This window comes from Afipia broomeae ATCC 49717, assembly GCF_000314675.2.
GTDB lineage: Bacteria > Pseudomonadota > Alphaproteobacteria > Rhizobiales > Xanthobacteraceae > Afipia > Afipia broomeae.
The window spans coordinates 733,128-787,385 of sequence record NZ_KB375284.1; the positions used below are offsets into that span (position 1 = coordinate 733,128).

Annotated in this window: 56 protein-coding genes and 1 tRNA gene (2 of these 57 running past the window's edge); 24 read left to right on the forward strand and 33 right to left on the reverse strand. The window is 62.7% G+C overall.

All coding sequences use genetic code 11. The features are described from left to right. The 5 genes from dnaJ to HMPREF9695_RS23130 all read left to right on the forward strand — a co-directional run. On the forward strand, positions 1-1,118 hold the 3' portion of the coding sequence (dnaJ, locus tag HMPREF9695_RS23110) for a molecular chaperone DnaJ (protein ID WP_006023340.1). The gene continues 19 nt to the left of window position 1, outside the view; only the last 1,118 of its 1,137 coding nucleotides appear in the window; the start codon falls outside the window, past its left edge; its stop codon occupies positions 1,116-1,118. A 100-nt stretch (positions 1,119-1,218) separates the two neighbouring features. Then, a complete protein-coding gene (locus HMPREF9695_RS23115) occupies positions 1,219-1,818 on the forward strand; it encodes a class I SAM-dependent methyltransferase (RefSeq protein ID WP_006023341.1) in 600 nt (199 codons plus the stop codon). Positions 1,819-1,908: 90 nt separating this feature from the next. Beyond that, entirely contained in the window at positions 1,909-2,490 is a 582-nt protein-coding gene (locus tag HMPREF9695_RS23120; protein WP_006023342.1) for an NADPH-dependent FMN reductase, read from the forward strand. 6 nt (positions 2,491-2,496) lie between these two features. Then, positions 2,497-3,204 carry an orotidine-5'-phosphate decarboxylase gene (pyrF, locus tag HMPREF9695_RS23125; protein ID WP_006023343.1) on the forward strand — a complete coding sequence of 236 codons (708 nt, stop codon included), beginning with the start codon at positions 2,497-2,499 and terminating at the stop codon, positions 3,202-3,204. A gap of 16 nt (positions 3,205-3,220) precedes the next feature. Further along, entirely contained in the window at positions 3,221-3,526 is a 306-nt protein-coding gene (locus HMPREF9695_RS23130; RefSeq protein ID WP_006023344.1) for a DUF1330 domain-containing protein, read from the forward strand. Between the two features lie 154 nt (positions 3,527-3,680). On the opposite strand, the gene HMPREF9695_RS23135 is transcribed toward HMPREF9695_RS23130, so the two are convergent. Beyond that, positions 3,681-4,673, reverse strand: a complete 993-nt coding sequence (locus HMPREF9695_RS23135; protein WP_006023345.1) for a hypothetical protein — start codon at positions 4,671-4,673, stop codon at positions 3,681-3,683. A gap of 157 nt (positions 4,674-4,830) precedes the next feature. Here HMPREF9695_RS23135 and dapB point away from each other — a divergent pair, with 157 nt between their 5' ends. Together dapB and HMPREF9695_RS23145 are read left to right on the forward strand one after the other, a co-directional pair. Next, the gene (gene dapB / locus HMPREF9695_RS23140; RefSeq protein ID WP_006023346.1) at positions 4,831-5,646 is read left to right on the forward strand and encodes a 4-hydroxy-tetrahydrodipicolinate reductase; all 816 of its coding nucleotides are present in this window, start codon (positions 4,831-4,833) and stop codon (positions 5,644-5,646) included. A gap of 28 nt (positions 5,647-5,674) precedes the next feature. Next, positions 5,675-6,298, forward strand: a complete 624-nt coding sequence (locus tag HMPREF9695_RS23145) for a 2,3-bisphosphoglycerate-dependent phosphoglycerate mutase (protein ID WP_006023347.1) — start codon at positions 5,675-5,677, stop codon at positions 6,296-6,298. 176 nt (positions 6,299-6,474) lie between these two features. On the opposite strand, the gene HMPREF9695_RS23150 is transcribed toward HMPREF9695_RS23145, so the two are convergent. Both HMPREF9695_RS23150 and HMPREF9695_RS23155 read right to left on the reverse strand, forming a co-directional pair. Further along, positions 6,475-7,383: a methylated-DNA--[protein]-cysteine S-methyltransferase gene (locus HMPREF9695_RS23150; protein WP_006023348.1), complete on the reverse strand. Its 909-nt coding sequence runs from the start codon at positions 7,381-7,383 to the stop codon at positions 6,475-6,477. A gap of 96 nt (positions 7,384-7,479) precedes the next feature. Further along, a complete protein-coding gene (locus HMPREF9695_RS23155) occupies positions 7,480-8,004 on the reverse strand; it encodes a DUF2244 domain-containing protein (protein ID WP_006023349.1) in 525 nt (174 codons plus the stop codon). Positions 8,005-8,026: 22 nt separating this feature from the next. On the opposite strand from HMPREF9695_RS23155, the gene nth reads away from it, so the two are divergent. Beyond that, on the forward strand, positions 8,027-8,800 hold the full coding sequence (nth, locus tag HMPREF9695_RS23160; RefSeq protein ID WP_006023350.1) for an endonuclease III: 774 nt from the start codon (positions 8,027-8,029) through the stop codon (positions 8,798-8,800). 1 nt (position 8,801) lies between these two features. Here nth and HMPREF9695_RS23165 read toward each other — a convergent pair whose 3' ends face one another. Together HMPREF9695_RS23165 and HMPREF9695_RS23170 are read right to left on the reverse strand one after the other, a co-directional pair. Continuing rightward, complete coding sequence (locus tag HMPREF9695_RS23165) at positions 8,802-9,554, reverse strand: sulfate transporter family protein (protein WP_006023351.1); 753 nt, start codon at positions 9,552-9,554, stop codon at positions 8,802-8,804. Positions 9,555-9,811: 257 nt separating this feature from the next. Continuing rightward, complete coding sequence (locus HMPREF9695_RS23170; RefSeq protein ID WP_006023352.1) at positions 9,812-10,696, reverse strand: YiiX/YebB-like N1pC/P60 family cysteine hydrolase; 885 nt, start codon at positions 10,694-10,696, stop codon at positions 9,812-9,814. Positions 10,697-11,048: 352 nt separating this feature from the next. Here HMPREF9695_RS23170 and HMPREF9695_RS23175 point away from each other — a divergent pair, with 352 nt between their 5' ends. Then, positions 11,049-12,491: a flavin monoamine oxidase family protein gene (locus HMPREF9695_RS23175; RefSeq protein ID WP_006023353.1), complete on the forward strand. Its 1,443-nt coding sequence runs from the start codon at positions 11,049-11,051 to the stop codon at positions 12,489-12,491. Between the two features lie 8 nt (positions 12,492-12,499). Here the strand turns inward: HMPREF9695_RS23175 and pheT are convergent, their stop codons facing one another. From pheT to rpmI, 5 genes are all read right to left on the reverse strand, one after another. Next, positions 12,500-14,932 carry a phenylalanine--tRNA ligase subunit beta gene (pheT, locus tag HMPREF9695_RS23180; protein WP_006023354.1) on the reverse strand — a complete coding sequence of 811 codons (2,433 nt, stop codon included), beginning with the start codon at positions 14,930-14,932 and terminating at the stop codon, positions 12,500-12,502. Continuing rightward, positions 14,929-15,507: a hypothetical protein gene (locus HMPREF9695_RS23185; protein WP_006023355.1), complete on the reverse strand. Its 579-nt coding sequence runs from the start codon at positions 15,505-15,507 to the stop codon at positions 14,929-14,931. Before HMPREF9695_RS23185 ends, pheT begins: the two co-directional genes overlap by 4 nt. After that, entirely contained in the window at positions 15,504-16,586 is a 1,083-nt protein-coding gene (pheS, locus tag HMPREF9695_RS23190) for a phenylalanine--tRNA ligase subunit alpha (RefSeq protein ID WP_041713100.1), read from the reverse strand. Before pheS ends, HMPREF9695_RS23185 begins: the two co-directional genes overlap by 4 nt. Before the next feature lie 123 nt (positions 16,587-16,709). Further along, positions 16,710-17,069 carry a 50S ribosomal protein L20 gene (gene rplT / locus HMPREF9695_RS23195; RefSeq protein WP_006023357.1) on the reverse strand — a complete coding sequence of 120 codons (360 nt, stop codon included), beginning with the start codon at positions 17,067-17,069 and terminating at the stop codon, positions 16,710-16,712. Between the two features lie 66 nt (positions 17,070-17,135). Further along, positions 17,136-17,336, reverse strand: a complete 201-nt coding sequence (gene rpmI / locus HMPREF9695_RS23200) for a 50S ribosomal protein L35 (RefSeq protein ID WP_002713838.1) — start codon at positions 17,334-17,336, stop codon at positions 17,136-17,138. A gap of 277 nt (positions 17,337-17,613) precedes the next feature. On the opposite strand from rpmI, the gene HMPREF9695_RS23205 reads away from it, so the two are divergent. Continuing rightward, the gene (locus HMPREF9695_RS23205) at positions 17,614-17,979 is read left to right on the forward strand and encodes a hypothetical protein (RefSeq protein ID WP_006023358.1); all 366 of its coding nucleotides are present in this window, start codon (positions 17,614-17,616) and stop codon (positions 17,977-17,979) included. A gap of 119 nt (positions 17,980-18,098) precedes the next feature. After that, positions 18,099-18,521, forward strand: a complete 423-nt coding sequence (locus HMPREF9695_RS23210; RefSeq protein WP_006023359.1) for a hypothetical protein — start codon at positions 18,099-18,101, stop codon at positions 18,519-18,521. A gap of 77 nt (positions 18,522-18,598) precedes the next feature. Here HMPREF9695_RS23210 and HMPREF9695_RS23215 read toward each other — a convergent pair whose 3' ends face one another. Then, on the reverse strand, positions 18,599-19,012 hold the full coding sequence (locus tag HMPREF9695_RS23215; protein WP_006023360.1) for a DoxX family protein: 414 nt from the start codon (positions 19,010-19,012) through the stop codon (positions 18,599-18,601). 96 nt (positions 19,013-19,108) lie between these two features. Then, entirely contained in the window at positions 19,109-19,654 is a 546-nt protein-coding gene (locus tag HMPREF9695_RS23220; RefSeq protein WP_006023361.1) for a TetR/AcrR family transcriptional regulator, read from the reverse strand. Positions 19,655-19,765: 111 nt separating this feature from the next. Here HMPREF9695_RS23220 and HMPREF9695_RS23225 point away from each other — a divergent pair, with 111 nt between their 5' ends. Further along, a complete protein-coding gene (locus tag HMPREF9695_RS23225) occupies positions 19,766-20,116 on the forward strand; it encodes a hypothetical protein (protein ID WP_006023362.1) in 351 nt (116 codons plus the stop codon). Positions 20,117-20,131: 15 nt separating this feature from the next. Here the strand turns inward: HMPREF9695_RS23225 and HMPREF9695_RS23230 are convergent, their stop codons facing one another. Both HMPREF9695_RS23230 and trxA read right to left on the reverse strand, forming a co-directional pair. Beyond that, a complete protein-coding gene (locus HMPREF9695_RS23230) occupies positions 20,132-20,806 on the reverse strand; it encodes an LON peptidase substrate-binding domain-containing protein (protein WP_006023363.1) in 675 nt (224 codons plus the stop codon). Positions 20,807-20,849: 43 nt separating this feature from the next. Next, a complete protein-coding gene (gene trxA / locus HMPREF9695_RS23235; RefSeq protein WP_041713108.1) occupies positions 20,850-21,770 on the reverse strand; it encodes a thioredoxin in 921 nt (306 codons plus the stop codon). A gap of 351 nt (positions 21,771-22,121) precedes the next feature. On the opposite strand from trxA, the gene HMPREF9695_RS23240 reads away from it, so the two are divergent. The 4 genes from HMPREF9695_RS23240 to HMPREF9695_RS23255 all read left to right on the forward strand — a co-directional run bounded on the left by HMPREF9695_RS23240 (position 22,122) and on the right by HMPREF9695_RS23255 (position 25,257). After that, positions 22,122-22,196, forward strand: a tRNA-Gly gene (locus HMPREF9695_RS23240). 204 nt (positions 22,197-22,400) lie between these two features. Beyond that, positions 22,401-23,171, forward strand: coding sequence for a hypothetical protein (locus HMPREF9695_RS23245; RefSeq protein WP_006023365.1), 771 nt, complete (start codon positions 22,401-22,403; stop codon positions 23,169-23,171). 45 nt (positions 23,172-23,216) lie between these two features. Continuing rightward, positions 23,217-24,155, forward strand: a complete 939-nt coding sequence (locus tag HMPREF9695_RS23250) for a hypothetical protein (RefSeq protein WP_192824437.1) — start codon at positions 23,217-23,219, stop codon at positions 24,153-24,155. Between the two features lie 46 nt (positions 24,156-24,201). Then, positions 24,202-25,257, forward strand: coding sequence for an alpha/beta hydrolase (locus HMPREF9695_RS23255; RefSeq protein ID WP_006023367.1), 1,056 nt, complete (start codon positions 24,202-24,204; stop codon positions 25,255-25,257). A 70-nt stretch (positions 25,258-25,327) separates the two neighbouring features. Here the strand turns inward: HMPREF9695_RS23255 and panE are convergent, their stop codons facing one another. The 3 genes from panE to HMPREF9695_RS23270 all read right to left on the reverse strand — a co-directional run bounded on the left by panE (position 25,328) and on the right by HMPREF9695_RS23270 (position 28,437). Continuing rightward, the gene (panE, locus tag HMPREF9695_RS23260; protein ID WP_006023368.1) at positions 25,328-26,257 is read right to left on the reverse strand and encodes a 2-dehydropantoate 2-reductase; all 930 of its coding nucleotides are present in this window, start codon (positions 26,255-26,257) and stop codon (positions 25,328-25,330) included. A gap of 159 nt (positions 26,258-26,416) precedes the next feature. Next, a complete protein-coding gene (locus HMPREF9695_RS23265; RefSeq protein WP_006023369.1) occupies positions 26,417-27,154 on the reverse strand; it encodes an SDR family oxidoreductase in 738 nt (245 codons plus the stop codon). 71 nt (positions 27,155-27,225) lie between these two features. Further along, entirely contained in the window at positions 27,226-28,437 is a 1,212-nt protein-coding gene (locus HMPREF9695_RS23270; RefSeq protein ID WP_006023370.1) for an ABC transporter substrate-binding protein, read from the reverse strand. A gap of 228 nt (positions 28,438-28,665) precedes the next feature. On the opposite strand from HMPREF9695_RS23270, the gene HMPREF9695_RS23275 reads away from it, so the two are divergent. Further along, complete coding sequence (locus tag HMPREF9695_RS23275) at positions 28,666-29,163, forward strand: winged helix-turn-helix transcriptional regulator (RefSeq protein WP_006023371.1); 498 nt, start codon at positions 28,666-28,668, stop codon at positions 29,161-29,163. Positions 29,164-29,170: 7 nt separating this feature from the next. On the opposite strand, the gene HMPREF9695_RS23280 is transcribed toward HMPREF9695_RS23275, so the two are convergent. Then, on the reverse strand, positions 29,171-29,770 hold the full coding sequence (locus tag HMPREF9695_RS23280) for a DUF2239 family protein (protein ID WP_006023372.1): 600 nt from the start codon (positions 29,768-29,770) through the stop codon (positions 29,171-29,173). A gap of 144 nt (positions 29,771-29,914) precedes the next feature. On the opposite strand from HMPREF9695_RS23280, the gene HMPREF9695_RS23285 reads away from it, so the two are divergent. Next, positions 29,915-30,580: a glutathione S-transferase family protein gene (locus HMPREF9695_RS23285; RefSeq protein WP_006023373.1), complete on the forward strand. Its 666-nt coding sequence runs from the start codon at positions 29,915-29,917 to the stop codon at positions 30,578-30,580. A gap of 113 nt (positions 30,581-30,693) precedes the next feature. Here the strand turns inward: HMPREF9695_RS23285 and HMPREF9695_RS23290 are convergent, their stop codons facing one another. The 3 genes from HMPREF9695_RS23290 to ggt form a co-directional block, all read right to left on the reverse strand. After that, positions 30,694-31,596, reverse strand: coding sequence for an amidohydrolase family protein (locus HMPREF9695_RS23290; protein WP_006023374.1), 903 nt, complete (start codon positions 31,594-31,596; stop codon positions 30,694-30,696). Continuing rightward, positions 31,589-32,887 carry an MFS transporter gene (locus HMPREF9695_RS23295; RefSeq protein WP_006023375.1) on the reverse strand — a complete coding sequence of 433 codons (1,299 nt, stop codon included), beginning with the start codon at positions 32,885-32,887 and terminating at the stop codon, positions 31,589-31,591. The genes HMPREF9695_RS23290 and HMPREF9695_RS23295 overlap by 8 nt, the downstream gene beginning before the upstream one ends. Positions 32,888-33,032: 145 nt before the next feature. Beyond that, positions 33,033-34,778, reverse strand: coding sequence for a gamma-glutamyltransferase (gene ggt / locus HMPREF9695_RS23300; RefSeq protein ID WP_006023376.1), 1,746 nt, complete (start codon positions 34,776-34,778; stop codon positions 33,033-33,035). 147 nt (positions 34,779-34,925) lie between these two features. Here ggt and HMPREF9695_RS23305 point away from each other — a divergent pair, with 147 nt between their 5' ends. Then, positions 34,926-36,341 (forward strand): MFS transporter, encoded by a 1,416-nt coding sequence (locus HMPREF9695_RS23305; RefSeq protein WP_006023377.1) that lies wholly within the window; start codon positions 34,926-34,928, stop codon positions 36,339-36,341. Here HMPREF9695_RS23305 and purH read toward each other — a convergent pair. The 3 genes from purH to HMPREF9695_RS23320 all read right to left on the reverse strand — a co-directional run bounded on the left by purH (position 36,338) and on the right by HMPREF9695_RS23320 (position 41,449). Further along, positions 36,338-37,930 carry a bifunctional phosphoribosylaminoimidazolecarboxamide formyltransferase/IMP cyclohydrolase gene (gene purH / locus HMPREF9695_RS23310; protein ID WP_006023378.1) on the reverse strand — a complete coding sequence of 531 codons (1,593 nt, stop codon included), beginning with the start codon at positions 37,928-37,930 and terminating at the stop codon, positions 36,338-36,340. The two genes, HMPREF9695_RS23305 and purH, sit on opposite strands and share 4 nt — an antisense overlap. Positions 37,931-38,081: 151 nt before the next feature. Further along, positions 38,082-39,836 (reverse strand): heparinase II/III family protein, encoded by a 1,755-nt coding sequence (locus tag HMPREF9695_RS23315; protein ID WP_006023379.1) that lies wholly within the window; start codon positions 39,834-39,836, stop codon positions 38,082-38,084. Positions 39,837-40,102: 266 nt separating this feature from the next. After that, positions 40,103-41,449, reverse strand: a complete 1,347-nt coding sequence (locus tag HMPREF9695_RS23320) for an RsmB/NOP family class I SAM-dependent RNA methyltransferase (protein WP_006023380.1) — start codon at positions 41,447-41,449, stop codon at positions 40,103-40,105. A 252-nt stretch (positions 41,450-41,701) separates the two neighbouring features. Between HMPREF9695_RS23320 and HMPREF9695_RS23325 the strand changes: the two genes are divergently transcribed. Further along, a complete protein-coding gene (locus tag HMPREF9695_RS23325) occupies positions 41,702-41,926 on the forward strand; it encodes a DUF1674 domain-containing protein (protein WP_006023381.1) in 225 nt (74 codons plus the stop codon). 71 nt (positions 41,927-41,997) lie between these two features. Next, complete coding sequence (locus tag HMPREF9695_RS26505; RefSeq protein WP_157224013.1) at positions 41,998-42,594, forward strand: thermonuclease family protein; 597 nt, start codon at positions 41,998-42,000, stop codon at positions 42,592-42,594. A 180-nt stretch (positions 42,595-42,774) separates the two neighbouring features. Here HMPREF9695_RS26505 and HMPREF9695_RS23335 read toward each other — a convergent pair whose 3' ends face one another. From HMPREF9695_RS23335 to tsaD, 9 genes are all read right to left on the reverse strand, one after another. Continuing rightward, positions 42,775-43,287 carry a L,D-transpeptidase gene (locus tag HMPREF9695_RS23335; protein ID WP_006023383.1) on the reverse strand — a complete coding sequence of 171 codons (513 nt, stop codon included), beginning with the start codon at positions 43,285-43,287 and terminating at the stop codon, positions 42,775-42,777. 239 nt (positions 43,288-43,526) lie between these two features. Continuing rightward, the gene (locus tag HMPREF9695_RS23340) at positions 43,527-44,645 is read right to left on the reverse strand and encodes a Kelch repeat-containing protein (RefSeq protein WP_006023384.1); all 1,119 of its coding nucleotides are present in this window, start codon (positions 44,643-44,645) and stop codon (positions 43,527-43,529) included. A gap of 21 nt (positions 44,646-44,666) precedes the next feature. Then, positions 44,667-45,062 carry a Kazal-type serine protease inhibitor family protein gene (locus HMPREF9695_RS23345; RefSeq protein ID WP_006023385.1) on the reverse strand — a complete coding sequence of 132 codons (396 nt, stop codon included), beginning with the start codon at positions 45,060-45,062 and terminating at the stop codon, positions 44,667-44,669. Positions 45,063-45,088: 26 nt separating this feature from the next. Continuing rightward, a complete protein-coding gene (gene acs / locus HMPREF9695_RS23350) occupies positions 45,089-47,041 on the reverse strand; it encodes an acetate--CoA ligase (RefSeq protein WP_006023386.1) in 1,953 nt (650 codons plus the stop codon). A gap of 167 nt (positions 47,042-47,208) precedes the next feature. Next, on the reverse strand, positions 47,209-47,910 hold the full coding sequence (locus tag HMPREF9695_RS23355; protein WP_006023387.1) for a class I SAM-dependent methyltransferase: 702 nt from the start codon (positions 47,908-47,910) through the stop codon (positions 47,209-47,211). Then, positions 47,877-48,290 carry an EVE domain-containing protein gene (locus HMPREF9695_RS23360; protein ID WP_006023388.1) on the reverse strand — a complete coding sequence of 138 codons (414 nt, stop codon included), beginning with the start codon at positions 48,288-48,290 and terminating at the stop codon, positions 47,877-47,879. Before HMPREF9695_RS23360 ends, HMPREF9695_RS23355 begins: the two co-directional genes overlap by 34 nt. Positions 48,291-48,298: 8 nt before the next feature. Beyond that, a complete protein-coding gene (locus HMPREF9695_RS23365; RefSeq protein WP_006023389.1) occupies positions 48,299-48,838 on the reverse strand; it encodes a L,D-transpeptidase family protein in 540 nt (179 codons plus the stop codon). 4 nt (positions 48,839-48,842) lie between these two features. Next, positions 48,843-49,823 carry an NAD(P)H-dependent glycerol-3-phosphate dehydrogenase gene (locus HMPREF9695_RS23370; RefSeq protein ID WP_006023390.1) on the reverse strand — a complete coding sequence of 327 codons (981 nt, stop codon included), beginning with the start codon at positions 49,821-49,823 and terminating at the stop codon, positions 48,843-48,845. A 1-nt stretch (position 49,824) separates the two neighbouring features. After that, positions 49,825-50,907 carry a tRNA (adenosine(37)-N6)-threonylcarbamoyltransferase complex transferase subunit TsaD gene (tsaD, locus tag HMPREF9695_RS23375; protein WP_006023391.1) on the reverse strand — a complete coding sequence of 361 codons (1,083 nt, stop codon included), beginning with the start codon at positions 50,905-50,907 and terminating at the stop codon, positions 49,825-49,827. A gap of 187 nt (positions 50,908-51,094) precedes the next feature. Here tsaD and HMPREF9695_RS23380 point away from each other — a divergent pair, with 187 nt between their 5' ends. The 3 genes from HMPREF9695_RS23380 to HMPREF9695_RS23390 form a co-directional block, all read left to right on the forward strand. Further along, on the forward strand, positions 51,095-51,826 hold the full coding sequence (locus HMPREF9695_RS23380) for a uroporphyrinogen-III synthase (RefSeq protein ID WP_006023392.1): 732 nt from the start codon (positions 51,095-51,097) through the stop codon (positions 51,824-51,826). A gap of 102 nt (positions 51,827-51,928) precedes the next feature. Beyond that, entirely contained in the window at positions 51,929-53,137 is a 1,209-nt protein-coding gene (locus HMPREF9695_RS23385; protein ID WP_006023393.1) for a COG4223 family protein, read from the forward strand. Between the two features lie 8 nt (positions 53,138-53,145). Next, a protein-coding gene (locus HMPREF9695_RS23390; protein ID WP_006023394.1) for a heme biosynthesis protein HemY crosses the window boundary here: on the forward strand, positions 53,146-54,258 show its 5' portion. 570 nt of this gene lie beyond the right edge of the window; 1,113 of the gene's 1,683 nt are visible here — the first part of the coding sequence; it begins with the start codon at positions 53,146-53,148; the stop codon falls past the right edge of the window.

Sequence of the window (54,258 nt, forward strand, 5' to 3'; positions counted from 1 at the left end):
ATGAGACACTGGAAGTCGAACGTTCTGTCGACGAAGCCGGCCTGAAGTCGGCCTTCCGCAAGCTCGCGATGAAATGGCACCCGGACAAGAATCCGGGCGACCCGTCCTGCGAGCACAAGTTCAAGGAAATCTCCGAGGCCTACGAGATCCTCAAGGACGGCAACAAGCGTGCCGCCTACGATCGCTATGGCCATGCCGCGTTCGAGCAGGGCAATGGCAACGGCCATGCGCACGGCTTCGGCGCGGGCTTTGCGTCTTCTTTCTCCGATATTTTCGAAGACCTGTTCGGCATGGCCGGACAGCGCGGCGGCCGTGGCGGCCGCGAGCGCGGGGCGGACCTGCGCTACAACATGGAAATTACGCTGGAGGAGGCATTCTCCGGCAAGACCGCGCAGATCAACATTCCCGTCGCGGTGACCTGCGAGACATGCTCCGGCACCGGCGCCAAGGCCGGCACCAAGCCGAAGACCTGTTCGATGTGCGGCGGCGCTGGCCGCGTTCGCCAGGCGCAAGGCTTCTTCACGCTGGAGCGCACCTGTCCGGGCTGTCAGGGCCGCGGTCAGATGATCGAGACGCCGTGCGCGTCCTGTTCGGGACAGGGCCGCGTTCAGAAGGAGCGCACGCTGTCGGTCAACATCCCGCAGGGAGTCGAGGACGGCACCCGTATCCGTCTCGCTGGCGAAGGCGAGGCGGGCGTGCAGGGCGGTCCTGCGGGCGATCTCTACATCTTCCTGTCGCTGGCGGCGCACAAGTTCTTCCAGCGCGACGGCGCCGATCTGCATTGCCGCGTTCCGGTGTCGATGGTGACCGCCGCGATGGGCGGCGAGTTCGACGTGCCGACCATCGACAAGGGCAAGACCAAGGTCAATGTGCCGTCAGGCACCCAGTCCGGCCGCCGCTTCCGTGTCGCCGGCAAAGGCATGCCTGTGCTGCGTTCCCGGCAGACGGGCGACCTGTACGTTCAGGTCGTGGTCGAAACGCCGCAAAATCTGACCAAAAAGCAGAAAGAACTGCTGGCGGAGTTCGAAAAGCTGTCGTCAGGCGACACGCAGCCGGAAGCGGCTGGTTTCTTCAAGATGGTCAAGGACTTCTTCGGAACCCGCGCCAATTCGCCATAGGGCCCCGCGCGACGCGCCCGCTTCTTTTTGCTTGCGTCGATACCCCATTGTGAAGGAAATTTGACGCCTCGCCCCGCCCTGGGGCTCCGTTGGAAGTATCATGGCTCCCCAATCCACTGCGCGCGCGTTGAAAAAGCCGCTTCGTCTCGATGACGAAGTCCGTTTTCTCCGCTCATGGATTGAAAAGCCGCTGCACATGGGTGCGGTGATGCCTTCCAGCAAGGCGCTGGCGCGCACGATGGCGCGTTACGTCGATCCGCATTCCACCGGTCCCGTCATTGAGCTCGGCCCCGGCACCGGCGCGATCACCGACGCGCTGATCGCGCACGGCGTGGCCGAGAAACGCCTCGTGCTGGTGGAGTTCGATCCGGGTTTCTGCGCGCTGCTGCGTGAACGCTATCCGCAGGCGACGGTCATCCAGGGCGATGCCTACAACCTCGACCAGACGCTGGCGGACTGGAAAGAGCCTGCGGCCGCGATGGCTTCGGGGCTGCCGCTGGTCACCAAACCGATGCTGGTCCGCCTCAAGCTGATGCGCGATGCCTTCCAGAAGATGGAGCCGGGCGCGCCCTTCATTCAGTTCACCTACTCGGTGGCGCCGCCGATCCCGAAATCGCTGCCGGGAATTCACACCCAGGCTTCGGAGCGGGTCTGGATGAACCTGCCTCCCGCGCGGGTCTGGGTCTACCGCAAGGGCTGATGCTGCCCGACCGCCGCGTTTTGCGTCCCGAAATTCGCCAAGCTATAAACCTGTCGCGCCTTCGCCCTGTCCGAAGGCGACAGGGACATCATGGCCGCACTGAAAATCCTCGTCATTCCAGGCTCGCTGCGCACCGGCTCGGTCAACGCACGGCTTGCCGCCGTCGCTGTCAAGGAACTGGCGCTGCTCGATGTCGATGTCACGCTGATCTCGCTCGCTGACTATCAGCTGCCGATCTACGATGGCGACATCGAGCTGAAGTCCGGCGTACCGGCCAACGCCGTCGATCTAAAACGCATGATTGGCGCACATCACGGCGTCCTTATCGTCAGCCCGGAATATAATTCGTCGGTGCCGCCGCTTTTGAAGAATGCCATCGACTGGGTGACGCGGGTGCGCGACCGTAACGAGACGTTCGGTCAGGTGTTTCGCGAGCGCGCTTTTGCGATCGGTGCGGCGTCCGACGGAAAATTCGGCGGGCTTCGTGTGCTGATGGCGCTGCGCCAGATTCTGGCGCTGGGCTGCGGCGCGACGGTGGTCCCGAAGCAGATGGGACTGTCGTTTGCCGATCAGGCCTTCGACGACATGGACCGCCTGAAGGATCCGGCCGATGCCGAATTGTTGCGCGGAACCCTGCGCCAGTTGATCGATACCGCCCAGCAGATGATGTGAGACCGCATGAAGCCAGCACATGTTGACACCCGCGACCGGCTGATTGTTGCGCTCGATCTCTCCAGCGTCGAGGCGGCGGAAGCGTTGATCGCGCGACTTGGTGATAGCGTGACCTTCTACAAGGTCGGCTACCAGCTTGGTTACGCCGGCGGGCTGGCGCTGGTGCCGAAACTCGCGGAGCGCGGCAAGAAGGTTTTCGTCGATCTAAAACTGCACGACATCGGTAACACGGTAGCCAAAGGCATCGAGAGCATTGCCAAGTTAGGGGCGACCTTCGCCACGGTGCATGCCTATCCGCAGACCATGCAGGCGGCGGTCGAGGCGCGCGGATCGTCACTGAAGATACTCGCGGTGACGGTGCTGACCTCTTACGACGAGGACGATCTGCACGCGGCGGGCTATCGGCTCGGTGTATCGGATCTGGTGGAAGCGCGCGCGCTGCAGGCACAGACTCTCGGCGTCGATGGCCTTGTGTGTTCAGGCGAAGAGGCTGCCACCGTGCGCGGCATTGTCGGTCCGCAGATGGCGCTGGTGACGCCGGGCATTCGCCCCGCAGGCAGCGCGGCGGGCGATCAGAAACGTATCATGACCCCTGGCCGCGCGATCGCTGCCGGTGCGGATTATCTTGTGGTGGGCCGGCCGGTGGTGGAAGCCGCCGATCCGAAGGCGGCGGCGGAAGCGATCGTTTCCGAAATCGCGCAGGCGGGCGGCTAATAAAAAGGAGACAGCAATGGCCAAGGGTTACTGGATTGCGCGGATCGATGTACATGACCTCGATGCCTATCGGCGCGATTATGTCGCGCACAATGGCGCGGTGTTCAAGAAATATGGCGCGAAGTTTCTGGTGCGCGGCGGCACCCACGAGGCCCACGAAGGCCCGGCGCGCTCGCGCAATGTCGTGCTCGAATTCAAGGACTACGCGACCGCGCTCGCCTGCTATCACTCGCCGGAATACACCGCTCTCGTGAAAGCGCGCGCCCCGCATTCCGAGGGCGAGATCGTGATTATCGAAGGCTACGACGGCGAACAGCCGTAGGCTCCACGAGATAAAAACCGAACCGTCATCCTGAGGTGCGAGCACTTGCGAGCCTCGAAGGATGACAAGGTAATGCGCCGTCGCCCTTCGAGGCCTCCGCTTCGCTACGGCACCTCAGGATGACGGCGAGAGTCGCGATGACCGTTGACTGCTGCTACTTCCCCATCCCGTTTTCAGGGACGATCAGCGGAATGAATCCGAACACGTTGCTGCTGTCGGGATCGACCACCACGCGCACGGCGTGGACCAGGGTGTCACCGTAAACCATCAGCTTGTTGACGCCGGGGATCGGCTTGCCCTTGCTGTTGCGCAGCGGCGCGATTGAAAAATAATGTTCGTCGCCGTGAATCAGCAGCACCGGCTTGCCGAAGCTTTTCGCGCCGGCCTCAATGGCGTCGAGTGTGTTGATAAAGCCGGACTGGCGCGGCATCGCGCCATTAGGAAAGCGCGACTCGTCGAACTCCGCCTGCACGAAGATCACAACGGCCTTGGCGTTATCGGCGCTTGCCTTGGCGAAGCTCGCATTGATCCAGGCGACATTGGCCTTGTCGCGGGCGAAGAACTCCGGCGCCGCATCGGGGTCCTGCGCCTCGAAGCCGTTGTTCGAGCCGGGCACATGCGCGGTGAAAAACATCACGCCGTTCTTCGCAAAGCGTGTGTTCTCCACATAGGTTGAGAATTCCGGCATCAGCAACGCCTGGCTTTCCACATCGAGCGGCGCCCTGCCGAGCGATTTTCCGGGCGTTGCGAAAAACATCTCGCGCAGTTTCGCCAGACGCTCGCGCGGATTGTAGCCGCCAGCAGCCTTGCGATGGCAGTCGAGCCACTCGTTGTCGCCGATGGTGTAAACCAGCGCGCCCTCGAAGGTCTGGATCTGGTCGTAGGATTTCTTCAGGACCTCGTCGCTGCACGGAATCCCGCCGGATTTGATGTCGCCCATATGCAAGGTGAAGGCCGGCTTCAGCGCGTTGACCGCGGCGATCAGCCGGTCAAACTTCGTATAGTCCTCCGGCAGGTTGTAGGGCATGTCGCCGAGCGCCACGAATGAGAACGCGTTGTCGCCGCCGATGTGCTCGGCGGCGGCCGCGGGCATCAACGAGGCGCCGATCATGAGCGTCAGCGCGGAAAGGGCGGGCAGGAAGCGCATGGTGATCGTCCTTCGGGTGGTCTCTGAAATAGGCTGCGCGCGTGACCTTTGCATGACTTCTGCAGGCCGTCGCGCGGGCCGGAGTGCGGTTGCCGCCGTGGCTTGGCGCCGCTATACCGCCAAAAGCAAGTTTTGAAACGGGTTTTGAGGGCTGGAAATGGCCGATATGCGCCTGATCGTTGCTGGAGCCGGTGGCCGGATGGGGCGGGCCCTGATCCGCGCCATTGCCGAAACCCCGGGAGCTACGCTGGCCGGGGCGCTGGAGGCGCCGGGCTCCGAACTGCTGGGTCAGGATTCCGGCGTACTGGCGGGGCTTGCCCCGAACGGGATCGAATTGTCCGGTGACCTCTGGACCCTGTCGAAGAACGCCGACGGAATCCTCGATTTCACCGTGCCGGCCGCGACCATCGCCAATGTCGCCATCGCGGCCCAGCGCGGCATTGTTCATGTCATCGGCACCACCGGCCTGTCGGCGTCGGACAACGCAGTCATCAAGAGCGTGACCTCGCAGGCTATCGTCGTTCAGTCCGGCAATATGAGCCTCGGGGTCAATCTGCTGGCGGCGCTGGTCAAGCAGGTGGCGAAGTCGCTCGACGAGGATTTCGACATCGAGATTCTTGAAATGCACCACAGGCAGAAGATCGATGCCCCGTCGGGCACCGCCTATCTGCTCGGGCAGGCGGCCGCCGATGGCCGCGGCGTCAATCTCGATCAGCGGTCGGTGCGCGCGCGTGATGGTCATACCGGCGCGCGTATTCCGGGCGACATCGGATTTGCGACCCTGCGCGGCGGCACCGCCACGGGTGATCACACGGTGATTTTCGCCGGGCCCTACGAACGCATCGAACTGGCGCACAAGTCGGAAGATCGCATGATCTTCGCACGCGGCGCGCTGAAGGCGGCGATGTGGGCGCAGGGCAAGAAGCCCGGCTTCTACACCATGGCCGATGTGCTCGGCATCGGCACATCTTGAATTCATCAGCGAAATCGGAATCGAAAGAATGAGCGAACGTCTTCTCGTGCTTGTGCGTCATGGCCAGAGCGAATGGAACCTGAAGAATCTTTTCACCGGCTGGAAAGATCCAGGTCTCACCGAACTTGGCGTCAAGGAAGCCATCGGCGCCGGCCGCAAGCTGAAAGAGCAGGGACTGACCTTCGATGTCGCCTTCACCTCGGTGCTGACGCGCGCGCAGACCACGCTCGATCTTGCGCTGAAGGAAATGGGCCAGACCGGGATTCCGATCACGCGCAATCTTGCGCTGAACGAACGCGACTACGGCGATCTGTCGGGTCTCAACAAGGACGACGCCCGCGCCAAGTGGGGCGAGGAGCAGGTGCTGATCTGGCGGCGGTCTTACGACGTGCCGCCTCCCGGCGGCGAAAGCCTGAAGGATACGCTGGCGCGGACGCTGCCTTACTATGTGCAGGAGATTCTGCCCTGCGTGCTGCGCGGCCAGCGTACGCTGGTCGCAGCCCACGGCAACTCGCTGCGCGCGCTGATCATGGTGCTGGAAAAGCTGACGCCGGACCAGATTCTCAAGCGCGAGCTCGGCACCGGCGCGCCGGTCGTCTATCGCCTCAACCCGGATTCGACCGTGGCGTCGGTGAAGGATCTGGCGGGGTAGGGCCGTCATTGCTGAATGTGTGTCCCGGGCGCAGCGCAGCACTCTTGTGATGCGCTGCTGAACCGGGACCGTTGCAAGTGCTGAGTCTGTTACGGTCCCGGCTCTGCGGAGCAGCGCAAGGGCGCTGCACCGCGTCCGGGACAAGAACCCTTTTCCCACCAAGGGAGGGGGAGTAATTACAGGCCCGCCGCCTGTCCGCTTTCCCAGCCGAGCATTGCGCGCTTGCGCGTGATGCCCCAGTGATAGCCGGTGAGCGCGCCGCTCTTGCCGATCACGCGGTGACACGGCACCACGAACGAGATCGGATTCCGGCCGACGGCTGCGCCGACCGCGCGCGACGCCTTCGGTGAGGAAATCTTGCACGCGACATCCGAATAGGTGGTGGCGCGGCCCATCGGAATCTTCAGCAGCGTTTCCCAGACCCGGACCTCGAAGTCGGTACCGATCAGCACCACGCGCAGCGGCTGGTCTTCGCGCCATTGCGAGGAATCGAAAATCCGTTTCGCCAAAGGCGCGGTCTCGGCGAACGATTCGATGTAGGTCGCCAGCGGCCAGCGCCGCTGCATATCGGCCAGCGCCGGCATTTCCTCGCCTTCGTCGGCGAACGCCAGACCTGCAAGCCCGCGCTCGCTGGCGATAATCACCGCCATGCCAAACGGCGAGGGATGGAAGCCGTAGCGCAGCGTCATGCCTTCGCCGCCCTTTTTCCACTCGCCCGGCGACATCGCTTCGTGGGTCACGAACAGATCATGCAGCCGTCCCGGACCGGACAGACCGGAGTCATATGCGGCATCGAGGACACTGGCGGAATCGCGCAGCAGCCGCTTGGCGTGGTCGAGCGTCAGCGCCTGCATGAAATCCTTCGGCGTCAGTCCCGCCCAGCGCCGGAACAGATGATGCAGTTCATCGGGTGTCAGATGCGCGGCGTCGGCCATCGCCTCGATGGTCGGCTGGGTGCGCCACTGCTCGGAGATGAATCCGATGGCGCGGCGCACCGAATCGTAGTCGCGCAGTGCCGCGCCCTGCTTGGACGGCTTTGCGAGTTTCAGATCGGTGAGCATGGATTTCATCGCGGTGTTCATCATGGCGGCATCCGTTATGCGGTGTCCATCATGATGCGGATCTAGGCCGTCCGTGGTGGTTCAACCACCCGATTCCTGCCTGCGGTTCGGGGTGAGCGATCAGGTGACCGGATTGAGCGTGGGCCCGCGTTTGGCGGCCTGGAGCGCCGTCGTTAAAGCTTTGGCGAAGCTTGCTTTTTCATCCGGGCCGAGAAAGCTTCCGATCGAGAGTCGCCGTCCGCGCGAGACGAGGTAGAGCTTCTCGATGCCGAATTCGGCGTGCGATTTCTGCTCGAGCTGGACCCACAGCGGATTGAGCGTCCATTCGACGACATGCCCGCGATGGCTGATACGCCGGACGCGGATTTCATACGGCGTGACGACAATGTCTTCGATGGCGTCGGCGCGGCGGAAGTTCAGCTTGAACGCCCAATAGATGATCAGCGCGTCGAGCCCGAAGAAGGCGAACACCGGCCACGCGCCCATCATCAGGAACATGATGCCGGCCACGAAACTGACGGCGATGACAAATCCCATCAGCACCAGAAAGCCGTGGCGGCTGAGCGAACGATGGGGTGTCAGCCGTGCGCTGAACAGCGGCGCGTCCGCGATCTGCTCAGGATCAAAATCGTTGCGCTCATCCATGGCACCTCACTATACCGGGAACATGGCAAAAAAGGCGATCACGTCCCGTTCAAAATCCAAGGCAAGTCCGGCCGGACGGGTGTCAAAGGCGACCAAGCCGAAGCTCAAGCCAGGCAAGCTTAAGCCAACAAAGTTTAAGCCAACAAATTTTAAGCCCTGGACCGAGGCCGAGGTGGTCGAAGCCTTTACCCGCTTTCGCAACGCCAACCCCGAACCAAAGGGCGAGCTCGAACACCTCAATCCTTATACGCTGCTGGTGGCGGTGGCGCTGTCGGCGCAGGCGACCGACGTTGGCGTCAACAAGGCGACGCGGCATCTGTTCCCGGTGGCCGACACGCCGGAGAAAATGGTGGTGCTCGGCGAGGAGAGGCTGCGCGACTACATCAAGACCATCGGCCTCTATCGCACCAAGGCGAAGAATGTCATTGCCCTCTCGGAACAGTTGATCGCGCTGCGCGGCAGCCAGGTGCCGCGCGATCGCGCCGCGCTGGAAGCGCTGCCGGGGGTCGGACGCAAGACCGCCAACGTCGTGCTCAACATCGCGTTCGGCGAGCCGACCATCGCCGTCGACACCCATCTGTTTCGCGTCGGCAACCGCACGGGACTGGCGCCCGGCAAGACACCGCTCGAAGTTGAGTTGGGATTGCTCGAGATCGTGCCGCCGCAGTTCGCACGCCACGCCCATCACTGGCTGATCCTGCACGGCCGCTACACCTGCGTCGCACGCAAGCCGCGCTGCGAGGCGTGCATCATCAACGATCTGTGCCGGTGGCCGGAGAAGACGGTGCCGGTCTAGCTCAGGCCGTCGGCACGCGCGTTGGCCGCACCGGTTCGAGCAGCTCGGGCCGGGGGCCGGACAGCCGCTTGTGCATGTGGACCATGAAGGCCATGCCGAACAGCGGCGTCGCCAGATTCACGATCGGGATCGAGACGAAGGCGGCAATGAACAGTCCGGCCGTGAAGACGGTCGCGCCGTTCTGCTTGCGCAGCAGCTTGGCTTCCTCCGGTGTGCGGAAGCGCATCGCGGCGAGTTCGAAATACTCGCGGCCGAGCAGCCACGCTGTGGCAATGAAGAACACAATGAAGCCGGCACCCGCGAGCAGCACGAACGGCAGTGCAATCAGATAGACCAGCACGGTCAGCAGCGCGGTCTTCGAGCCTTCCGTGATGGCGAGGCCGATCGGCAGCGCCTTGCCCGGCTTTTCCGCCGGATAGTGTTCGCGCTCGACAATGTCGGCGACGTCGTCGACGAACACGCTGGCGACCAGCGAGGTGATCGCGGGCATCAGGAACACAGCGCCGACCACGACGCCGAGGCCGGCGGCGATCGAGACAATCCATGTGAGAATACTGATGAGGGTATGATAATCGGAGCCGACCATGGTCTCGGCCCATAGTCCGCCCGATCCTGCGAGCCAGCTCAGCAGCCGTTGCAGCGCCGCCGCAGCGACGACAATCAGCACCAGCGCCAGACCGACCGACTTCCACAGGATGGAACGCATCGGCGGCGACAGGATCTGGGACAACGCCTTGAGCGCGGCGTCGAGCATGGGCAACCCTCCGAAAGAACCCCAAGAAAACCAGACCCAGTTAGATACGGCAAATGGGTTCGGCAAGTGGCGGGATCGGCAGGCGGCGTTCTCACGCGGAAATTTTTTAGTTAAGCTGTCATTCCGGACAGCCGCATCGCGGCTGATCCGGAATCCAGAAGGGTTCATCGGAAATAATTTAGGGATTCCGGGCTCGCTCGCGAATCCTCGCGCCCCGGAATGACGACTAGCCAGAGCGCTCGAGATCGGATTCCGGCTCAGGCTGCGAGTTCGCGCGCCGATTCGCCTTTCGGCGAATCCTGCTCAAACGGCGCAACAGGCGCGAGCGGTGCTTCCGACGTCTCGAAGACTCCCTCTGGAAAGGGATCGGTTTCGTCCGCCACCTCCGGGGACGGCTTGGTCGTATCGGCCCAGTGCAGCGCCGTGTAGTCGAATCCGCGGACAATGGTCGGCTTGACGATCTCGAAATAGGGCGAGATGTCGAAGTCGCGTGGCATGTAGAGCGAGGAATCGCGAATGTGCAGGATTTCGCGGCGCGCCTGGCGGCTCGCGGCCTGCGTGATCTTCGGCAGGATCGGATAGCGCACCGCGCCGAAAGCCTGCGCGATCAGCGCCGAGCAGATGATCTTGGTCGGATCGCCCGAACCCAGCGAGATCATGCGCCGCCGCCAGCGCTGCGGGATCGGCAGCGGAATGAGATAGCGCATCAGATCCAGAATATTCTTGGTGTCGTAGCCGAAGCCGACGCGATTGATCGCGTAGCGGCAGACCGTGGTGCGATCCTCATAGGACAGACCGACGGGACGGCAGAGGCGGGTATGATAGGGATAGTATTTCGAGAGCGGCGCGGTGGTAACGCCTTCGCCGATATTTGCCTCGATCAGCACATGCGGTTCGCCATCGGCCTCGTTCGCGCCATCGATCGGACCGACATACAGCGCGGCGTGGGACCATGTCGACTGGGTGAGATACTTGATGATGCCGGAGACGCGATTGTTGCCCTCGACCAGCAGCACGTCGCCAGCCTCGATCAGGCCGCGGAGCCGCTCCGGATCGCTTGGCGTGAAAGGCTCATAGCCCGGAACCTCTTTCTGGAGGTAACCGGCAATGATCTTGCCGACAGTATCGAGTACGAAGCCCATGGTGTTCTTCCCCCCGAGCGGCGCATTCGGGCCGCTTTCTTGTTGGCTTATTGTTGTCGAAAGCAATTTCAATTTAGTTCATGCGTCAAGCCTGCCACTCATCAAACATTCACCATGACCGTTGCCGCAAGGCCTCCAATGCGGCAAGTTCTGGTGTCTCGAATCCGAAGTTCGCTGAATTGCGCGGCACGGCCGGAGCGAGCCTCAGATTCGAAGGACACCAGCAAATATATGATTCCAGTATGGTTTCGGCTCGCAAGTCCGCATAAGAAGCTGCAGCGCACGTGGTGCGGGCTTGTGAACCACCACGCTGGGATGTTCTCGCTTTTGGTCGAATTCCGGAAACCATGACATGACAATTACCCGGCGCAATATTCTGGCCGGTTCTGCGGCGTTCGCAGCGCTCTCACCCTTCGGAGCCCGCGCGATCGCGGCTCCCCTGCCGCGCGATGCTGACATTGTCGTGATCGGCGCCGGTGCCGCCGGCATTGCCGCCGCGCGCCGGATTTCTGCAACAGGCCGCAAGGTGGTCGTGATCGAAGCCGCGCCCAACATCGGCGGGCGCTGCGTCACCGATGCAACGGCCTTCGATGTGCCGTTCGACCGGGGCGCGCGCTGGCTCTACAACGCCGAGACCAGTCCGGTCGCAAAACTGGCGCGCGATGTCGGCATGGACATGCTTCCCGCGCCGCGCGGCCAGCGCATCCGGATCGGCCGTCGCAATGCGCGCGCCGGCGAGAGCGAAGATTTTCTCGCCACGCTGGTCCGCGCCAATCGCGCCATGGGCGATGCCGTGCGCGGCAAGGCCGATATGCCCGCCGCCGCGGGGCTGCCGAGGGATCTCGGTGTATGGGCGGGCACCACGGATTTCCTGCTCGGCGCCGCTGCCACCGGTAAGGATCTGAAAGATCTGTCGGCGCTTGATCTTGTCGCCATGGCGCAGCGCGACGGACCGTCGGCCTGCCGTCAGGGACTGGGCGCGCTGATCGCCAAACTCGGCGAAGGCCTTCCCGTTGTGCTCTCGACGCCGGTGACGCGTATTGCATGGAGCGGGCGTGATGCGCAGGTCGAGACATCTGCGGGCACCATCACCGCCAGAGCCGTCATCATGACGGCGTCGACCAACGCGCTGCTGTCGGGAAAGATCAAGTTCGCGCCCGACCTGCCGAAGCGCCAGCAGGATGCGGCGTCCAAGCTCACGCTCGGCAGCTACGATCACATTGCGCTGGAGTTGGCGGGCAATCCGCTTGGGCTGTCGCGCGACGATATCGTGATCGAGCAAAGCACCGACCGCTCGACCGGATTCCTGCTCGCCAACCTTGGCGGCTCGTCGCTGTGTCAGGTCGATGTCGCCGGTTCATTCGGCGCTGAACTGTCGGCGCGCGGCGAGGCCGCGATGGTGGCATTCGCGCAGGAATGGCTGACAAAATTATTTGGCGCGGACGTCAAGAACATTGCGAAGCGCACCACGGCGACACGCTGGAACGACATGCCGTACATTTATGGAGCGATTTCGGCGGCCTCGCCCGGCGGCCAGCCGGCACGGAAGGTTTTGATGGAGCCGCTGGGCAGTCTGTTTTTCGCCGGCGAAGCCGCGCACGAAACCCAGTGGGGCACGGTTGGCGGCGCATGGGACTCCGGCGAGCGCGCCGCGGACGCGGCCCTGCGCAAGATCGGTGTGCTGAAAGATGCGCCGGTCGCGGAGAAATCCGGCAAAAAACCGAAACGCGCGCAATCGCGCGCAACGGCGGAGCCACCCGCGCCGGGCGGGCGCAGCCTGAACTGGCCGCGCTGAGGGGGACCTTAGCTGCGCAGCGTGCCGCCGGTCTTCTTGGTCACGTCCGCGACGATCTTGGAGGCGACCGCGTCGATCTCCTGATCGGTCAGGGTCTTTTCGCGCGGCTGCAGGGTGACGGCGATGGCGATGGATTTCTTGCCGTCGTCGATGCCCTTGCCTTCATAGACGTCGAACACGGTGACGCCTGTGATCAGCTTTTTGTCGACAGCCTGCGCGGTGCGCACGATGTCGGCCGCCTTGACGCTGCGGTCGACGATGAACGCGAAGTCGCGTGACACCGGCTGGAACGGCGACAGTTCCAGCAGCGGCTTGGCGCGGGTCGGCTTCGCCTTGGCGTCGGGAATGCGCTCGAGGATAACTTCGAATGCGACCAGCGGGCCGTCGGCCTTCAGGGCTTCCAGCGCGCGCGGATGCAACTCGCCGAAGTAGCCGAGCACATTCTGCGGCCCGATCTGGATCGCGCCTGAGCGGCCGGGATGCAGCCATGCCGGAAAATTCTTCGATTCCTTTGCGGAGACGATCTGAAGTCCCTGCATCGGTGCGCCTGCTGCCGCGAGGACTGCGAGCGCGTCGGCCTTGGCATCCAGCGCATCGACGGTGAAGCTGCCCGACCAATGACGGCCGATGCCCTTTGACGAGGCCAGCGCGCGGCGCACACCGCTTGCCGCCATGAACTGGTCTTCGGGCTTGTCGCCCTTGAAGATCTGACCGACCTCGAACAGCGCCACATCGGGAAAGCCGCGATCAACATTGGCCTGTGCCGCCGCGACGAGGCCCGCGATCAGCGAAGGGCGCATGTCGGAGAGATCCGATGCAATCGGGTTGGCCAGCGTGAGTTCGGGCTGCCCGCCACCGAACAATTCCGCCTGCGTCCTCGAGACGAACGACCATGTCACGGCCTCAAGCATACCGCGCGCGGCCAGCGCGCGCTTAGCGCGGCGGGTGCGAAGCTGAAGCTGGGTCAGCACCGGCTTGCGCGGCGCGTCACCGCGCTCGAACGGCGTCAGCGGCACGCTGTCCACGCCGACAATGCGCACGATCTCTTCCACGATGTCGGCCTTGCCGTGCACGTCGCTGCGCCACGACGGCACCGCGACCTTCACCACGGGACCGGTGCCTGCGACCATGAATCCGAGATGGCCCAGAATCAGTTTCATTTCCGGGAACGGCACCTCGATGCCGGCCAGACGCTTCACCTCGTTGAGCGGGAATTCGATGATGCGATCGTCGCCATGGGTCGCGCCTGCGACAACGATCTCCGACGGCGTGCCGCCGCACAGGTCCATCACAAGTTTCGTCGCCATCTCGAGCCCCGGCACCATGAAGGCCGGATCGACGCCGCGCTCGAAACGATAGCGCGCGTCGGAATTGATGCCGAGCTTGCGGCCGGTCTGGGCGATGTTGATTTCATTCCACAGCGCGGATTCGATCAGCACGTCGGTCGTATTCGCGTCGCAGCCGGACGCTTCGCCGCCCATGATGCCGGCCAGCGACTCGACACCATGCTCATCGGCGATCACGCACATCGTGTCGTCGAGGGTGTAGGTCTTGCCGTCGAGCGCCAGAATGGTTTCGCCGTTTTTGGCGTGACGCACGGTGAGGTTGCCCGTCACCTTCCTCGCGTCGAACACATGCAGTGGCCGCGCGCGGTCGAAGGTCATGAAATTGGTGATATCGACCAGCGCATTGATCGGACGCAGGCCGATGGAGGTCAGGCGCTTTTGCAGCCATTCCGGCGACGGGCCGTTCTTGACGCCGCGCACCAGACGCAACGCGAAACCCGGACACAGCTTCTCGTCCTCGATTTTTACCTGCACGGGGCAGGGGAATTCACCCTTGATTTGCTTCGGGGCTTTGTCCTTGAACTTGCCCATGTCGGCGGCGGCGAGATCGCGCGCGATGCCGTGCACGCCGGTGCAGTCCTGACGGTTGGGCGTGAGATTGATCTCGATCACCGGATCGCCGAGCCCGGCCCATTCCGCGTAAGGCTTGCCGACCGGCGCGTCCGCGGGAAGCTCGATGATGCCGTCGTGATCCTCGGAGAGTTCAAGTTCGGCGGCCGAGCACAGCATGCCGTGGCTCTCGACGCCGCGAATATTGCCCACGCTTAGCGTGATGTTTTTGCCGGGGATGTAGGTGCCGGGCGGTGAGAACACGCTGATGAGGCCGGCGCGCGCGTTCGGCGCGCCGCAGACCACCTGCAGCGGCTTTTCGCCTTTCGCGATCTGGCCATAGTCCACCATGCAGACGCGCAGGCGATCGGCGTTCGGATGCTGCTCGGCGGAGATCACCTTGGCGATGACGAACGGCGCCAGCGCCTTCGCCTTGTCCTCAATGTGCTCGACCTCAAGCCCGATCATGGTGAGCTTGTCGGCAATCTTCTCGAGCGGCTCGTCGGTGTCGAGATGCTCTTTTAGCCATGAGAGGGTGAATTTCATGATGCGGCTTTCGCGAACGTAGCGATCAAAGCAATTAAGAGCTGAATGGCATAGAATAGACCTAGGAAGGCCATCGCGATCCAGAATAGGTTGAATAGTCGGCCAAACTTCCTCTGAACCCAAAACTCGACGCGTTTGCCGACATTCTCGGGACAGTGAACTGCCCGAAGCTCAGCAGTCCTGCTATTCACGTGGATCGTATCAATTATGACGAGTTCACCCGGAGACAGGTAAGGAATAGCCAGCATCATCTGACCGTCCGGTCCGTCTGTCTGTTCGAAGCTCCGAGGGGGATATACGGTTATTTCGCTGGGCTTGCACGAGAAGACAATCTCTACTTTCTCTGCTGGCTTTTTTCCGGCGTTCTGAACGTAATGTTTTTCGCAAAAAACCACCACAGGTCCTTGGTCAGCTTTTAATTGATGAAAGCTGTTATTCGCGAACCCATAGATTAATTTTACGCGAGCGCGCAGCAAATAGGCGATCAGTGTACCTGCTAAAGTAAAGGCAAAAGCCAATATCTGCGGCTGAAAGGGGCTAAGTGTGAGCCACACTTTCTCGGCAAATGCGATCACGACGACAACCCTCCCGCCAGCGTCGGGACATCCAGCGGCTTGAAGCCGTAGTGATTGATCCAGCGCGTATCGCTCTCAAACATCTGGCGCAGGTCGTTGATGCCGTATTTCAGCATCGCGATGCGATCGATGCCCATGCCCCAGGCAAAGCCCTGATAGACGTCGGGATCGATGCCGCAGGCACGCAGCACATTCGGATGCACCATGCCGCAGCCGAGAATCTCCAGCCAGTCTTCACCTTCGCCGAAGCGAATCTCGCCCTTGTCGCGGCGGCACTGGATATCGACTTCCAGCGACGGCTCGGTGAACGGGAAGAACGACGGGCGGAATTTCATGTTGACGTTATCGACCTCGAAGAACGCCTTGCAGAATTCGGCTAGAATCCATTTCAGGTGGCCGAGATGCGAGCCCTTGTCGATCACAAGGCCCTCGACCTGGTGGAATTGCGGCGTGTGGGTCGCGTCACTGTCGATACGATAGGTACGGCCCGGACAGATCACGCGGATCGGCGGCTTCTGTGAGAGCATGGTGCGCACCTGCACCGGCGAAGTATGCGTGCGCAGCAGCGGGCGCGAGCCGTCTTCCTTGCGATTGAAGAAGAATGTGTCGTGCATTTCCCGCGCCGGATGACCTTCGGGGAAATTCAGCTTGGTGAAGTTGTATTCGTCGGTCTCGATGTCCGGGCCTTCGGCGATCGAGAAACCCATGTCGGCGAAGATCGCGGTGAGTTCGTCCATCACCTGGGAGAGCGGATGAATGCGGCCCTGCTCGGCGGGCGTCTCCCGCGTGGGAAGCGTGACGTCGATGGTTTCCGATGCCAGCCGTGCGTCGAGCGCGGCGTTCTTCAAAATGTCGCGGCGCGCGGTCAGCGCCTCGGTCACCTTGTCCTTGGCGAGATTGATCTTCGCGCCTTCGGTCTTGCGCTCGTCCGGCGACATCTTGCCGAGGGTCGCAAGCAGGGCGGAGATCGAACCCTTCTTGCCGAGAGCGCCGACGCGTACGGCCTCCAGCGCAGCCTCATCGGAAGCGGCTGCGATTGCGCCGAGAATTTCGGTTTCGAGTTTGGCGAGGTCGGACATTGCAGAAAGCCCCATCGGAACGGTTTCATCTCAACCGTCCGGCGGGGATCATGTCACCCAGCCGAACGCAGCGGAGCGTTGTTACGCTCCGGTCGTGTCGGCCTCGTGCAAGAGGGGCAAAGCTTACGCCGCGAGAGCGGCTTTGGCCTTTTCAGCAATCGCCTGGAACGCCGCCGGCTCGTGGATCGCGAGATCCGACAGCACCTTGCGGTCCACAACGACGCCCGACTTGGCGAGGCCGTTGATAAACACGCTGTAGGTCATGCCGAACGGGCGCACGGCCGCGTTGAGGCGCTGGATCCAGAGCGCGCGGAACGTGCGCTTCTTCAGCTTGCGGGCGCGGAAGGCATACTGGCCCGCCTTGTCCACGGCGGCCTTGGCGGCGCGGATGGTGTTCTTGCGGCGGCCGGAAAAACCCTTGGCGGCCTTGTAGACTTTCTTGTGCTTGGCGTGAGCTGTGACGCCGCGTTTAACGCGAGACATGATGCATGTCCTTCATCTGGAAAAGTGAAAACAGGCGGCCGCGCGAAGGCGGCCCGGTGAACCGCTTTAGGCGTTCGGCAAGAAGTACTTCTTGACGTTGTCGCCGTCGGTCTTGAACAGAATCCGCGTGCCACGGAGCTGGCGAATCTGCTTCTTGGTCCGCTTGATCATGCCGTGGCGCTTGCCTGCATGGGCGGACACCACTTTTCCGGTCCCGGTTACTTTGAAGCGCTTTTTGGCGCCTGACTTGGTCTTCAGCTTGGGCATTTTGCTCTCCTGTTGCCGCAACAAAAAACCGCCCCGAAAGGCGATCTGGCGGCTGAAATGCTCGTTAGAGCGTTGAAAATGCTCAACTTAGTCCCGTGTGGACAAAGTCGGCACTGGCGTCGCCACGGCAGCCCTTAATCAGCCGGGCGACGAAGGTTGGGCTTATGGCAGAGGATTGCCGGATTGGCAACGATTAACGGCGCCTCTTGAACGAAGGAAGCCCTTTCAGCGACTATTTCCCAAGACCTCAGCGCGCCCTCAGATGGAAGGCCAGTCCATGACTTTCAGCGTTTTGAAGCGGTCGGTTCCTTTCGCCCTCGCTGCCGCAACCTTCCTGGCCGGATCGGCCGCCCAAGCCGCCTCATTCGACGGTCCCTGGACGGTCATCATTGTCACCCAAGCCGGCAACTGCGATGCCGCCTACAGCTTTCCGCTCCAAATCAGCGGCGGCCGGATCGTTTCGACCGGCGGCGCCACCATCAACGGGCGCATCAGCGGTGGTGGCGGAGTCAATGTGGCGATTTCCAGTGGCGCCTCCTCCGGCCGGGCCAGCGGACGGCTGGCAGGCTATTCCGGGTCGGGCCGCTGGAGCGGCATTCTGAATGGCGCCAGGTGCAGCGGGCGCTGGGAGGCGCATCGCTGACAACCTATTATAATACCTAAATAAACCGATTACATCCGGCGATGCTGCATCGCGCTAGAAGTCTTGCCACATTGTGACTATACCCCTCCCAGCACCCACCCAACGCAAGGGATACACAGATGGCCGTGCGCGCCAAGACGATTGCTTTGTCCTTGAATCCAGCCGCCCGGCTGTTCGCCCTGGCCGCCTTCGCGGCGGCGCTGCTCACGGCGGCTATCGTGCTCGCCACTTCGGCCAAGGCTGGCTCCTCGTTCGACGGGTCGTGGAAGGTCACCATCATCACCCAGTCCGGCAATTGCGATCCGGCCTACAGCTATCCCGTGAGGGTCGAGGGTGGCCGTGTCAGCTATTCGGGTGACGGCAGCTTCGACATTTCCGGTCATGTCGGCGATGCCGGCGCCGTCAATGTCACCATCGCGCGCGGCGATCAGAAGGCCAGCGGCAGCGGCAAGCTTTCGGCCAATTCCGGCTCCGGCCAGTGGAGCGGCAAATCCTCGAGCATGACGTGTTCGGGCCGCTGGGAAGCCACCCGCGCTTCGTAATTCTTTCGACGATATTTGCTGACGCGAAAAAGCGCCGCTCTTTGCGGCGCTTTCTTATTGGCGTGGTCGCAGCAAGGCTACGCGCCTTTGTATTTCGATTGCCGCGACAGGATGGCAGCGAGCATCAATCCGCCGATCAGGCTGATATGCTCGACCGCGACATAGAATTCGAATTTCGCGGCCTCGCCTTTCAGATTCCAGAAGTCGTGGGCAATCGGAATTGTCAGCAACGTGAAAATGGCCAGAGCGCCTGCGCCCGACCAGGCACGGCGATTGGCGATGATCAGCAGAGAGCCGCCGAGCTGGGTGAAGATCACCAGGCAGTTGATCAGCACCGGTGGCTTCAGGCCGTACTGCGCCATCTCCGCGACGCCGCCCGGGAAATCGATCAGCTTGGAGAGGCCGCTGCCCCAGAACGGAAATGTCAGAACAATGCGTGCGAGCAGCGCGAAATAGGGCCAGTCGAGAATGCGGGCGATCAATGTCGGCATTGGATTTTCCTGAAACCATGAATGAAAACGGCCCGTCAGTATCCCGGCGGATTGTCGGCATCAATCCGTTGCGGGTTGAAAAGAGCGATCAGCTTATCAAGCCGGGGCGTTGGCGATCCTCATCAGCTCGTCGAGGAATTCGCTCCGGCGCTGTTTCGGCAAGGGCTTGTCTGACAGCGTGAAGCCAAGAAACGCCCAGTAGAGAATTTGCGCACGCGCACGTGCCGCCTCCGGCGGACATCCCGCCGCTGTCAGGAGGCTTTCGATATAGGAAAGCCGGCGCTTATCGATCGCCTGCACCGCAGCGCGGGCCGCCGGATCGACCGTGGCCCAGCTCCGCACTGCGACCTCGACGGGAAGCCTGCTACTGAACGCGTCGCGCAGCAGCACGTTGAGAGGCGCCTCGCGATTTCTGGATTGCTCGAGATTGGCGATGATCTGCTCGGTCGAGAGCTCGCGCCAGCGCTTGAGCAGGGCAGTGTGAAATGCGCCGACATCGGCGAAATGCCAGTAGAAACTGCCGCGCGAGACGCCCATGGCTTTCGCCAGCGGCTCGGCCTTCAGCGCCGTATAGCCGCTTTGCGTCAGCGTTTTCAAACCCTGATCGAGCCAGTCGTTGGCGGAAAGCGGAACAGAGGTCACGCAGACGTCTCCGGATGTTCGGGTGAACATACATAACTGTATTGACAGATGCCAGCAGCCGGCGCATCGTCGCCATACAGTTATGTATGGCGGACCTGTGGGGACAGTGTGATGCGCGATTTGCTTCTGCAATGTTCCGGGGCGCTCGCGATCGTCGTGGCGCTGGTTCACGGTGTGCTCGGTGAGACGAAGGTGTTCGCGCGTGCGGCGATCGAGCCGCCGCGGTTGCGGACGCTGATACGGCTGGTCTGGCAGGCGGGGACGCTGGCGTGGATCGGCGGCGGGGTGCTGCTGATTGCTGCGCCCTATATGGCGTCGGAGGTCGCGCGTCACTGGATCGTGGCGACGTTCGCGGTGGTGTTCGGATTTGCGGCGCTGGCCAATGCCTACGCCACACACGGGCGTCATTTCGGATGGATGCTGCTGAGCGGCGTGGTCGCGCTCGGGATCGCGGGCTACTAGGGCGCGATCGAGCCGTTACTGCAACGGCGGATCGCCGGTCGTCTGCTTTTTGGCGAGATCCATTTCGGTCACGGCAATCAGGATCTCGGCGCGGGTCTTGAGGTCCGGCGCCTCGAGCAGCGCCTGCTTCTCCGCAGGCCCATAGGGCGACATCATCGCCAGCGCGTTGACGAGCGCCTCATTGGGCGCGCTTTCGATGCCTTCCCAATCGACCTTGAGCTGATTGGCTTTCAGAAACAGCGTAAGCGCCTGAAGCAGCGCCTGGCGGTCGACACTTTCTTCGCCCTTGCGCGCCACGAAATCGTCGATGAACGCGGCAAAATCAACGCGGCATTGGCGATAGGGCGTGAGAACCGTCTTCTCTTCCAGCACCGTGAAGCGCGCGATACCGGTCAGTTCGAGAATGTAGCGCCCGTCACCGGACTCGGCGAGCTGCGTGATGCGTCCAACGCAGCCGACCTTGAACAGAGTGGGCCGTTCGCCGCTCTGCGAATGGGTCACGTCAGGCTGGATCATTCCGATCAGGCGGTGGCCGTCGCGAAATGCGTCGTCCACCATCTGAAGATAACGCGGCTCGAAAATATTGAGCGGCATCTGGCCGCGCGGCAGCAGCAACGCTCCGGGCAGCGGAAACACCGGAATGACTTTCGGCAGATCGGCGGGCCCACGGTATTCGGCGTTGATCGGCATCCGCTTCCCTCACATCAGTCGTACGGAAATTCCGTAGAGATCCTCAGGAGAAAAGGATCGTTGAAAGACGCTTGCGGCCTTCCACGGTCGCGTCGTCGTTCGGTCCCCATGCTTCGAAGAATTGTACCAGCTTCTTGCGCGCGCCGTCGTCGTCCCATTTGCGGTCGCGCTTGACGATCTCCATCAGATGGCCCGCGGCCTCGGTGCGCTTGCCGCCGGCGTTGAGTGCGACGGCCAGATCGAACCGCGCCTGATGATCGAGCGGATTGGCGGCGACCTTCTGTTCGAGTTCCGTCACCGGACCGACAGCCTTGGCCTGTTCGGCGAGATCGAGCATGGTCTGCACCGCGGAGATCGCGGCATCGTTGCGCTTGGACTCCGGCACCAAAGCCAGCGTCTGCTTGGCCTGCTCCAGCGCGCCGGTTGCGATGTAACATCGCGCCAGACCGGCAAGCGCGGTGAGATTGGTGGCGTCGACGCCGAGCACTTCGGCGTAAATCGAGGCGGCGGTGGCTGCATCGCCGGCCGCCATTGCGGCCTCGGCCTCGTTGAGGATTTCAGCGATGTCGCCTTCCGGCGAAGGCATGCCCTTGGTCAGCTTGTCGATGAACGCCGTGACCTGGCTTTCAGGCACCGCGCCCATGAAGCCGTCGGCGGGCTGGCCGTTGACGAAGGCAATGACGGCGGGGATCGACTGGATACCCATCTGTCCCGGAATCGCCGGATGCTCGTCGATGTTCATCTTGACCAGCTTGACCTTGCCCTTGGCGGCACGGACGGCCTTTTCAAGGCTTGGGGTCAATTGCTTGCAGGGGCCGCACCACGGCGCCCAGAAGTCGATCAGAACCGGCTGGCGCTTCGATTCCTCGATGACGTCCTTCACGAAGGTCTGGGTCGTGGTGTCCTTGATGAGGTCGGGAGGCGTCATCGCCGCCGGTCCGCTGCCTTGCTCGACTATGGTCACGTGATCCTCGTCTGCCGCCTGTCGTATGGAAGAGAGCCGCTTCTAGCACGATCGGGGCATTTTCCGGCAGCTTCGATCCGCCGCAGTGAAAATGGCCGATATGCAAGAAGGCGCGAATTCCCGCGCGGCCCGGGTGGCCGTCAGGGCAGGAACGGCGCAAACCCACAGATGGAGGTCTTTTGGCAGATTTTCAATTGGGCGACAGACCGCAAAGGCCCATGAAAAACATCGATTTGGCCCAAAATTGCCGGAACCGGGCATGCGGAATAAAGGATTAGCCCTGTTGCATTGCATGGCGGCATTTGGCATAGCTTTGCCCGGCGGCGCGCTTTGCGCCCCGCCAATTCTGATGCGGGTGTAGCTCAGGGGTAGAGCACGACCTTGCCAAGGTCGGGGTCGAGGGTTCGAATCCCTTCGCCCGCTCCAGAAATTCTCGATTGAGAATCTTGGCCGACAGCTACGACAGGATCGTTGCCGTCGAATGACAAGCCGCCGCAAGGCGGCTTTGTCGTTTGTGGCGCTGTACCCAGCCTCAACCGGTCACACCCGATACGAAAAGACTGGCTTATCGCGATAGTTGTAGCGATGTACCTTTCGCGCTAGCCTCCCGAAAGCTCTATGGGGGCGCAAATGTCCGAGGTTCCGAGCGAGACCAAGAAGCCGGGCAAATTTGCCAGCATTCAAAATGGCATTGCATCGATGGCGGGCATTCTCGGCGCCACCGGAGCCGTAGGCGGCGCTTGCATCTATCTTCTGAGCCCTCGCATCGACAAGTACATCGAGGATGTTGTCCGCAACAGCAAGGCGGGCGCGATCGTCGTGCAGAGCACAGCGCCGACGCCGGTCACGCTTCTGCCGGACAACAAACCGGCGCCCGACAACAAACAAGCCGCGGACAGCAAACAAGTCGACGACCTGAGACATCAGGTCGAAACCCTGACCAAGGCGGTCAACGAGATTCGCGCGCGCGCCAGCTTCAATGCGCCTTACGGCTATTCTTTCCGTTTCAAGGGCGCGGAGATTATTGCTCAGCAGCGGCCCCTCAGCCGACTCTATTTTTATGCGACCCGCGATGACGAAGTGAAGGTGACGGTCTACCTAGCGACGCAAAAGTTTCCGGTCACCATGAAAGTCGATGGTGTCGCAGTGAGGCCGACCATCCGCGATTCGAAAGATTCACTTCGTGTCACTGATTTTCTGATTCACACCTCGCTCGAGGAAGTCATGCCTGTCGGGAATGGCGACGCCAAGGAAGCGGGCGGCCGTCCGGCCCCGGAAGATCCACGGCCCCAGAACGTGCATTACATCGAATTCGTGCCGGGCGACGTGACCTACAATTTCGGCAAGAACGACGATTACGACGTGTCGGGCATCGTACTGGTGTCAAAGAAGAATATTTGAAATTCAGGGCCAGTGCCGATGCACGATCGGGCGTTGACGACATGGATGCTTCGCGGACTCGTTGCGGGCGTACTTTATTATTCGACGGCCTTTCAGGCGCAGTCCGGCGAACTGAAATGGCAGCCGATTGATCAATACACCGCCGCTCTGAGGAATGCCGTCTTCAAAACGTCTTCGGGCGCGGAGATCAAATTCACCGCAGTGCGCTTTCATCTCGGGTACACGAGGTTGAAGCTTGCGGGAACGTCAGAGACGGTCGCGGCGGGACGGGATGTCAAAGACGGCATTGCCAAGTTCGTTGTGAACGGCGAACAGCGGGCGGAGTTGTTGAGCTACAGCCTTGAAGGCGTGCTGGGGCACAGCAAGGACAAACCGCTCTTTGTCGCACCCGCGGGCTGGGCCGCGGGTCAGCGCCGTCCCGACCAGATCGGTTTGCTTCGTATCAACGGCAGGCAGCTTTACCCCTTGGTCAACAAGCCGACATTCAGCGCGATTTTCTGCCTGCATGATAGCGAGCACTACAAGGGCTATGACGCAGTGGTCCCCGTGCTTTTCACGTCGAACGACATCACGAGTCTGAATGCGCGGGCTGGAAAGTGCCGCGACGCAGTTCAGGTTGGCCCGCGAATTATTGAAGAAGGCGGCAAGCGCGGAATCTCGGAAAGCGAACTCAAGACCGAGCGCTATCAGCGCGTGGTATTTTTTGTCGACGACCCCAACCGCAACGACTGGCCCGCCAAGTCCCGCGAGTCAGCGCGGAACGGATACGTTCTGCTGACCCACAACAAGGTTCATCTGTACGACTTGCAGGCGCTGCTGCTGGACAAGGAAATTTATGCCGGAGGCAGTCCGCACTGGGCCGTTAATCTGGCGGGCGACGATCAGGCGGGCCTGATTATCAATAACGGAAATGAGCCAGATATGTTCGACAACACTCTCGCGACTGTTGGATCTGCCCTCATTATCGAACGCAGACCGGACTAACCATCATAACCAAGAAAAGTGCCGCGTTGTCGGCGGGAGGACTTATATGGTCAGCAAGTTTTCGTGGGCTGCTTTGGCGTGTCTCGCCACGGTGGCAATCTTTGCCAGCGTGAAAGCGCAGGCAAAAGACGTCAGGCTCGAGACGTCGGACACCATGATTCCGACCGGCGATGCCGGCATCCAGTTGTTCGTGCGCAACAAGCATCCGGCGGGCCAGAAGAAATTCGCACCCGAGAAAATTCTGCTTTACGTCCACGGCGCGACCTATCCGTCCGAGACCGCGTTCGATCTGCCGATCGAAGGCAAGTCGATGATGGATCTGATCGCGGCGCGCGGCTACGACGTCTATCTGGTGGATATCCGCGGTTATGGCCGCTCGTCGCGGCCGCCGGAAATGAGCCAGCCGCCCGGCGACAACAAGCCCATCGTCCAGACGCGCGTGGCCGCGAAGGATTTCGGCACGGCGGTGGATTACATTCTCAAGAAGCGCGGCGTCTCCAAGATCAATGTGATGGGCTGGTCGTGGGGCACATCGACGGTCGGTCTCTACACCAGTGAGAACAACGCCAAGGTCAACCGCCTCGTGCTCTACGCGCCACAGTGGATTCGCACCGAACCGCCGCCGGCGCAGTGGCCGAAGCTTGGCGCGTATCGTCTTGTCTCGAAGGAGTCGGCCAAGGAACGCTGGCTGAAGGACGTGCCGGACAACAAGAAGGCCGATCTCATTCCGCCCGGTGTGTTCGACGCGTGGGCCAATGCGACCTGGGCCACCGATCCGGATTCGGTGACGAAAAATCCCGGCATGCTGCGCGCGCCGAACGGTGTGGTGGAAGACACCCAGCTCTACTGGGGGGCCGGCAAGGCGCTGTTCGATCCCGGCAAGATCACGGTGCCGGTGATTGTGCTGCATGCCGAATGGGATGCGGATCTGCCGAGCTATCTCGCGCAGAACTACGTCAAGCAGCTCAAGAACGCGCCGTACTGGCGGCTGATCGAGATCAGCGAAGGCACCCACACGGTGATGATGGAAAAGAACCGGATGCAGTTCTTCCGCGAACTGATGAACTTCCTCGATGAGGAAAAGCCGCTTGCCTTGAAATGAGCAACGATAACAAGAAAAAAGGCCGGGTTTGACCCGGCCTTTTGCTTTGGTGATCCAAGGACGCTGGCGCTTATGCCAGTTGCGACTCGTACGCCTTCAGATGGGTGTAGACGATGCGCAGCAGCGGCACATTCAGTGCACCCTTCTTGTTTGTTTCGGCACGATGGATCAGGTCGCCGATGATCTGGTCGGCTTCGATACGCGCATTGCTGCGGATATCGCGCAGCATCGATGCCGTCATCTGCGATCCCGGTGCGAACAGCAGGCCGCCGGTGCGCTCCAGAAATTCAGCGCGCGGCGCATAACCTGCAGCGTCGGCCACCGAGGCGATCTCCGCGCGAAGGCCGCGGATGAACTGTTCGCCGCCCGGCGCAGCGGTGATGTGCCCGGTTGGCGCGCGCATCAGCGACGTCGCCCCGGCCAGCGTGGCGAGGAACACCCACTTCTCGTACATTTCCTGCGTGATGACATCGCTGGCCTTGGCGTCGAACATCGCGCCCTGCAATGTCGCCTCGATACGCTTGGCGCGATCGCCCTTGGGCTTGCCGCGATCGCCGAAGGACATCGCGTGCATTGGCGTAAGCTGATGGATGACGCCCTCCGCGTCGAGCATCGCCGCGACCTGGCATTGTCCGCCCATGACGCGGTCGATCCCGAATTTCGCATCCAGCACGTCGAGGTGCTTCATGCCGTTGAGGAACGGGATAATCGCGGTATCGGGGCCGACGGCGGCGGCGAAGGATGCAATCGCGCTGTCGAGGTCGTAAGCCTTGCAGCTCAGGATGATGACATCGAATGGCGTCGTGATCTTTTCCGCCAGAATGGTCGGCGGGTTCCTGAGCGTGACGTCGCCGACCGGGCTTTTGATGACGAGGCCGTTCTTGGCCAACAGCTCGGCACGCTTCGGGCGCACCAGAAACGTCACATCGCGGCCTGCCTGCAAAAGTCTGCCGCCGAAATATCCGCCTGTCGCGCCGGCGCCGATAACGAGTATGCGCATAATCAGATCCACTTCGTTTGAGTGTTGGGTAGGTCCCGAAAAATGGAAACAGGTTTTCGGGTTGGCTCAGGCCCAATGGATAAGCGCGCGAACCTTGCTCAAATGACAGCGCCGGCGCAAGCAGGGCTCACGCCGGCGTGATGCTCGGCAGCTATGCGCTTACCATTTCTCACCGAACGGGCGGATCTCGAGTTCGAATGTCCAGGCACTGCGCGGTTGCTGGTAGAGCAGCCAGTAGGATTCCGCGACCGACGACGGCGGCATCAACAGATCGGGATCGTCCAGTGCGCCGGGGCCATGGGCTTCGATACGCCGCTGACGGACCCATTCGGTATTCACGCCGGAATCGATGATGAGGTGAGCGACGTGGATGTTCTGCGGACCGAGTTCGCGCGCGGTCGCTTGCGCCACGGCGCGCAGGCCGAATTTGGCGCTGGCAAAGGCCGCATAGCCGGATCCGCCGCGAAGGCTGGCGGTTGCGCCGGTGAAGAAGATGTTGCCCTTGCCGCGCGGCAGCATGACCCGCGCAGCTTCGCGCCCGGCCAGGAAGCCGGAGTAGCAGGCCATTTCCCACACCTTGCGGAAGACGCGTTCGGTGGTGTCGAGAATTGGAAAATTGACGTTGGCGCCGATGTTGAAGATGCAGACTTCAAGCGGCGCATGCTTGTCGGCGTCGGTAATGAATGAGACGATCTCCTCTTCCTTGCGCGCATCGAGCGAGCGGGCGTGGATCTCTCCGCCTGCGGCCTCGATTTCCTTCACCAGCGGTGCAAGCTTGTCGCCGTTACGGCGGCCGGCGAATACCGTGAAGCCTTCAGAGGCAAACTTCTTCGCAATCTCGGCGCCGATATAGTCGCCGGCGCCGATGACCGCCACGGTCGCATTTCTCTTGGCCAAGGTCCGTCTCCTGTTAACAGAGGGTTTGCTGTTGTCGCGGCGCGGCAGGCTCTGCCGCGCCGTTCAGATTATCACTTCGCGTCGTCGTTGATCAGGCCGCCGACCAGATCCCACGCCTTGCCGTTCCAGCGCTGAAGATTGAGCTGGGTGTACATCTTGTTGTTGGTTGCGCTGGTGTTGACGACGATTCCGGGCAGCGACATCGGCAGTGCAAGCCCCTTGATGTTGCGGGTCTGCTTGAGGATGTTCTCGCGCGACAGATCATTGCCGCACTGCTTGAGCACTGCTTCCAGAATGACGCCCTGGTGCAGGCCGGTGAAGTAGTTGCTGTCGGCCAGATCCGCGCCCGGCATGTTCTTTTCCATGAACGCGCGGTACATCTGGACGCCCTTGTCGCTGGCCCATTTCGGATCGTCCGGATCCTTGCGATAGGTTGCGGTCATCACGCCGGTCGAGATATCGAGGCCTGCGGGCGCAAGGACCGCGGCGATCGAACTCGAGATCAGGTTGGTGATGAACAGCGGCTTCCAGCCGGATTCGTGAGTCTTGCGGATCGCCTGCGCCGCGAATTTCGGTGTGCCTGCGAACAGCATCACGGTCGCGCCGGTGCTCTTCAGCGACACGATCTGAGAATCGATGGTGGGCTGGCTGACTTCATAGCTCGAGGTCACGACCTTGCTGTCGAAAGCCTCTTTCAGTTCGGATTTGAAGCCCGCGATGAAGTCCTTACCCAAATCGTCGTTCTGGTAAAGGATGGCGATCTTGGCGTTAGGCATTTCCTTGGCGAGATAACGCGCATAGGCCCGCGACTCGGTGTCGTAGCTCGGCAGCCCTGTGGTGATCATCGGGTATTCGTTGTAGTCCGTGAAACGCGTCGCGCCGGTGACGATGAAGGCCTGCGGAATTTTCTTTGCGGCGAGATACTTCGCGATGGCCAGATTGCTCGGCGTTCCGAGAGTCGAGAACATGAAGGCGACTTCGTCGGATTCCACCAGCTTGCGGGTGTGCTCGACAGCTTTCGGCGGGCTGTAGGAATCGTCCATCGCGATCAGATTGATCTTGCGCCCGTTCACGCCGCCCTGTTCGTTGAGGACGTTGACATAGGCGATCAGCGCCTTTCCGACCGCGCCCAGCGCCGAGGCCGGGCCGCTGAAGGGAAAGACTGCTCCGACCTTGATCTCGGTTGCCGTCACCCCTGGCGCGTCGGCTGCTGCGACCGGAGCGGACAGCCCGGCAAGCAACAGGGCCGCCACGGTGGCCTTGAGTGCAGATCTCCTCAGCATCGCTTCGTCTCCCTTTGGTCTGATTTTTCGCTGGTTGAAGCGCTGGGCCGGTTCTGATCCGGACCTCTCTCGCTTCGACCAATAGGGTTCTGATATAGAACTGTCAATGAGAAGTGAGCTGGTGCAATGTGCTGCGATGCACAAACACCGGGCTTCAAATCCATCCACGATGGAGGTATAGTAAATATCAAATCAGAATGGACAGCTGATTCATCGCGGAGATGCGATATGAAGTGGGAATCCCTTGAAGACGAGGCCTGTTCGGTGGCGCGCACGGTGTCCGTCATCGGCGATCGCTGGACGCTGCTGATTTTGCGCGATTGTTTCCGCCGCATCCGGCGGTTTGATGAATTTCAGTCGCGGCTCGGCATCACGCGGCACCTGCTGGCCGAGCGTCTCAAGAAACTCGTACGCCAGGGCGTGCTTCGCCGTGTGGCCTATCAGGAGCGTCCGAAGCGCTACGAGTACATCCTGACCCAGAAGGGGTTGGACCTGCATCCGATCATGATGTCGATCGTTCACTGGGGCGACGTTCACATGGCGGATGAGCGCGGCCGACCGGTGCTTCACCAGCACAAGACTTGCGGCCACACCTTCGATCCGGTGATGACCTGCTCGGTCTGCAACGAGCCGCTGTCCGCCAAGGAAGTGCATGTGCATCCGGGACCCGGCGCAGACCCGTCGAAGCTCGCACTGCCTTCGATCGAACAGCAGACTCTCGATTGAGAGTTTGTTACGCAGCCCCGAATGCAACTGCGGCAAGCCGTTTGACGTGATCGCGCACGTCGGCGGGCCATCTGGACACCGCAGTCTCGAAGCGTTTCTGTTCGCCTGCATAGAGTGCGCGTAACGCCTCTTCGTAATGCGGCTGATCGCCGGCCATCGCCGTCATGAAACGATGCAACGATTCCTGTCCCTCGCGTGCGCGATCCTTCGCCGCGTTGGCGCGCCGTGCTTCCTCGACAAGTTTGCGAATCGCGACCGAAGCGCCGCCCGGCTGGAGCGAGAGCCACTCCCAGTGCCGCGGCAGCAAGGTGACCTCGCGCGCGACCACGCCGAGTTTGGGCCGGCCCGGTCCGCGCGGCGCAGTTTCCGCTGTCGTCTCATCGGCCTGAACCGGCATCCGGCGTGCAACCCGCTTCTGCACGTCGGCCAGCGATCCGCGCAAATCGATTTCGGCAGGCCGGCTGGTTGCCGCGTCGAAAATCATGAACTGGGCGGCGCCGTTTTTTTCGAGCGCCTGCTTGGTCTTTGTTGCGACAAGGTGAGGGTCGCCCAGACCCAGGCATCTGCTGCCCTCGAAGGCGATCATAACGGCGGGCAGGGGGGGCATGGGCCATCCTTGTACGTTATCGACGGCGAGTATTTACCCGGGTAAAAATGCCCTGTCAATATAATCCGGGTAAAATTCCGTCTCGACTTTCTCAGGACAGGCTGTCACCACTGATGCCCCGCAACGAACCATGACCGGCGCCTCATGCTCACAGTTCATCATCTGAATAATTCCCGCTCGCAGCGTGTGCTCTGGCTGCTGGAGGAGCTGGGCGTGCCTTACGAGATCGTGCGCTATCAGCGGCAACCGTCGATGCTCGCGCCGAAGGAGCTGCGCGCGGTTCATCCGCTCGGGAAGTCGCCGGTCATCACCGACAACGGCAACACCATCGCGGAATCCGGCGCCATCGTCGAATACATCATCGACACCTATGGCAATGGCCGTCTGATCCCGCCGCCGAAAACGCCGGAGCGGTTGCGCTACACCTACTGGCTGCACTACGCCGAAGGCTCGGCCATGCCGCTGCTGCTTCAGAAGCTGCTGTTCACGCTGGCCCCGAAGCGCGCGCCGGCGCTGATGCGGCCGCTGCTGATGCCGGTGTTCGGCAAGATGCTCAACACGCTGGTCAATCCGCAGCTCAAGCAGCACATCGCGTTCTGGGAAGGCGAACTTGGCAAGAGCGAATGGTTCGCGGGCAACGAGTTCACCGCCGCCGATATCCAGATGAGCTTTCCGCTCGAAGCCGCGTCGGCGCGCGCCGGTCTCGATGAAAGCTCGCCGAAGGCGTGGGCCTGGCTGCAACGTATTCACGCGCGCCCGGCCTATCAGCGCGCGCTGGAAAAAGGCGGGCCGTATCAGGTCGGACGGTAAGACGGGGATATTTTTCGTCATTGCGAGGAGCGAAAGCGACGAAGCAATCCAGCTTGGCGGCGCAAGGATGGATTGCTTCGCTTCGTTGGCAATGACGCTATTGTACTTGGGCGCTAGGGCACGGGCGGAAATCCGAACAGCCGCTGCGGATTATCGACCAGAATGCGGTTGCGCAGCGTGCTGTCCGGCACCCAGTCGGCCAGCAGATCAAGCAGATCCGATACGCCCATCATGACGCCCCAGTTGGCGACATGCGGCCAGTCCGATCCCCAGACGCAGCGATCGGGCGCGGCCGCGACAAGATTGTGTGCGAAGGGAATCGTGTCGCGATAGGGCGGGCCTTCGACGGTGTTGCGATAGGCACCGGACAGCCGCACCCAGGCGCCATCACGCACCAGCGACATCAGCGTCCTGAATCCTTCGTTCTCGATTCCGCTTGTGGTTGGAAAGTGTCCCATGTGATCGATCAGGAATGGCACCGGCAGCTTTGACAGCCGCGATGCAAGCTCCGGCAACTGCCGGGCATCGACAAGGAATTGCAGGTGCCAGCCCATCTCGCGGCACAATGATGCGTAGCTCTCGACCTGCTCGAAGCCGATACCGCCGCCATACAGCACATTGATGCGCAGGCCGACGACACCTGCTTCTTTCAGCGCCGCGCGTTCCTTCTCAGGACAATCCAGCGGGATCACCGCGATGCCACGCAGACGCTGGCGATGCGCGCGCAGCGTATCTGCCATCAGGCGGTTGTCCGTGCCGTGCACACTGACTTGCGTCAGCACGCCGTAGGTCATGCCGGTGGCATCCAGCATGGCGATGTAATCGCGCGCAGTCGCCTCCGGCGGCGTGTAGCTGCGCCCTGGCATGAACGGATAATCCGGCGGCAGGCCGATCACATGGGCGTGGGTATCGACTGCCCCGCGCGGGACCTTGAAGCGTGTCGGCCCGCTTTGATGGGGCTGAGGCCCCGGACAAGCCGGGGCCTCTTTTGCTGACGAGTTGATAGGATCAGGCATCGGCGTGAAGTATCCGGCCGCGGGTTTCCGGCAGCGCGAATGCTGCGAGGAAGAACAGGCCATAGGCCAGCACCGCGAAGATGCAGATGGCGTTGCCGAGCGATGTCGATGTCGAGAGCCAGCCCACAAGGAACGGAAACAGCGCCCCAATGCCGCGTCCGAAATTGTAGCAAAAGCCCTGTCCCGAGCCGCGTAGCCGTGTCGGGAACAACTCCGTCAGGAACGCCCCCATGCCGGAGAAGTAGCCCGAGGCAAAGAAGCCGAGCGGGAAGCCCAGCAGCCACAACACTTCATTGGTCAGCGGCAATTGCGTGTAGGCGAGAACGACGATCATCGCGCCAAGCGAAAATGTCAGGAACAGGTTGCGCCGTCCGATCCGGTCGGCGAGCCACGCCCCGACGAGGTAGCCGACGAACGAGCCGATAATCAGCGCCGCGAGATAACCGGTGGAACTGACGATCGAGAGCTTGCGTTCGGTGGTGAGGAAGCGCGGCACCCAGAAGGTGATGGCGTAGTAGCCGCCCTGACAGCCGGTTGCCGCGAGCGAGGCAAGGATCGTGGTCTTCGCAATGGAGCCCGAGAAAATTTCCCAAAGTGCCGGACTGTCGCCGGAGACTTTCTGCTTCGCCAATGTTTCGGCGGCGACCTTCGGCTCTTCCACATAACGGCGCAGGAAAAACACCAGAATTGCCGGCAATGCGCCGATCGCGAACATCCAGCGCCAGGCAACGTCCGCCGGCAGATACGAGAACAGCAGCGCCTGCGACAGCACGGCAAGGCCCCAGCCGACGGCCCATCCGGACTGCACCGATCCCACTGCGCGGCCACGATACTGCGGGCGAATGACTTCGCCCATCAGCACGGCGCCCGCAGCCCATTCGCCGCCGAAGCCGAGGCCGAGCAGCGCACGAGCCACCAGAAGTTGATCGAAGTTCTGCACGAAGGCGCAGACCAGCGAGAAGAAGGAGAACCAGATGATGGTGATCTGCAGCGTCTTCACGCGGCCGATGCGGTCGCAGAGGTAGCCTGCGAGCCAGCCGCCGATGGCCGAAGCCAGCAGCGTGACGGTGCCGGCGAGACCGGCCGTGCCCGGATCGACCTTCCACATCGTGATGATGGTGCCGATGACGAGCGGATAGATCATGAAATCCATGCCGTCGAGCGACCAGCCTGCGAAGCAGGCCCAGAAGGTCCGCCGCTCCGGCTTGTTCATGTCGCGGTAGAAGGCAAGAAGGCTGGTATCTTCGATCGGCGCGATTTCAATCGCGCCCGACGGTTGAACGTTCGTCATGGTTGCTCCCCATATCCGCGGCCATGTTTGCCGCCCCGCGCTCGCCGCATTGCGCGAAGCTTCATGCTCTTTATTGTGCGGCAAATTCTACGCGGATCATCTTACCTGTCATCAGGCAAATGAAGGAACGCACGCCTGAATGAATCTAGTAACCAGCGGCTTCCGCGCCGCGGGTGCGGGGATCGGGCGCGCCGAGCAGGCCATCGGGCGTGACGGCAATGGAATTGGCCGAGGTTTGGCCGAGTGGTGCGATCACCCGGTGGCCGCGCTCACGCAGCGCAGCAAGCGTCGTCTCGGAAAATCCCTGCTCGACCCGGACCTCGTCCGGCAGCCATTGATGATGCAGCCGTGGTGCCGACACTGCGGCGGCGACATTCATGTCGAAGTCGATCGTATTGATGAGCACCTGAAGCACTGCCGAGATGATCCGGCTGCCGCCGGGCGAACCCGTCACCAGCACCGGTTTGCCGTCTTTCAGCACGATGGTCGGTGTCATCGATGACAGCGGCCGCTTGCCGGGGCCGGGCAGGTTGGCCTCGAAACCGACGAGCCCGTAAGCATTCGATGCGCCGGGCGCTGCGGTAAAGTCATCGAGTTCGTTGTTGAGCAGGACGCCGGTGCCGTCCGCGACGAGGCCGACGCCGTAGCTGAAGTTCAGCGTGTAGGTGTTGCTGACGGCATTGCCGTCCTTGTCGACCACCGAATAGTGGGTGGTGTTGCTGCCCTCGCGCGGCGCGGCCGCCGTTGCTTCGCCCCAGGGCGTCGCCTTCGCAAGGTCGATGGTGGCGCGCTGCCTGGCGGCGTAATCTTTCCCGATCAACTGGAACGTGGGCGCATTGACGAAAGCAGGATCGCCGAGATAGCGCGCGCGGTCGGCGTAGGCGCGTTTCATCGCTTCAATGGAGACATGCAGCGCATCGATCGAACCTGCCCCCATCTCGCGCAGCTTGTAACCCTCCAGAATGTTCAGCGTTTCGATCAGCACCGTTCCGCCGGACGACGGCAGCGGCATCGAGACAATGTCGAAGCCGCGATAGGTGCCGTGCATCGGCGTGCGGACGATCGGCCGATACGCTTTGAGATCGTCGCGCGTGATAATGCCGCCCGCGGCCTGAATTCCGGCAGCCAGTTTTTCGGCAACCGGTCCGTCATAAAAACCGCTCACACCCTGCGCGGCAATCGCCTCCAGCGTGACCGCAAGATCGCTTTGCGTCAGAAGGTCGCCCGGTTGCAGCGACGTGCCGTCGGGACGCGAGAAGATATTTATGCTCGAGGGCCATCTTGCCATCCGCCGATGCCAGTCCGGCAGCGTGTCGGCGGTGTCGTCCGCGAGCACGAAGCCATCGCGTGCCAGTGCAATCGCAGGCGCGACCAGGTCTGCCAGTTTGAATTTTCCGGAGCCATACTTTTCCAGCGCCAGCGCGAGTCCTGCAACGGTGCCGGGCACGCCGATGCCGAGCGCCTGATCGCGCGATTTCTTGATATCGGGTTTGCCGTCGTCGCCCAGAAACATGTCACGCGTGGCGGCGGCCGGTGCGCTTTCGCGATAATCGATGGCGACATCCTCGTTGCTGCTCGCCAGATGAATCATCATGAAGCCGCCGCCGCCGATATTGCCTGCGCGCGGATAGGTGACCGCCATGGCGAATCCGGTGGTGACAGCGGCATCGACAGCATTGCCGCCGCGCGCCAGAACATCGCGGCCGATCTGAGCGGCGATCTTCTCCTGTGCGACAACCATGCCGTTTTTCGCGGCAACCGGGCGAACGGCTTCGAGCGCAGGCGCTGTGTAATATCCGTGTCGGGAATCCTGTGCGACGGTGGGCGCAATCAGCAGGCAGATTGCGCCTATTGAGAAGACGAGCGCGCGGCACGGGGTAAACAGGCTCATGGGCTTCTCCGGCAAACCGCGTCTCGACGAAGTGAACTTCGAATTCAGGACACTGGGTAAAAACGCGATGGCAATTGAACCGCTGCACTATATGGTTTTGCGGCGACGACGGACAATGTCCGCGTTGATTCGGCAGGAAATTCGATAATGGCTCAAGCTCTTCCGGCGCATAACAGTCACGCAAACGTGTCGCCGCAGACTTATCCGCCGCGTTCGGCGGTTTTCGGCTGGATTTTGTTCGACTGGGCCGCGCAGCCTTATTTCACCCTGATCACCACGTTCGTATTCGCGCCGTATTTTGCCTCGCGCGTTGCCTCCGATCCGGTCGCAGGACAATCGAGCTGGGGTTATGCCACCGCGGCGGCTGGTCTCGTCATTGCCTTGCTGTCGCCCGTGCTCGGCGCGATCGCCGATGCCGGCGGCCGCCGCAAGCCGTGGATCGCGGCGTTCGGCACGCTTCTCGTGATCGGTTCGTCGCTGATGTGGATAGGCAAACCCGGAGATCCGTCGATCATCGTCCCGCTATTGATCGCTTACGGGATCGCGACCATCGGCGTCGAATTCGCAACGGTGTTCAACAACGCGATGATGCCGACACTCGTGCCGCCGGAACGCATCGGGCGACTGTCAGGCACCGGATGGGCCACCGGCTATGTCGGCGGAATTCTCAGTTTGATCCTCGTGCTCGGCTTCATGGCTGCAAATCCGGTCACGGGCAAAACGCTGTTCGGTCTCACGCCGATCTTCGGTCTCGATCCCGCGACGTTTCAGGGCGACCGGCTCACCGGGCCGCTGACCGCGGTCTGGTTCGTGATCTTCGTGCTGCCGATGTTTCTGTTCACGCCCGATCACGCGGCGAAGACACCGGCCCGCGGCGCGGTGCGCGAAGGTTTGCGCGAACTGCGTGAGACGCTGGTGCGATTGCCGAAAACACCCTCCATGCTCGCGTTTCTAATCGCGAACATGATCTATATGGACGGTCTCGTGTCGCTGTTCGCATTCGGCGGTATTTACGCCGCGGGCACTTTCGGCTGGAACACGATTCAGATTGGTACCTTCGGCATTCTGCTGGCGATCTCCGGCACCATCGGTGCGTGGCTCGGCGGCCGGCTCGATGACAGGCTCGGACCGAAAGCGGTCGTCGCGGGCAGCCTGGTCATTCTTCTCGGAGCCGTCGCGGCAATTCTTCTGATCGATCGCGATGCGATCTTCTTTATTCCGGTGACGCCGCCGGTGCCGAACGGACCGCTCTTTGCCGCTCCCGCGGAGAAAGCCTATCTCGCGCTCGGGTTTCTGATCGGCCTTGCCGCGGGCCCGATGCAGGCAGCGTCGCGCACCATGCTGATCCGGCTCGCGCCGAAAGAGCGCATCACGCAATGCTTCGGACTGTTTGCCCTGACGGGAAAAGTCACGTCGTTCTTTGGGCCGTTGCTGATCGGGATCGTCACCGATGTCGCAGACAGCCAGAAGGCCGGAATGGCCATTCTGGTGCTGTTTTTCGCAGGCGGCCTTACCCTGCTGATGCGGGTGAGGGCCCAGTCGGTTCGGGCGCTTCCGGTTTAGTGCTTGAAGTGCCGCGTGCCGGTGAAGACCATGGCGATGCCATGGGCATCGGCAGCTTCGATCACTTCATTGTCGCGCATCGAGCCGCCCGGCTGGACCACGGCGGTCGCGCCGGCTTCGATAGCCACCAGCAAGCCGTCGGCGAACGGGAAGAATGCGTCGGACGCCACCACCGAACCCTTGGTCATCGGCGCAGCCAATCCCAATTCCTTTGCGGCGTCTTCGGCCTTGCGGGCCGCAATGCGCGCCGAATCCACCCGGCTCATCTGCCCCGCGCCGATGCCGACGGTGGCGAGGTCCTTCGCGTAAATAATCGTGTTCGACTTGACGTGCTTGGCGACGCGAAACGCGAAGCGCAGATCGTTCAGCTCCGCGCCGGTCGGCGCGCGCTTGGTGACGGTCTTGAAAGTCATGTCGTCGACCACTGCGTTATCGCGGGTTTGCACCAGAAGACCGCCTGCGACAGTCTTGGTGGTCAATCCTGCTGCGCGCGGATCGGGCAGGCCGCCGGCCAGCAGCAGGCGCAGGTTCTTGCGCTTGCCGATGATGGCGATGGCCTCTTCGGTTGCGTCCGGTGCGATGATGACTTCGGTGAAGATGCCGGCCACTGCATTGGCGGCATCCGCATCGAGCGTGCGGTTGAATGCGATGATGCCGCCGTAGGCCGAGGTCGAGTCGCAGGCCAGCGCCTTGCGATAGGCTTCGGCGAGGTCCTTGCCCTCGGCGACGCCGCACGGATTGGCGTGCTTGACGATGACGCAGGCGGCGGTGCGCTTCGCATCGAACTCCGCGATGGCCTCATAGGCCGCATCGGTGTCATTGATATTGTTGTAGGACAGCTCCTTGCCTTGAAGCTGGCGCGCGGTGGCGACGCCGAAGCGGCGGTCGGGAGTCTTGTAGAACGATGCCTGCTGATGCGGGTTCTCGCCATAGCGCAGCGCCTGGATCAGTTTGCCGCCGAAGGCGCGGAAATCCGGCGCATCGATCCTGAGCTGACCGGCAAACCAGTTCGAGATCGCAGCATCGTAAGCGGCCGTTCGTGCGTAAGCTTTCTGCGCAAGCTTTTTGCGCAGGGTGAGCGTGGTCGCGCCCTTGTTGGCGTTGAGTTCATCCAGCACGGCCTGATAGTCGGATGCCTCAACGACGACGGCGACGTCGTGATGATTCTTCGCCGCGGCGCGGATCATGGCCGGACCGCCGATGTCGATGTTCTCGATGCAATCGTCCTCGGAGGCGCCTTTGTCCACTGTCGCCTCGAACGGATAGAGGTTGACCACCAGAAGATCGATCGGCGCGATGCCGTGATCCTTCATGCTGCGGGCGTGATCGGCGTTGTCCCGGATCGCGAGCAATCCGCCGTGGACGTTCGGATGCAGCGTCTTGACCCGCCCATCCATCATTTCGGGGAAACCGGTCAGGTCCGACACGTCCCGCACCTTGAGGCCGGCATCGGCAATGGCCTTGGCGGTGCCTCCGGTGGAGACGAGCTCGATGCCGTGACCGGCGAGCGCGCGCGCGAATTCGATCAGGCCGGATTTGTCGGAAACGGAGAGAAGTGCGCGCGCAACGCGGCGCGGGTGGTCAGCCATAAGGTGCGTCCTGGTTCGGATAGGTGTTGCCCGCCGGGTAGCATGGTTTGCTGTCGGGCAAAACCTCCAATCCACGCACTTTTCGCAGCAAATATGCCGCTTTTACCCGCTGTTCCGGCGCCGCTGAGACGACGCGGCAGGGTGGCCGATCCTACAGCGGCAATTCCGGCTCGCGCCTGGCGTCGCGGCGGGCATTGGTCACCGCTGCCGAGGCGGAAGAGCGGGTGAAACTCCAGCGGACGCTCGGCGAGTCCTTCCGGTTCTGGCGGATCACGATCTGGGCGGTGCGGCGCGGCCCGTCGGAGCCCGCCAGAAAGACGCTGTCTTCCAGATCGACCTTGTCGTTGACCGCCTCGAATGTCCACACGTCGCGGTTGGGCAGCACCAGCATCACGCCGCGGGCATCCGAGAGGCGGCTGGCCTTCACCGCCGGATGCAGATGAAACCGCAGCACGTAATCGTCGGGCTTGTTGCGTGTCGATGCGCCTGAGGCGTTCAGCAAGGTGTCTTCGCCTTCGAGCCGGCTGCCGTCGCTGGACAGTGTCAGGCTGCGCTGATGCACCACGCCGAACTGACGCGCGTAAGCATCATGGGTTGCGGTCAGTTGAATACTGTCGTTCGCCGCCTCGCGGAACACACCGACATTGGATGGCCCGCTGACGATCGGCGCGCCCTGCAGCATCCGCTTCATCGCAGGCAACTCGATGAACTGGCACGACGAGGTCTCGTGGCAGATCAGGGTCGAATGCGCAGCGGTTGAACGCGCGAAGGCGCGCCAGTTGTCGCGGCCGGTGGCGGGGATGCCGCAATTGACAACGATGCGTCCCGTGCCGGACGACAATTCGAATGACAGGCAGCCGGCATGGGCGTCGCGGCTCACCGCCGGCGGCGGCGGCGCGCCGGTGTCCATGATGACGGCGGTATTGCCGGCATCAAGGCGCTGGAAGCCCGAATGCGGCATGTTCGACATCGGAATGCCGTGGGTGTCGTCATAGGCCAGCAATGTCGCGAGCAGGCCGGATGGCGCGCTGCTCATTCCGTTGAACAATGCGAAACTGCCGTCGCCATGGCGGAAGAAACGCAGCATCGGCATCATGCGGTCGATGGCGTTCAGCAGCGCCGGCGGCGGCGCGATGTTGCGGGCGGCAAAGGTCTGACGCAGCGGCAAGAGATCTGGCAGCAGCTCGATCAGCGCGCCGGGATTACGCGAAATGTGTCCGCCGTCGGGAAGCAGTTGCCGTTGCAGCTCTTCCGACAGTTTGCGCGACGAGGTTCGGATGTGCTTGGCCTGATTGGCGAGACACAGCGATGCATAACACAATGCAATCAGCACCTGCAGACGCGGTACGCCGTCCGGAATATCGACCATCGTGTAGCGCAGATAGCGAATCTCGCGCGTGAGGCTGCGCAGGAAGCGGCGATAGAATTTTCCGTCGGCGTCGTTCAGCACCAGCGGCGCCTGCGACAGCAGCGAGATCACCCGCCGCGCCAGCACGTCGGCGCGCCAGCCTACGCCGCGCTTGCGGATCGGCTTTGAAATCCAGTCGTCGATCAGGGCGCGGGCATTGGCGCGGGTGATGGCGGAGTCCGCGGCGCGCAGATGGCGCAGCCAGCCGAATCCGAGCAGATTGGCTTCCCAGTCTTCCGACGGCGGATCGAGTTCGAAAATCGATCGGCCGTGCGACGTGACGATCTTTCCTGCGAAGACAAAACGCCCGGCATAGATTTCGGAAGCGCGGGTGGCATCGACGGTGCGAAGATCATTCGGCGCGATCAGCAGCCGGTCGGTGCGGCCGGGCCAGAAGCGCGACAGCGCGACAGACTTGCCGCTGGCGCGTGCGAGTACGTTCCGCGCCGCGCGGCCCAGCAAAAGAGACGAGATGCGTCGTCGGTAAGCGACCGCCACGTGCGCCCTTGTCCTGAATCACGCCGGTGGCCCGATTAAAGCCGCCGCCGAACGTGACCGTTCCCCACAAAACGGAGCATTCCTCCCCCGAAACTCACGCCGGCGACGAGCACGCCATGCCGTGAGGGAATCTCCGCGACTCTTTGTAGTCCGGAAATGCCTGTAAGGCACCCCCGACGCAACCCCGGGATGCCCCATTGACCGCTGGCATGTGGATCAAGAGCGCGTTTGGCGGCTTGCGAATCGGATGCGGCCCGGGATTCGAATCAGGACTTGATGAGACGGGCTGCGTAGAAGCCGTCGAGACCGCCGAGCCGCGAATCGGCATGGGCGAGATGCGAGGGCAGGGTGCGGATGTCGCCGTCCGCGGTGAGAATTTCGTCCAGTCCCGCCACTTCATCCCGCCCGACCGGTGCACGGCGCAGGCCCGATTCGGCCGCAAGGACGCTTGCGACGGCCTGCCCGCCCTCCTCGGGCTCAAGCGAACAGGTGCAATAGACCAGAGTTCCACCAGGCTTCAGCAGTGTGGCCGCCTTTTGCAGCATGCGCTTCTGCACGGCGGCGAGCGCGCCGATGTCGGCTTCCTGCTTCAGCCACGCGACGTCGGGATGCCGCCGGATGGTCCCGGTTGCGGCGCAGGGCGCATCGATCAGCACGCCGTCGAACAGTTCGCCTGCCGGCTGCCATTCGAGCGCATCCGCCACCGCGGTACCCGCTTCCAGCGAAAGCCGAGAGAGATTCTCGCGCAGGCGCGCGATGCGATTGGGCGAGCGGTCGACCGCAGTGACCTTCGCACCGGCATGGACCAGTTGCGCGGTCTTGCCGCCGGGCGCCGCGCACAGATCGGCGATGGTCTTGTCTTTAACATCACCGAACAGCCGGGCCGGTATCGCGGCGGCCGCATCCTGCACCCACCACTGGCCTTCGTTGAAACCGGGAAGCATGGTAACCGACCCGTGCAGCAGCGTGCGCACGGTGCCGGTGGGGAGTGTCTCGCCATGCAGCCGCGTCGCCCAGCCGCCGGGATCGGACTTGACTGTGAGATCCAGCGCGGGCTCGACGCTGATGGCGGCGGCCATCGCGCGCGTTGCTTCTTCGCCATAGGCCGCGATCCAGCGCGCGACCAGCCACGGCGGCAGATCGAGCATCTGCGATTTGACTTCGTCGATCAGCGGCTGGCCCTCACGCGCGCAGCGCCGCAACACCGCGTTGACGAGGCCGGCATACTTCGCAGCACGCCGGTCCGCCTGCACGAGCCGCACCGACAGGTCGACGGCGGCATGATCGGGAACATCCATCCACAGGATTTGCGCCGCGCCGATCAGCAATGCGCTCTGCGCGCGCGGCGCATCGCTCGGAATGCCGCGATCCAGCAGCCGTGAGAGGATGTGGCCGAGCGTGCCGAGCCGCCGCAGAATCGTTGCAACCAGCCGGCGCATCAGCGCGCGATCGCGATCCGCCAGCGTCTTCAATCCGGGATGCGCGCCGGGACCGTCGAGCTGATCGTCAAGCATGCGGTGCTTGTGCAGCACGCCGTCGAGAATATCGGCAGCAATCCTGCGCGCTGCGAGGCCGGGCACCTCGGTGGGCGGGACAAATCTCGAAGGCTTCATGTGTGAAAAAACATTCGCTGGCAGGGAGGAACGCGACAATCGCCGCACCGGATGTATCGTCGTGGCATCGGAATATGCCAAATGTAAGAATTGGTCTGTCTCTGAATCGTCTTGTCTGAAACATCTTGGGAAATGTGAGCTGGCTCACGGACAGGCGGCTCGGCGGCGTCAGACTGCATCGGCCGCAGGGTCTTGATCGAACGCGCTGTCGGTCTAGATTGATTTCGGCTCTGACCACCGGGAGTGTCAGCCATGACCCATGATCAAACTCGTTCCGAACCTGTCGTTGGCAACACGATCGCCCCGCGCAAAGCGCTGTCCCCGCAAGCGCAGCGAGCGCTCGCGGAAGCGGAGGAGCGGCGAACCAGGGCCGCGCAGGACAATAGCTCTCGCGCGAAAGAGGTTCAGGGCCCCAAGGGGCTGGAGCCGACCCGATACGGGGACTGGGAACACAAAGGGCTTTGTTCGGATTTCTAGCCCTACGCATCACTACGGATGCGCCGGTTCCGCTCTTGCGGCCAGGGTCCTTTTGATCCTATTCTAGGCATATGTTCCTAGATCGGTCACTTCATCGGGCATCCCGGCATCCATTCCACGGTTCACCGCCCTGGCTGCTTGGCCTGATTTTTGTCGTCGGCATCGCAACTGGAACCGTGGTTCCGCTCAGGGATCATTTGCCACGGGCGCGCTCGTCCACCGCGTCCGCGAATCCGTCCGCATCGGGCCCGGCCCAACAGCCCGCACCTCCGACATGGAGCCGTGACGGCAATCCCGGTGTGCGCCATCCCGTCGAGGTGGTGCGCGTGGTCGACGGCGACACATTCGAGGCGCGAGTCCATCTGTGGCCGGGGCTGGAGATGACGACGCGCGTGCGGCTTCGCGGCATCGATGCGCCTGAAATGAAAGGCGCGTGCGCCGAGGAATTACGGATGGCGGAAGCCTCCGGTGAGGCGCTACGTGCGCTGCTCGCCGATGGCGATGTTGCGATCTTCAATATCGGTCCCGACAAATACAACGGCCGTGTCGTCGCCGACGCCGCTACGCGGCGAACGCCGAGCGTCTCAGCGGCACTGCTCGCATCGGGTCATGCGCGCCAGTACCAGGGCGGCAAGCGCGGCGGCTGGTGTTGGCTGTCCGCCAGATAAGAGCCGGCGTGGGTAAGAGTTTCCAGTTGTCATTGCGAGGAGCGTAGCGACGAAGCAATCCAGCTTCTCTCTCAAGAGTGGATTGCTTCGCCTCGCTCGCAATGACGGTCGGAGACATCGCCGGTCAATAAAAAAGCCGCGTCATGACGCGGCTTTTTTCACATCGGAATGTTTTGACGATCAGCGCGAGGTGACCACCACCGGCGTGCCGACCTCGACGCGCTCGAACAGGTCGCTGATGTCCTGGTTGTACATCCGCACGCAGCCGTAAGAGACATAGCCGCCGACAGAGTTCGGACGGTTGGTGCCGTGGATCGCATATTCGCCGCCGGCCAGCGTCATGGCGGCGACGCCCATCGGATTGGACGGTGAGCCGCCGGGAATGACATCCGGAATGCTCGGATTGTCGCGCTTGACGTCCGCAGGCGGCGACCATGCAGGCTGACGATATTTTCCATCGATGCGGGTGGCTCCGGCCCACTGCTTGCCGGCCTTGCCGACGCCGACAGGGTAGCGCAGCGCCTGGCCCTCGCCGAGAATGAGATAGAGTTTGCGTTCGTTGGTCTTCACCACGATGGTTCCCGGCGCATAGCCGTTGGGGGAAGCCACAACCGACGGCGCGGCGCTGGCCACGGTTCCTGACAGGCCGATAGCCATGGTGACGGTGAAAGCCACCGCGAGTTGACGCAACATTCCAACCTCCAAAATGCTTCCGAACGGTGCAGGCATCCGGGCAGGACCGCGGAACCCTTTTCGATGCGCCAGCCTGGGGCAAAGGCTTCAACAGGCGGTTTCCACGAGCCCCACGGGCGGACCGAACGCGACCTTAAGAAGAAAATTCCGGCGGCAAAGTAAATGCCCGGGAAACAACACCCGCGCCTAAAGGCACCGGGGATGGTGACATTTTTGTGAGCGAAGATTTTCGCCTGTGATCAGCCGAGAGTGAAGGCTTCGTGCACCGCAGACTGCACCGCGCCGCCGGTGACGGCGCCGCCGCCCGCGACATAAATCCAGTCGCCGATGGTCACAGCGCCCACGGCATGACGCGGTGTCGGCATCGGCGCATGGCTTTGCCACTTGTCCGTGGCCGGATCGTAGCTTTCCATCTGGCCGAACACCTTGCCCTGCGTGATCTGGCCTTTGGAGATGAGACCGGCTTCACCGCCCATGGCGAACAGCCGGTCGCGGTACACCACAAGCCCGTGGCCGGAGCGCGTGGTCGGCAATGGCGCGCGCGTCTCCCAGGTATCGCGGTCGGGCACATACACATGATGCAGCCCGGTGTTGTATTCGAACGTATTGAAGCGTCCGCCGATGACGTGAATGAGTCCATTGTACGCGACACAGCCGACATGGTCGCGTGCGCCGGGCAGCGCTTTCAGCGTCATCCATTTGTCGGTCGTCGGATCGTAGACCTCGTGCCATCCGACACTTGCGCGTTCCATGGTTGGTTCCGACGCGCCGCCGATCAAGTGAACGCGGCCGTTCAACACAACGGCAGCGCCTGCACCGCGCGGACGCGGCAGCGGCGCGATCTTGTCCCAGCGATTGGCTGCGACGTCATAGGCGTAGGCGTTGTGATCGGGATTGCGATTCTGTTCGATGAAGCCGCCGAGCGCGTAGACGCGTCCGGCATCCGCCGCGACCGCGACATGGTTCGCGCCGCGCGGCAACGGCGCGCCATCGAACCAGACATCCTTGGCCGGATCATAGATGTGATGATAGGTGCGATCGACGCGGCCTTCACCGTAGCCGCCGACGATATGCGCACGTCCCGCCCACTCGGTGGCCCACGCCATCTCGCTGCGGGGCAGCGGCAGTGCTGCGCGGGTCACCCAGCGGCCCGGCACGCCCTGCGGCGCAGGGCTTTCCGTCACGCGCTGCGCCTGTTCGTCCGGCGAGATGTGGTGCGGGGCGTTGGTGCGAAGGCCGGTGAAAGGCTCGGATGACGGCGGAGCCTGCGGCAGCGGTGTATGCTGATGCTGGGCGCGCGCCGCGGTTGCGGCGAGTGCGAGTGACGCAGTGCTCGTGAGGAAAGTCCTGCGATCCATGCCGGTGTCTCCCGGGCCTGATTATTGCTGTTTTCCGCTCTTCGGCGTCTTTGACTTCGGCTTCACCGCCTTTGGCTCGTTTTCCTTCGGCGGCTTCGGGCATGCGCCGGTATGGTCGAGCTGCACCTTGGCCTTCTGGCGCTCGCAGTCGTTTGCGTAGGTCTTGCCGTTGCAACCGCAAACCGGCCGGTGGATCTGCATGCAGAAGGCCGGCGCCTTGTCGCATGTGCCCGGCGCATCGGCGGCCTTGCATTGCCCGCCTTCCCTTTGGCACCAGAGCGCCGAATTGCAGGTGATGTTCGCCGCGCCGCCGCAGGCTTCGCCGAGATTTGCCGCCTCGGATGTGCCGGATCTGATCGTCACGCAAAGCATGACGATCAGGATCGCCGTAATCAGACGAGCGAGGCGCGTTCGCATGAATCCCCCAGCGGCAGACCCCAGCGTCAGGCGCTGGCCTTCTTATTCTGCCGGTTATGCACCAGATCGTCCACCACGGCGGGATCGGCCAGCGTCGAAGTGTCGCCGAGGGCGCCGGCTTCGTCTTCCGCGATCTTGCGCAGGATGCGGCGCATGATCTTGCCCGAACGCGTTTTCGGCAGGCCCGGGGCAAACTGGATCAGATCGGGCGAGGCGATCGGACCGATGTCCTTGCGCACCCACGCGACCAGTTCCTTGCGCAGAGTCTCCGTCGGCTCGACGCCCTTCATTAGCGTCACATAGGCGTAGATGCCCTGACCCTTGATGTCGTGCGGATAGCCGACCACGGCGGCTTCCGACACCGCATCGTGCGCGACCAGCGAGCTTTCGACTTCCGCGGTGCCCATGCGGTGACCCGACACGTTGATGACGTCATCGACCCGGCCGGTGATCCAGTAATAGCCGTCGGCATCGCGGCGGCAGCCGTCACCGGTGAAGTACTTGTTCTTGTAGGTCGAGAAGTAGGTCTGCTCGAAACGCGCATGATCGCCGTAGACCGTGCGCATCTGGCCGGGCCAGGACTTGGCGATGCAGAGGTTGCCCTGCGCCTCGCCTTCGAGAACCTTGCCGTCGGCGTCAACGATCTCCGGCACCACGCCGAAGAACGGCTTTGTCGCCGAGCCCGGCTTCTGGGCGATCGCGCCGGGCAGCGGCGTAATGAGAATGCCGCCGGTCTCGGTCTGCCACCAGGTATCGACGATCGGGCAACGGCCATCGCCGACCACGCGGTGATACCACTCCCACGCTTCAGGATTGATCGGCTCGCCGACCGAACCGAGCAGGCGCAAGCTGGCGCGCGAGGTCTTCTTCACCGGATCGTCGCCGGATTGCATCAGGGCGCGGATCGCGGTCGGCGCGGTGTAAAAGATATTGACCTTGTGCTTGTCGATCACATTCCAGAACCGGGAATTGTCCGGATAGTTTGGCACGCCTTCGAACATTAGCGTGGTGGCGCCGTTGGCGAGCGGCCCGTACAGAATGTAGCTATGGCCGGTGACCCAGCCCACGTCCGCCGTGCACCAGTAGATGTCGCCCTCGTGATAGTCGAAAACGTACTGATGCGTCATCGAGGCGAAGGTGAGATAGCCGCCGGTGGTGTGCAGCACGCCCTTGGGCTGACCCGTCGAGCCCGAGGTGTAGAGAATGAACAGCGGATCTTCCGCGTTCATCGGCTCAACCGGACAATCGGTATCGACCATCGCCGCGGCTTCGTGATGCCAGACGTCGCGCACCGGATCCATGTCGATCTTGCCGCCGGTGCGCTTCACCACGACGACCCAGTCGACGCCGCCGACCTTGGCGATGGCCGCGTCGAGGTTGGCCTTGAGCGGCACCTTCTTGCCGCCGCGCAGACCTTCGTCGGCCGTGATGACGACGTTGGATTTGCAGTCCTTGATGCGCTGAGCCAGCGAGTCGGGCGAAAAGCCGCCGAACACCACCGAGTGGATCGCGCCGATCCGCGCGCAGGCCAGCATCGCGTAGGCCGCTTCCGGGATCATCGGTAGATAGATGGTGACGCGATCGCCCTTCTTGACGTTCCGCAGCCGCAGGATGTTGGCCATCTTGCAGACTTCGTCGTGCAGCTCGCGATAGGTGATCTTCTTCGATTCCGACGGATCGTCGCCTTCCCAGATGATCGCGACCTGGTCGCCGCGCGTCTCGAGATGACGATCGATGCAGTTATAGGCCGCGTTCAGGACGCCGTCCTCGAACCACTTGATCGAGATGTTGCCCGGCGCGAACGAGACGTTCTCGACCTTGGTGAAAGGCTCGATCCAGTCGAGGCGGCGGGAGGCTTCGTCGGCCCAGAAGCCGTTGGGGTCCTTGACCGAACGCGCGTACATCTCGCGGTACTTGGCATCGTCGATAAAGGCGCGCTTCGCCCATTCGGCGGATACGTCGTAAATTTTATCGGACATGGCTTCCTCATTTCCTCCACGCAGGCCGTCCGCGTCGCAACATGCGCGCAGCTTCTTCTTGTTTTGTTATTATGCGCCTGTGCATACAGCAGCGACAAGCTGCGGCAACTAGGACTTTTGTCGGACCTCGGATTTCCCAAAGGATATGAAGGGGATGACACCGGATTTCAGGCCGGCTGCAGCAGGCTCCATACCGCAGTTTGCTTGATTTCGGCGTCCTCCAGATCGCGGGTCACCGGGACGCTGTAGTCCGCGATGCGGCGCAATTTGTCGCGGGGCAGGTAGCTGCGGCCGGGGTCGCCGATCAGCACGGTTGCGCCGCGCGCAACGTGGCCGAAAAGGAAATTGAACGCGCGCTGCGCGGTGTCGCGTTCGTAGAAAATATCGCCGGCCAGCACGACATCCCAACGGCCGCCGCGCGGCTCCCCCAGCAGATCATCCTGGCATGTCGACAGCGCGACGCCGTTTTCCGCGGCGTTCAGCGCCGCGGCTGCACAGGCGAATGCATCGATGTCGGCGACGGTCACCGAGGCTGCGCCGGCCTTCATCGCGGCGATGCCCACAAGGCCCGATCCGCTGGCGAGGTCGAGCACGGTCTTGCCGCGCACCAGATCCGCGTTGTCGAGGACATGACGCGCGAGCGCCTGACCGCCGGCCCATGCAAAGGCCCAGAACGGCGGCGGCAATCCGGCCTCGCCGATTTCCTCTTCGGTCTTGTGCCAGAGCGGCACGGCCTCGTCGGCCAGCAGCAGCGCAATCTCCGGCGTCAGCGGCACCGCGCGCAGCCGTGTGTTGGCACGGATGAACGCGTCCTTGTCGGCGACGACGGGCGCGTTCACACTCCGCCCATCTTGCAGATCAGCTTCCATTCGTCGGGCTTCACGCTCTGCACCGACAGCCGCGAGTATTTCACCAGATCCATCTCGGCGAGCTTCTTGTCGGCCTTGATGGCTTCCAGCGTCACGGCTTTTTTCAGCGGCTTGTCGGCTTTGATGTCGACGCAGACGAACTTGGCGGTCTTGTCGGTCGGATCGGGATAGTGCTCGCGAATGACCTCGACGATGCCGACGATCTCCTTGCCCTCATTGGAGTGATAGTAAAACGCGAGATCGCCCTTCTTCATTTTCATGAGATTGGCTTTTGCGGTGTGGTTGCGCACGCCGGTCCAGGCTTCGCCTTTGGCGCCTTTCGCGACCTGCTGATCCCACGACCATGTGGATGGTTCGGACTTTACGAGCCAGTAGTTCATGGAGTTTCCTACGGTCTAATCTCTATGGGAGTACCTGTTGAAACCAAGCGCCAGATTTCATGCATCTCGGTGTTGGTGACGGCTATGCAACCGTCTGTCCAGTCCCGCCTCAAGTGGAGGCGGTTTAGCCAACCAAGTCCATTAGGCAGTCCATGAATCATGATATCGCGCCCCGGCGATACGCCCAACTGCTGCGCGGACTTTCGATCATCTGAGCTGGGATATGAGATGCGTAACGCAAGATGAAACCGGCTGCGTTCGTTTTTGAACTCGATCGAATACGTGCCTTCTGGCGTGCGCCCGTCGCCTTCGCGGGATTTCTGTCCGATAGGGGCTGACCCGAGCGAAACATTGTAGACAGCTAACGTCTCGTTCCCGCGCAGGAGTTTAAGCTGTCTCGCTGCCTTATCGACCTCGATCCGAGTAGCTCGTTCTCCGGCGGGAGCAAGATCGGGCGCTTTGCGTCCGAGTTGGAGAAATTCCGCCCCTATAAAAGCGGCTAAGGCGACAAGAAAGGTCAGGCATATAAGAGCGATGCTTCGCCGCATCCCTTTATCCCTCGGCCCTGAACGGCCGTGTCAGCAGCATCTCGATCGCTTCATCGATGGTCAGGGCGCCGCCGAGAACCGCCGCCACCGCGCTGGCCACCGGCATTTCAATGTTCTTTTCACTGGCGAGTTCAATCAAGACGGGCGCGGTGAATTCGCCTTCGACCAATTTGCCGCGCGGCGGCGTCTCGCCGCGTCCGAGCGCAATGCCGTAGGAAAAGTTGCGCGATTGAGAGCTGGAACAGGACAGCAGCAGGTCTCCGAGCCCCGACAATCCGGCGATCGTCTCGGGCCTGGCGCCGCAGGCAACGCCGAGCCGCATCAGTTCCGCGAAACCGCGGGTGGTCAGCGCCGCCAGCGCCGATGCGCCGAGCTGTTTGCCGGCCACGATCCCGGCGGCAATCGCCAGCACGTTCTTGGCCGCGCCGCCGATCTCGACACCGCGCACATCCGTCGAATGATAGGGGCGGAATGTCGCCGATCCGAGTGCCTGAACCAGCGCTTTCGCAAGCTGCTCGTCGCCAGTTGCGAGCGTGACGGCCGTCGGCAGTCCGCGCGCGACATCGACGTCGAAACTCGGCCCCGACAGAATTGCGGGAACGGCGCGCGGCGCAACCTCCGCGACGATCTGCGTCATGAACCGATGTGTGCCGCGCTCGATTCCCTTGGCGCAGACGATCACCGGCGTATTCGATGCGAGATGCGGCGCGAGCGCGGTCGCCGCCTGCCGCAGGCTTTGTGCCGGCGTGACCAGCAGCACCGCGCCGGCTTTCGCGGCTTCGGCGAGATCGCTGGTGACGGCGATCGTCTTCGCAAGCTGAATGCCGGGCAGCTTCGGATTCTCACGTGTTTGCGAGATTGTCGCGGCGGCGGCGCCGTCGCGGGCGTAGAGAACGACATCGCGTCCGGCCCGGGCCGCGGCGTTCGCGAGTGCTGTGCCCCATGCGCCGGCGCCGACAATCGAAATGCTTTGATGTGCGATCATGTCAGTGTCGTGCACGCGTGTTGGCGAACTTTGCCGGCGTCGATGCGGTTTCATCGAGCCGCCAGCGTGCGCGGGGCGCAGTCTCCATCGCGTCCACCATCCGAAGCGCAAGACGCTCTGCGCCTGCCCATGCGATCATCGCGCCGTTGTCGGTGCAGAGCGCCGGCGGCGGAATGATCAGCATGGTCTGGGCGCGGGCGGCGATGTCATGCAGCGCATTGCGGATCGCGAGATTCGAGGCGACGCCGCCGGCCGCGACCAGCGCGCGGGGCGGGCCGAATTTTTCCTGAAACAGACGCAGCCCGACACTGATCCGGTCCGCGGTGAGATCGAGCACAGCGGCCTGAAATCCGGCGCACAGATCCGCGACGTCCTGCGGCTCGAGCGGCATCAGGCGCGTGGCCTCATTGCGCACCGCGGTTTTCAAACCGGACAGCGAGAAATTTGCGTCGGGCCGTCCCACCATCGGGCGGGGAAACACGAAGCGATCGGGATTGCCGTGAGCGGCCGCGCGTTCGACCTGCGGTCCGCCGGGATAGGGCAGGTCGAGCATCTTCGCGACCTTGTCGAAAGCTTCGCCCATCGCGTCGTCGACCGTGGTGCCGAGCCGGACATATTTTCCGACGCCGAGCACCGCGACGATCTGGGTGTGGCCGCCCGACGCCAGAAACAGGCAATAGGGAAATGTCAGCGGCACCGTGAGGCGCGGCGTCAGCGCATGCGCTTCGAGATGATTGACCGCGATCAGCGGCGTGTTGTGAACCAGCGAGATCGCCTTTGCCGTGGTGAGCCCGACGATCACACCGCCGATCAGGCCGGGGCCCGCGGCTGCGGCGACGGCGCTGAGATCGCTAAAGCCGACATTCGCCTCTTTCATCGCCGCACGGATAATTCCGTCGAGCATGTCGACATGGGCGCGGGCGGCGATCTCCGGCACGACGCCGCCGAACGGCGCATGTTCATCGATCTGCGAGCGCACGATGTTGGACAGAATCTTCCCCGACCCGTCGCGCTGCCGTTCGATCACGGCGGCGGCGGTTTCGTCGCAGGTGGTTTCGATCCCCAGCACCAGCTTGCCTGCCAATTTCAGTTCCTGCTTCTTCTGCTCTTGCTTTGATTGCCGATCCGGCGTTTCCCTTACATAGGCATTGGCCTCGCGCAGGGCAAAACGTCATCCGCCACCTAGGTGTCATTCAAGGGGTTCATAACGTGGAATCGTCAGGCGGGCTATCGTGATTCAGCACAGCATCTGCCCGCGCGGAGCATCTTGAATGGCCATTCTTGTGACACGACCGGTCCCGGATAACGAGAGGACGGCGGCCGCCCTGCGGGCGCGGGGCTATGACGCACTGTTGTCGCCGATGCTGCGGTTCGAGGAAATTCCGTTTCATGACGAAGACGACGCGGCCTATGACGCCGTGATCGTGACCAGCGCCAATGCGATCCGTGCCATACTGGATCATCCCTCCCGGATGCATCTGTTCGGACTGCCAACCTTCGCGGTCGGCGGACACACCGCGGATGCCGCACGGGAGGCGGGCTTTCGCGACGCCGCGAGTGCGCAGGGCAACGCGCAATCGCTTGTCGATCTCGTTATCAAGACGCTCAAACCAGGCGCCACACTTTGCTATCTCGCCGGCGCCGACCTCGCACACGATCTCCCCGCCGATCTTGGGGGGCGGGGTTTCACGGTGGTGACGCATACGACCTACCGGATGGTCCCTGTGACCGGGTTTGCTGCGAATGTCGGCGACGCATTCCGCGCGGGCGGGATTGATGCGGTGCTGCATTATTCCCGGCGCAGCGCACGGGCCTATCTCGATGCGGCACGGGCGGACGGTGTCGAGATTTCTGCCCTCGCGCTGCCACAATGCTGCATCTCCGAGACGGTGGCGGGCCTGCTTCGCGAAGCCGGCGCAATGCAGGTGGCGGTGGCGCGCACGCCGGATGAGAATGCTATCTTCGATGTGCTGGACAGGACGCTCAAAGCATCGTCCAACTAGCTTTCGGGTAACCGGCAGGTAACCTTCCAGAGTGCTTCTGGACGCGAGCGGCGTTCGCAGAATCTGCTAGAGTCTGCGCGAGCGTGACAGGAGTGAGTTCCGATGGACGACGACAAGCAGGACAAGGCCGGCACTTCGTCCGGTAGCGATGCCGCCAAACGACCCCCGCCGACCATCGAACTGACCGCTTCCGAGGTATCGGAAAGTCCGTCTGCGCCGGACACGCCGGACGCAGATGCCGGCGCGCCAAAGCCGGATCACTCCGAACAGCCGTCGCATCCGTCTGCTGAATCTGCTGCTGCGGCATCTTCGAATCCATCACGGGCGTCTTCGGTGTTTCTGTCCGCTGTGGCGGGTGCGGTGGCCGCGCTGCTTGCGATCGGTGCCGCCACGTTCGCAGGCTGGCCTCCGCAACCCGCACCCGTTTCAACCGCGCCGCTTACGGACGGGATCGCAGCGAACAAGGCCGACATCACCGCTATGGGCACACGGATCGCGAAGGTCGAATCGGATGCGGCAAAACCTGCGGCGCGTCCGGTTGCCGATCCTGCGATCATCGCGCGTATCGACGCAGTGGAGAAATCGCTGGCGTCGTTGCGCAGCGATATCGCCGCCGTGCGCGGGCAGAACGAGAAGACGGCCGCCGCGATCAGCGAGCTCAGGTCCGCAGCGCCGCAAGGCGTCATGGGCGGCGAAGCGAAAGCACCCGCCGTCGACACCGCGGCCATCGAAGAGCGCATTGCCAGGATCGAACGCGCGACTGCGGCGCTGAGTGCGGCGGCTGCGGCACCGCCTGCCGAAGATCCGAAGGTGCGCAAGCTCGATGCGCTGATCCACCTCGATAAAGCCGTGACCCGTGGCTTGCCCTATGCCACCGAGCTTGCTGCCGCGCGTGCCGTTGCCGGTGATGCCGATGCGCTGAGGGCGCTTGATGGCTTCGCGACGGCGGGTCTCCCCACGGACGATGCGCTGAGCAAGGAACTGCTTGCGCTGTTGCCGCAACTCGCGCCGAAGCCCGACCCGCAGCCCGCGCCGTCCGGTATCGTGGAGCGTCTTCAGCAGAGTTTTGCAAAGCTGGTGCGCATTCAGCGCACCGACGCGCTGGCCAGCGGCCCTACAGGCATCATCGCCCGGGCAACGGCCGCCGCGCAGCGCGGCGATCTCAACGAGGCGAAGCGGGAATTGCTGCAGTTGCCGCCGTCGGATCGCGTCCCGGTGCGGCCATGGATCGCAAAGGTCGAAGGCCGCGACAAGGCCCGGGCGGCATTTGAGCAGTTCACGATGGAAACATTGGCCTCGATCTCGAAATAGGCAGTTTCATGATCCGCATCATTCTCTTTCTGTTTCTGGTCGGTGTGGTCGCGCTCGGCGCTGCCGTAATTGCCGATCAGACCGGCGACGTCACGCTGTCGTGGAATGCCTGGCGCATCGACACGTCATTGCCCGTGCTTGTGCTGGCGCTGGTGCTTATCGTGTTCGCCGCGATGCTGGTCTGGGCGATCGTCCGCAGCTTCCTGAATGCGCCCGAGCGCTTGCGGCGGCTCCGCCGCGAGCGGCGTCACGCCAAGGGACGCAACGCCATCACCCAGGGCCTGATCGCAATCGGCACCGGCGATCATTTCGCGGCGCGCCGCCATGCCGATGTCGCCAGGCGTCTGGCGCATCAGGATCCGTTGGCGATGCTGCTGCATGCGCAGTCGGCACAGCTCGATGGCGATCGCGAAGGCGCGCAGCGCGCGTTTCACGCCATGGCGGAACGCAAGGACACACGGCTGCTCGGCTTGCGCGGATTGTTCGTCGAGGCGCAGCGCCGTGACGATGCTTACGCCGCCGTGGCGCTGGCCGAAGAAGCCCTGAAGACCGCGCCGGCCTCGGCATGGGCGTCGCACGCCGTGCTCGGCTTCCGTTGCAGCAAAGGCGACTGGGACGGCGCGCTGAAGATTCTCGAAAACAATCTGGCGGCGGGGCTGATCGATCCTGCGCCCTACAAGCGGCAGCGCGGCGTTCTTTTGACCGCGCGGGCGCTCGATCTTGAAACTTCCGATCGCGACCGTGCGCGCGCCAGCATCACTGAAGCGGTGAAGCTCGCACCGACACTGGTGCCCGCCGCGACTCTCGCGGCAAAGTTTCTCAGCGAGAACAATCAGACCCGCCGCGCCATGCAGGTGATCGAGACGGCATGGACCGCGCAGCCGCATCCCGATCTTGCGGATGCTTACGCGCATGTGCGGCTCGGCGACTCCGCCGTGCAGCGCCTGGCGCGTGTTGAGAAACTCGCAGCCAGATCGCCCGGCAATATCGAAGGCGCGCTTGCGGTCGCGCGTGCCGCCATCGACTCCAGCGATTTCGCCCGTGCGCGGGAAGCGCTCGCGCCTTTTATCGAGGCGCCGACCCAGCGGGTCGCCCTTCTCATGGCTGAGCTGGAGCGGGCC

Excerpts from the sequence above, each read along its gene's own strand:
- HMPREF9695_RS23115 (WP_006023341.1), top strand. The coding sequence starts at position 1,219 with ATGGCTCCCCAATCCACTGCGCGCGCGTTGAAAAAGCCGCTTCGTCTC.
- HMPREF9695_RS23120 (WP_006023342.1), top strand. The coding sequence starts at position 1,909 with ATGGCCGCACTGAAAATCCTCGTCATTCCAGGCTCGCTGCGCACCGGC.
- pyrF (WP_006023343.1), top strand. The coding sequence starts at position 2,497 with ATGAAGCCAGCACATGTTGACACCCGCGACCGGCTGATTGTTGCGCTC.
- HMPREF9695_RS23130 (WP_006023344.1), top strand. The coding sequence starts at position 3,221 with ATGGCCAAGGGTTACTGGATTGCGCGGATCGATGTACATGACCTCGAT.
- HMPREF9695_RS23135 (WP_006023345.1), bottom strand. The coding sequence starts at position 4,673 with ATGCGCTTCCTGCCCGCCCTTTCCGCGCTGACGCTCATGATCGGCGCC.
- dapB (WP_006023346.1), top strand. The coding sequence starts at position 4,831 with ATGGCCGATATGCGCCTGATCGTTGCTGGAGCCGGTGGCCGGATGGGG.
- HMPREF9695_RS23145 (WP_006023347.1), top strand. The coding sequence starts at position 5,675 with ATGAGCGAACGTCTTCTCGTGCTTGTGCGTCATGGCCAGAGCGAATGG.
- HMPREF9695_RS23150 (WP_006023348.1), bottom strand. The coding sequence starts at position 7,383 with ATGATGAACACCGCGATGAAATCCATGCTCACCGATCTGAAACTCGCA.
- HMPREF9695_RS23155 (WP_006023349.1), bottom strand. The coding sequence starts at position 8,004 with ATGGATGAGCGCAACGATTTTGATCCTGAGCAGATCGCGGACGCGCCG.
- nth (WP_006023350.1), top strand. The coding sequence starts at position 8,027 with ATGGCAAAAAAGGCGATCACGTCCCGTTCAAAATCCAAGGCAAGTCCG.
- HMPREF9695_RS23165 (WP_006023351.1), bottom strand. The coding sequence starts at position 9,554 with ATGCTCGACGCCGCGCTCAAGGCGTTGTCCCAGATCCTGTCGCCGCCG.
- HMPREF9695_RS23170 (WP_006023352.1), bottom strand. The coding sequence starts at position 10,696 with ATGGGCTTCGTACTCGATACTGTCGGCAAGATCATTGCCGGTTACCTC.
- HMPREF9695_RS23175 (WP_006023353.1), top strand. The coding sequence starts at position 11,049 with ATGACAATTACCCGGCGCAATATTCTGGCCGGTTCTGCGGCGTTCGCA.
- pheT (WP_006023354.1), bottom strand. The coding sequence starts at position 14,932 with ATGAAATTCACCCTCTCATGGCTAAAAGAGCATCTCGACACCGACGAG.
- pheS (WP_041713100.1), bottom strand. The coding sequence starts at position 16,586 with ATGTCCGACCTCGCCAAACTCGAAACCGAAATTCTCGGCGCAATCGCA.
- rplT (WP_006023357.1), bottom strand. The coding sequence starts at position 17,069 with ATGTCTCGCGTTAAACGCGGCGTCACAGCTCACGCCAAGCACAAGAAA.
- rpmI (WP_002713838.1), bottom strand. The coding sequence starts at position 17,336 with ATGCCCAAGCTGAAGACCAAGTCAGGCGCCAAAAAGCGCTTCAAAGTA.
- HMPREF9695_RS23205 (WP_006023358.1), top strand. The coding sequence starts at position 17,614 with ATGACTTTCAGCGTTTTGAAGCGGTCGGTTCCTTTCGCCCTCGCTGCC.
- HMPREF9695_RS23210 (WP_006023359.1), top strand. The coding sequence starts at position 18,099 with ATGGCCGTGCGCGCCAAGACGATTGCTTTGTCCTTGAATCCAGCCGCC.
- HMPREF9695_RS23215 (WP_006023360.1), bottom strand. The coding sequence starts at position 19,012 with ATGCCGACATTGATCGCCCGCATTCTCGACTGGCCCTATTTCGCGCTG.
- HMPREF9695_RS23225 (WP_006023362.1), top strand. The coding sequence starts at position 19,766 with ATGCGCGATTTGCTTCTGCAATGTTCCGGGGCGCTCGCGATCGTCGTG.
- HMPREF9695_RS23230 (WP_006023363.1), bottom strand. The coding sequence starts at position 20,806 with ATGCCGATCAACGCCGAATACCGTGGGCCCGCCGATCTGCCGAAAGTC.
- HMPREF9695_RS23245 (WP_006023365.1), top strand. The coding sequence starts at position 22,401 with ATGTCCGAGGTTCCGAGCGAGACCAAGAAGCCGGGCAAATTTGCCAGC.
- HMPREF9695_RS23250 (WP_192824437.1), top strand. The coding sequence starts at position 23,217 with ATGCTTCGCGGACTCGTTGCGGGCGTACTTTATTATTCGACGGCCTTT.
- HMPREF9695_RS23255 (WP_006023367.1), top strand. The coding sequence starts at position 24,202 with ATGGTCAGCAAGTTTTCGTGGGCTGCTTTGGCGTGTCTCGCCACGGTG.
- panE (WP_006023368.1), bottom strand. The coding sequence starts at position 26,257 with ATGCGCATACTCGTTATCGGCGCCGGCGCGACAGGCGGATATTTCGGC.
- HMPREF9695_RS23270 (WP_006023370.1), bottom strand. The coding sequence starts at position 28,437 with ATGCTGAGGAGATCTGCACTCAAGGCCACCGTGGCGGCCCTGTTGCTT.
- HMPREF9695_RS23275 (WP_006023371.1), top strand. The coding sequence starts at position 28,666 with ATGAAGTGGGAATCCCTTGAAGACGAGGCCTGTTCGGTGGCGCGCACG.
- HMPREF9695_RS23280 (WP_006023372.1), bottom strand. The coding sequence starts at position 29,770 with ATGCCCCCCCTGCCCGCCGTTATGATCGCCTTCGAGGGCAGCAGATGC.
- HMPREF9695_RS23285 (WP_006023373.1), top strand. The coding sequence starts at position 29,915 with ATGCTCACAGTTCATCATCTGAATAATTCCCGCTCGCAGCGTGTGCTC.
- HMPREF9695_RS23290 (WP_006023374.1), bottom strand. The coding sequence starts at position 31,596 with ATGCCTGATCCTATCAACTCGTCAGCAAAAGAGGCCCCGGCTTGTCCG.
- HMPREF9695_RS23295 (WP_006023375.1), bottom strand. The coding sequence starts at position 32,887 with ATGACGAACGTTCAACCGTCGGGCGCGATTGAAATCGCGCCGATCGAA.
- ggt (WP_006023376.1), bottom strand. The coding sequence starts at position 34,778 with ATGAGCCTGTTTACCCCGTGCCGCGCGCTCGTCTTCTCAATAGGCGCA.
- HMPREF9695_RS23305 (WP_006023377.1), top strand. The coding sequence starts at position 34,926 with ATGGCTCAAGCTCTTCCGGCGCATAACAGTCACGCAAACGTGTCGCCG.
- purH (WP_006023378.1), bottom strand. The coding sequence starts at position 37,930 with ATGGCTGACCACCCGCGCCGCGTTGCGCGCGCACTTCTCTCCGTTTCC.
- HMPREF9695_RS23320 (WP_006023380.1), bottom strand. The coding sequence starts at position 41,449 with ATGAAGCCTTCGAGATTTGTCCCGCCCACCGAGGTGCCCGGCCTCGCA.
- HMPREF9695_RS23325 (WP_006023381.1), top strand. The coding sequence starts at position 41,702 with ATGACCCATGATCAAACTCGTTCCGAACCTGTCGTTGGCAACACGATC.
- HMPREF9695_RS26505 (WP_157224013.1), top strand. The coding sequence starts at position 41,998 with ATGTTCCTAGATCGGTCACTTCATCGGGCATCCCGGCATCCATTCCAC.
- HMPREF9695_RS23335 (WP_006023383.1), bottom strand. The coding sequence starts at position 43,287 with ATGTTGCGTCAACTCGCGGTGGCTTTCACCGTCACCATGGCTATCGGC.
- HMPREF9695_RS23340 (WP_006023384.1), bottom strand. The coding sequence starts at position 44,645 with ATGGATCGCAGGACTTTCCTCACGAGCACTGCGTCACTCGCACTCGCC.
- HMPREF9695_RS23345 (WP_006023385.1), bottom strand. The coding sequence starts at position 45,062 with ATGCGAACGCGCCTCGCTCGTCTGATTACGGCGATCCTGATCGTCATG.
- acs (WP_006023386.1), bottom strand. The coding sequence starts at position 47,041 with ATGTCCGATAAAATTTACGACGTATCCGCCGAATGGGCGAAGCGCGCC.
- HMPREF9695_RS23355 (WP_006023387.1), bottom strand. The coding sequence starts at position 47,910 with ATGGAAGCTGATCTGCAAGATGGGCGGAGTGTGAACGCGCCCGTCGTC.
- HMPREF9695_RS23360 (WP_006023388.1), bottom strand. The coding sequence starts at position 48,290 with ATGAACTACTGGCTCGTAAAGTCCGAACCATCCACATGGTCGTGGGAT.
- HMPREF9695_RS23365 (WP_006023389.1), bottom strand. The coding sequence starts at position 48,838 with ATGCGGCGAAGCATCGCTCTTATATGCCTGACCTTTCTTGTCGCCTTA.
- HMPREF9695_RS23370 (WP_006023390.1), bottom strand. The coding sequence starts at position 49,823 with ATGATCGCACATCAAAGCATTTCGATTGTCGGCGCCGGCGCATGGGGC.
- HMPREF9695_RS23380 (WP_006023392.1), top strand. The coding sequence starts at position 51,095 with ATGGCCATTCTTGTGACACGACCGGTCCCGGATAACGAGAGGACGGCG.
- HMPREF9695_RS23385 (WP_006023393.1), top strand. The coding sequence starts at position 51,929 with ATGGACGACGACAAGCAGGACAAGGCCGGCACTTCGTCCGGTAGCGAT.